Source organism: Nocardia cyriacigeorgica (assembly GCF_010868145.1).
Classification (GTDB): domain Bacteria; phylum Actinomycetota; class Actinomycetes; order Mycobacteriales; family Mycobacteriaceae; genus Nocardia; species Nocardia cyriacigeorgica_D.
On record NZ_JAAGUY010000004.1, the window covers coordinates 55,526 to 112,484 of the forward strand.

Annotated in this window: 56 protein-coding genes (2 of these 56 cut by a window edge); 22 read left to right on the top strand and 34 right to left on the bottom strand. The window is 66.3% G+C overall.

Annotation, left to right across the window (positions count from 1 at the left end; genetic code table 11):
• Both GV792_RS08200 and GV792_RS08205 read right to left on the bottom strand, forming a co-directional pair.
• On the bottom strand, positions 1 to 30 hold the 5' portion of the coding sequence (locus GV792_RS08200) for an FAD-dependent oxidoreductase (RefSeq protein WP_163823358.1). Its footprint begins 1,149 nt before the window's first position; the window shows 30 of its 1,179 coding nt (coding positions 1-30); it begins with the start codon at positions 28 to 30; the stop codon falls past the left edge of the window.
• Positions 31 to 60: 30 nt separating this feature from the next.
• Positions 61 to 1,347: a carboxylesterase family protein gene (locus GV792_RS08205; RefSeq protein WP_163823359.1), complete on the bottom strand. Its 1,287-nt coding sequence runs from the start codon at positions 1,345 to 1,347 to the stop codon at positions 61 to 63.
• 96 nt (positions 1,348 to 1,443) lie between these two features.
• Here GV792_RS08205 and GV792_RS08210 point away from each other — a divergent pair, with 96 nt between their 5' ends.
• The 3 genes from GV792_RS08210 (at position 1,444) to GV792_RS08220 (ending at position 3,588) form a co-directional block, all read left to right on the top strand.
• A complete protein-coding gene (locus GV792_RS08210; protein ID WP_163823362.1) occupies positions 1,444 to 2,028 on the top strand; it encodes a TetR/AcrR family transcriptional regulator in 585 nt (194 codons plus the stop codon).
• 202 nt (positions 2,029 to 2,230) lie between these two features.
• The gene (locus GV792_RS08215) at positions 2,231 to 3,025 is read left to right on the top strand and encodes a DsbA family protein (RefSeq protein WP_163823364.1); all 795 of its coding nucleotides are present in this window, start codon (positions 2,231 to 2,233) and stop codon (positions 3,023 to 3,025) included.
• Positions 3,022 to 3,588, top strand: a complete 567-nt coding sequence (locus GV792_RS08220; RefSeq protein ID WP_163823366.1) for a vitamin K epoxide reductase family protein — start codon at positions 3,022 to 3,024, stop codon at positions 3,586 to 3,588. The genes GV792_RS08215 and GV792_RS08220 overlap by 4 nt, the downstream gene beginning before the upstream one ends.
• A 66-nt stretch (positions 3,589 to 3,654) precedes the next feature.
• On the opposite strand, the gene GV792_RS08225 is transcribed toward GV792_RS08220, so the two are convergent.
• The 6 genes from GV792_RS08225 to GV792_RS08250 form a co-directional block, all read right to left on the bottom strand.
• Positions 3,655 to 4,047: a hypothetical protein gene (locus GV792_RS08225; RefSeq protein ID WP_163823368.1), complete on the bottom strand. Its 393-nt coding sequence runs from the start codon at positions 4,045 to 4,047 to the stop codon at positions 3,655 to 3,657.
• Between the two features lie 90 nt (positions 4,048 to 4,137).
• On the bottom strand, positions 4,138 to 5,286 hold the full coding sequence (locus tag GV792_RS08230; protein WP_163823370.1) for a S1C family serine protease: 1,149 nt from the start codon (positions 5,284 to 5,286) through the stop codon (positions 4,138 to 4,140).
• A gap of 211 nt (positions 5,287 to 5,497) precedes the next feature.
• Positions 5,498 to 6,676 (bottom strand): AI-2E family transporter, encoded by a 1,179-nt coding sequence (locus GV792_RS08235; RefSeq protein ID WP_163823372.1) that lies wholly within the window; start codon positions 6,674 to 6,676, stop codon positions 5,498 to 5,500.
• A 44-nt stretch (positions 6,677 to 6,720) separates the two neighbouring features.
• Positions 6,721 to 7,773 carry an NAD(P)-dependent alcohol dehydrogenase gene (locus tag GV792_RS08240; protein ID WP_163823375.1) on the bottom strand — a complete coding sequence of 351 codons (1,053 nt, stop codon included), beginning with the start codon at positions 7,771 to 7,773 and terminating at the stop codon, positions 6,721 to 6,723.
• A gap of 124 nt (positions 7,774 to 7,897) precedes the next feature.
• Positions 7,898 to 9,631, bottom strand: a complete 1,734-nt coding sequence (locus tag GV792_RS08245; RefSeq protein WP_163823377.1) for a DEAD/DEAH box helicase — start codon at positions 9,629 to 9,631, stop codon at positions 7,898 to 7,900.
• Between the two features lie 342 nt (positions 9,632 to 9,973).
• The gene (locus tag GV792_RS08250; RefSeq protein ID WP_163823380.1) at positions 9,974 to 11,290 is read right to left on the bottom strand and encodes a phthiocerol/phthiodiolone dimycocerosyl transferase family protein; all 1,317 of its coding nucleotides are present in this window, start codon (positions 11,288 to 11,290) and stop codon (positions 9,974 to 9,976) included.
• A 129-nt stretch (positions 11,291 to 11,419) separates the two neighbouring features.
• On the opposite strand from GV792_RS08250, the gene GV792_RS08255 reads away from it, so the two are divergent.
• The gene (locus tag GV792_RS08255) at positions 11,420 to 11,983 is read left to right on the top strand and encodes a TetR/AcrR family transcriptional regulator (RefSeq protein WP_163823382.1); all 564 of its coding nucleotides are present in this window, start codon (positions 11,420 to 11,422) and stop codon (positions 11,981 to 11,983) included.
• 116 nt (positions 11,984 to 12,099) lie between these two features.
• On the opposite strand, the gene metE is transcribed toward GV792_RS08255, so the two are convergent.
• The 4 genes from metE to GV792_RS08275 all read right to left on the bottom strand — a co-directional run bounded on the left by metE (position 12,100) and on the right by GV792_RS08275 (position 17,694).
• Positions 12,100 to 14,412, bottom strand: coding sequence for a 5-methyltetrahydropteroyltriglutamate--homocysteine S-methyltransferase (gene metE / locus GV792_RS08260; protein WP_163823384.1), 2,313 nt, complete (start codon positions 14,410 to 14,412; stop codon positions 12,100 to 12,102).
• A 272-nt stretch (positions 14,413 to 14,684) separates the two neighbouring features.
• Positions 14,685 to 15,557, bottom strand: a complete 873-nt coding sequence (locus tag GV792_RS08265; RefSeq protein WP_163823603.1) for a 3-hydroxybutyryl-CoA dehydrogenase — start codon at positions 15,555 to 15,557, stop codon at positions 14,685 to 14,687.
• A 206-nt stretch (positions 15,558 to 15,763) separates the two neighbouring features.
• On the bottom strand, positions 15,764 to 17,053 hold the full coding sequence (aceA, locus tag GV792_RS08270) for an isocitrate lyase (RefSeq protein WP_163823386.1): 1,290 nt from the start codon (positions 17,051 to 17,053) through the stop codon (positions 15,764 to 15,766).
• Positions 17,054 to 17,433: 380 nt separating this feature from the next.
• Positions 17,434 to 17,694, bottom strand: coding sequence for a hypothetical protein (locus GV792_RS08275; RefSeq protein WP_163823388.1), 261 nt, complete (start codon positions 17,692 to 17,694; stop codon positions 17,434 to 17,436).
• Between GV792_RS08275 and GV792_RS08280 the strand changes: the two genes are divergently transcribed.
• From GV792_RS08280 to GV792_RS08295, 4 genes are all read left to right on the top strand, one after another.
• Positions 17,693 to 18,832 carry an alpha/beta hydrolase family protein gene (locus GV792_RS08280; RefSeq protein WP_163823390.1) on the top strand — a complete coding sequence of 380 codons (1,140 nt, stop codon included), beginning with the start codon at positions 17,693 to 17,695 and terminating at the stop codon, positions 18,830 to 18,832. The two genes, GV792_RS08275 and GV792_RS08280, sit on opposite strands and share 2 nt — an antisense overlap.
• 515 nt (positions 18,833 to 19,347) lie before the next feature.
• Positions 19,348 to 20,370, top strand: a complete 1,023-nt coding sequence (locus GV792_RS08285; protein WP_163823392.1) for an XdhC family protein — start codon at positions 19,348 to 19,350, stop codon at positions 20,368 to 20,370.
• A gap of 110 nt (positions 20,371 to 20,480) precedes the next feature.
• Entirely contained in the window at positions 20,481 to 21,170 is a 690-nt protein-coding gene (locus tag GV792_RS08290; RefSeq protein ID WP_163823394.1) for a nicotinamide mononucleotide transporter family protein, read from the top strand.
• A gap of 123 nt (positions 21,171 to 21,293) precedes the next feature.
• Positions 21,294 to 22,250: a hexose kinase gene (locus GV792_RS08295; RefSeq protein WP_163823396.1), complete on the top strand. Its 957-nt coding sequence runs from the start codon at positions 21,294 to 21,296 to the stop codon at positions 22,248 to 22,250.
• A gap of 24 nt (positions 22,251 to 22,274) precedes the next feature.
• On the opposite strand, the gene ramB is transcribed toward GV792_RS08295, so the two are convergent.
• Positions 22,275 to 23,681, bottom strand: a complete 1,407-nt coding sequence (ramB, locus tag GV792_RS08300) for an acetate metabolism transcriptional regulator RamB (protein WP_163823398.1) — start codon at positions 23,679 to 23,681, stop codon at positions 22,275 to 22,277.
• Positions 23,682 to 23,775: 94 nt separating this feature from the next.
• Here ramB and GV792_RS08305 point away from each other — a divergent pair, with 94 nt between their 5' ends.
• Positions 23,776 to 25,341, top strand: coding sequence for an ATP-dependent DNA ligase (locus tag GV792_RS08305; protein ID WP_163823401.1), 1,566 nt, complete (start codon positions 23,776 to 23,778; stop codon positions 25,339 to 25,341).
• 48 nt (positions 25,342 to 25,389) lie between these two features.
• On the opposite strand, the gene GV792_RS08310 is transcribed toward GV792_RS08305, so the two are convergent.
• From GV792_RS08310 to GV792_RS08330, 5 genes are all read right to left on the bottom strand, one after another.
• On the bottom strand, positions 25,390 to 25,668 hold the full coding sequence (locus GV792_RS08310) for a DUF3349 domain-containing protein (protein ID WP_163823403.1): 279 nt from the start codon (positions 25,666 to 25,668) through the stop codon (positions 25,390 to 25,392).
• 7 nt (positions 25,669 to 25,675) lie between these two features.
• The gene (locus GV792_RS08315; protein WP_163823405.1) at positions 25,676 to 26,020 is read right to left on the bottom strand and encodes a DUF3349 domain-containing protein; all 345 of its coding nucleotides are present in this window, start codon (positions 26,018 to 26,020) and stop codon (positions 25,676 to 25,678) included.
• Positions 26,021 to 26,030: 10 nt separating this feature from the next.
• Positions 26,031 to 26,312, bottom strand: coding sequence for a hypothetical protein (locus GV792_RS08320; protein ID WP_163823407.1), 282 nt, complete (start codon positions 26,310 to 26,312; stop codon positions 26,031 to 26,033).
• A 7-nt stretch (positions 26,313 to 26,319) separates the two neighbouring features.
• Positions 26,320 to 27,561, bottom strand: a complete 1,242-nt coding sequence (locus GV792_RS08325) for an inorganic phosphate transporter (protein WP_309138565.1) — start codon at positions 27,559 to 27,561, stop codon at positions 26,320 to 26,322.
• Between the two features lie 211 nt (positions 27,562 to 27,772).
• On the bottom strand, positions 27,773 to 29,599 hold the full coding sequence (locus tag GV792_RS08330) for an acyl-CoA dehydrogenase (RefSeq protein WP_163823409.1): 1,827 nt from the start codon (positions 29,597 to 29,599) through the stop codon (positions 27,773 to 27,775).
• A 353-nt stretch (positions 29,600 to 29,952) separates the two neighbouring features.
• Between GV792_RS08330 and urtA the strand changes: the two genes are divergently transcribed.
• The 6 genes from urtA to GV792_RS08360 all read left to right on the top strand — a co-directional run bounded on the left by urtA (position 29,953) and on the right by GV792_RS08360 (position 35,636).
• Entirely contained in the window at positions 29,953 to 31,242 is a 1,290-nt protein-coding gene (gene urtA, locus GV792_RS08335) for an urea ABC transporter substrate-binding protein (RefSeq protein WP_163823411.1), read from the top strand.
• Positions 31,243 to 31,410: 168 nt separating this feature from the next.
• Positions 31,411 to 32,295, top strand: a complete 885-nt coding sequence (gene urtB, locus GV792_RS08340) for an urea ABC transporter permease subunit UrtB (protein WP_163823413.1) — start codon at positions 31,411 to 31,413, stop codon at positions 32,293 to 32,295.
• Positions 32,292 to 33,446, top strand: coding sequence for an urea ABC transporter permease subunit UrtC (gene urtC, locus GV792_RS08345; protein WP_163823415.1), 1,155 nt, complete (start codon positions 32,292 to 32,294; stop codon positions 33,444 to 33,446). Before urtB ends, urtC begins: the two co-directional genes overlap by 4 nt.
• Complete coding sequence (gene urtD / locus GV792_RS08350) at positions 33,443 to 34,264, top strand: urea ABC transporter ATP-binding protein UrtD (RefSeq protein ID WP_163823418.1); 822 nt, start codon at positions 33,443 to 33,445, stop codon at positions 34,262 to 34,264. The genes urtC and urtD overlap by 4 nt, the downstream gene beginning before the upstream one ends.
• Entirely contained in the window at positions 34,248 to 34,940 is a 693-nt protein-coding gene (urtE, locus tag GV792_RS08355; RefSeq protein ID WP_163823420.1) for an urea ABC transporter ATP-binding subunit UrtE, read from the top strand. The genes urtD and urtE overlap by 17 nt, the downstream gene beginning before the upstream one ends.
• A 6-nt stretch (positions 34,941 to 34,946) precedes the next feature.
• Positions 34,947 to 35,636 carry a GntR family transcriptional regulator gene (locus GV792_RS08360; protein ID WP_163823422.1) on the top strand — a complete coding sequence of 230 codons (690 nt, stop codon included), beginning with the start codon at positions 34,947 to 34,949 and terminating at the stop codon, positions 35,634 to 35,636.
• 37 nt (positions 35,637 to 35,673) lie between these two features.
• Here the strand turns inward: GV792_RS08360 and GV792_RS08365 are convergent, their stop codons facing one another.
• Positions 35,674 to 36,612: a nuclease-related domain-containing protein gene (locus GV792_RS08365; RefSeq protein ID WP_175584117.1), complete on the bottom strand. Its 939-nt coding sequence runs from the start codon at positions 36,610 to 36,612 to the stop codon at positions 35,674 to 35,676.
• A gap of 173 nt (positions 36,613 to 36,785) precedes the next feature.
• Entirely contained in the window at positions 36,786 to 37,163 is a 378-nt protein-coding gene (locus GV792_RS08370) for a VOC family protein (protein WP_163823424.1), read from the bottom strand.
• A 104-nt stretch (positions 37,164 to 37,267) separates the two neighbouring features.
• Between GV792_RS08370 and GV792_RS08375 the strand changes: the two genes are divergently transcribed.
• On the top strand, positions 37,268 to 38,032 hold the full coding sequence (locus GV792_RS08375; protein ID WP_163823426.1) for a TetR/AcrR family transcriptional regulator C-terminal domain-containing protein: 765 nt from the start codon (positions 37,268 to 37,270) through the stop codon (positions 38,030 to 38,032).
• A 51-nt stretch (positions 38,033 to 38,083) separates the two neighbouring features.
• On the opposite strand, the gene GV792_RS08380 is transcribed toward GV792_RS08375, so the two are convergent.
• From GV792_RS08380 to lpdA, 8 genes are all read right to left on the bottom strand, one after another.
• Positions 38,084 to 38,629 carry a carboxymuconolactone decarboxylase family protein gene (locus GV792_RS08380; RefSeq protein WP_163823428.1) on the bottom strand — a complete coding sequence of 182 codons (546 nt, stop codon included), beginning with the start codon at positions 38,627 to 38,629 and terminating at the stop codon, positions 38,084 to 38,086.
• A 148-nt stretch (positions 38,630 to 38,777) separates the two neighbouring features.
• Positions 38,778 to 39,461: a hypothetical protein gene (locus GV792_RS08385; protein ID WP_163823430.1), complete on the bottom strand. Its 684-nt coding sequence runs from the start codon at positions 39,459 to 39,461 to the stop codon at positions 38,778 to 38,780.
• Between the two features lie 385 nt (positions 39,462 to 39,846).
• Positions 39,847 to 40,551 carry a polysaccharide deacetylase family protein gene (locus GV792_RS08390; RefSeq protein WP_163823433.1) on the bottom strand — a complete coding sequence of 235 codons (705 nt, stop codon included), beginning with the start codon at positions 40,549 to 40,551 and terminating at the stop codon, positions 39,847 to 39,849.
• Positions 40,548 to 40,712 carry a hypothetical protein gene (locus GV792_RS08395; protein WP_163823435.1) on the bottom strand — a complete coding sequence of 55 codons (165 nt, stop codon included), beginning with the start codon at positions 40,710 to 40,712 and terminating at the stop codon, positions 40,548 to 40,550. Before GV792_RS08395 ends, GV792_RS08390 begins: the two co-directional genes overlap by 4 nt.
• 54 nt (positions 40,713 to 40,766) lie before the next feature.
• Complete coding sequence (locus GV792_RS29005) at positions 40,767 to 42,521, bottom strand: hypothetical protein (protein WP_175584118.1); 1,755 nt, start codon at positions 42,519 to 42,521, stop codon at positions 40,767 to 40,769.
• Positions 42,522 to 42,685: 164 nt separating this feature from the next.
• Positions 42,686 to 43,372: a hypothetical protein gene (locus tag GV792_RS08405; RefSeq protein WP_163823437.1), complete on the bottom strand. Its 687-nt coding sequence runs from the start codon at positions 43,370 to 43,372 to the stop codon at positions 42,686 to 42,688.
• 169 nt (positions 43,373 to 43,541) lie between these two features.
• Positions 43,542 to 43,889 (bottom strand): hypothetical protein, encoded by a 348-nt coding sequence (locus GV792_RS08410; protein ID WP_163823439.1) that lies wholly within the window; start codon positions 43,887 to 43,889, stop codon positions 43,542 to 43,544.
• A 95-nt stretch (positions 43,890 to 43,984) separates the two neighbouring features.
• The gene (gene lpdA / locus GV792_RS08415; RefSeq protein WP_163823441.1) at positions 43,985 to 45,385 is read right to left on the bottom strand and encodes a dihydrolipoyl dehydrogenase; all 1,401 of its coding nucleotides are present in this window, start codon (positions 45,383 to 45,385) and stop codon (positions 43,985 to 43,987) included.
• A gap of 119 nt (positions 45,386 to 45,504) precedes the next feature.
• On the opposite strand from lpdA, the gene GV792_RS08420 reads away from it, so the two are divergent.
• Together GV792_RS08420 and GV792_RS08425 are read left to right on the top strand one after the other, a co-directional pair.
• Positions 45,505 to 46,569 (top strand): AraC family transcriptional regulator, encoded by a 1,065-nt coding sequence (locus GV792_RS08420; RefSeq protein ID WP_309139085.1) that lies wholly within the window; start codon positions 45,505 to 45,507, stop codon positions 46,567 to 46,569.
• Positions 46,570 to 46,818: 249 nt separating this feature from the next.
• Complete coding sequence (locus GV792_RS08425) at positions 46,819 to 47,922, top strand: NADP-dependent oxidoreductase (protein WP_445738777.1); 1,104 nt, start codon at positions 46,819 to 46,821, stop codon at positions 47,920 to 47,922.
• Positions 47,923 to 47,947: 25 nt separating this feature from the next.
• Here GV792_RS08425 and GV792_RS08430 read toward each other — a convergent pair whose 3' ends face one another.
• Positions 47,948 to 48,559, bottom strand: a complete 612-nt coding sequence (locus tag GV792_RS08430; RefSeq protein ID WP_163823446.1) for a TetR/AcrR family transcriptional regulator — start codon at positions 48,557 to 48,559, stop codon at positions 47,948 to 47,950.
• A gap of 70 nt (positions 48,560 to 48,629) precedes the next feature.
• Between GV792_RS08430 and GV792_RS08435 the strand changes: the two genes are divergently transcribed.
• Both GV792_RS08435 and GV792_RS08440 read left to right on the top strand, forming a co-directional pair.
• Positions 48,630 to 49,217 (top strand): RBBP9/YdeN family alpha/beta hydrolase, encoded by a 588-nt coding sequence (locus GV792_RS08435; protein ID WP_163823448.1) that lies wholly within the window; start codon positions 48,630 to 48,632, stop codon positions 49,215 to 49,217.
• A complete protein-coding gene (locus GV792_RS08440; protein WP_163823450.1) occupies positions 49,214 to 49,426 on the top strand; it encodes a hypothetical protein in 213 nt (70 codons plus the stop codon). The genes GV792_RS08435 and GV792_RS08440 overlap by 4 nt, the downstream gene beginning before the upstream one ends.
• Positions 49,427 to 49,428: 2 nt before the next feature.
• Here the strand turns inward: GV792_RS08440 and GV792_RS08445 are convergent, their stop codons facing one another.
• Positions 49,429 to 50,403: a dipeptidase gene (locus GV792_RS08445; protein ID WP_163823451.1), complete on the bottom strand. Its 975-nt coding sequence runs from the start codon at positions 50,401 to 50,403 to the stop codon at positions 49,429 to 49,431.
• A 107-nt stretch (positions 50,404 to 50,510) separates the two neighbouring features.
• Between GV792_RS08445 and GV792_RS08450 the strand changes: the two genes are divergently transcribed.
• Positions 50,511 to 52,568 carry a prolyl oligopeptidase family serine peptidase gene (locus tag GV792_RS08450; protein WP_163823453.1) on the top strand — a complete coding sequence of 686 codons (2,058 nt, stop codon included), beginning with the start codon at positions 50,511 to 50,513 and terminating at the stop codon, positions 52,566 to 52,568.
• A gap of 46 nt (positions 52,569 to 52,614) precedes the next feature.
• Here the strand turns inward: GV792_RS08450 and GV792_RS08455 are convergent, their stop codons facing one another.
• A complete protein-coding gene (locus GV792_RS08455) occupies positions 52,615 to 53,484 on the bottom strand; it encodes an SDR family NAD(P)-dependent oxidoreductase (RefSeq protein WP_163823455.1) in 870 nt (289 codons plus the stop codon).
• 205 nt (positions 53,485 to 53,689) lie between these two features.
• On the bottom strand, positions 53,690 to 54,832 hold the full coding sequence (locus tag GV792_RS08460; RefSeq protein WP_163823457.1) for a helix-turn-helix domain-containing protein: 1,143 nt from the start codon (positions 54,830 to 54,832) through the stop codon (positions 53,690 to 53,692).
• Between the two features lie 651 nt (positions 54,833 to 55,483).
• Between GV792_RS08460 and GV792_RS08465 the strand changes: the two genes are divergently transcribed.
• On the top strand, positions 55,484 to 55,747 hold the full coding sequence (locus GV792_RS08465) for a hypothetical protein (protein WP_175583112.1): 264 nt from the start codon (positions 55,484 to 55,486) through the stop codon (positions 55,745 to 55,747).
• An 88-nt stretch (positions 55,748 to 55,835) separates the two neighbouring features.
• On the opposite strand, the gene GV792_RS08470 is transcribed toward GV792_RS08465, so the two are convergent.
• A complete protein-coding gene (locus tag GV792_RS08470) occupies positions 55,836 to 56,072 on the bottom strand; it encodes a hypothetical protein (protein ID WP_163823459.1) in 237 nt (78 codons plus the stop codon).
• A gap of 76 nt (positions 56,073 to 56,148) precedes the next feature.
• A protein-coding gene (locus tag GV792_RS08475) for an alpha/beta hydrolase family protein (RefSeq protein WP_163823461.1) crosses the window boundary here: on the bottom strand, positions 56,149 to 56,959 show its 3' portion. Its footprint extends 50 nt past the window's final position; only the last 811 of its 861 coding nucleotides appear in the window; its start codon lies beyond the right edge, outside the window; it ends in the stop codon at positions 56,149 to 56,151.

Here is a 56,959-nt window from a genome sequence, read left to right on the forward strand (position 1 = left end):
GCCGATTACTTCAGCATGCCGCTCGACCATGGGCTGCTGTCCTTTCTGCTGATCTTGCCGTCACGGAATCGGGTACACGACCGTCGAGCCGGGATGATGACGCGCCCAGCCCGGATCGCCGGTGCGCACGAACGTTGCCCAGCGGGTGCGCGTCGGTGCCCCGAGTGCGCGAAGGTCGTCGCGTGCCAGCGGTTGCACCATGGCGGCATCTCGCCAGGCGTTACCGTCACCGAACAGCAGCGGCAGCTCCAGGCAGTGGCAGGCACCGAAGGGGTTGTCCGGGTGCAGAGTGTGCACTCGGTAGCGGTAGACCTCGGCTCCGTTGACGGCGAGCAGATCGGCGAATTCTGTGGTTCCGTCCTCGAAGGCTTTGCGCCCGACGAACTGTTGCAGTCCGGCGGCAACCCGCTGGCCGAGCCACGGCACGCCGCGGATTCGGGCGAACACCGGATGCTGGCCACCATAGAACGCGCCCATCTCGTCGGCGGTCGCACCGATGATCACCTGTAGCCCAGTGGCACGCGCGAGTACTTCATTGCGCCAACGTGTTTCATCAGGCAGCGGATCGACGCCGGCGATCGGCAGGAACGGCGGTGCGGAATTCAGCCCGCCGGGGCCGGCCAGTTTCTTCGCAGCGGCGGCCTGTGCGGCAAGTACCCGATCAACCGGTGCGGTCCGCGGGTCACCGCCGAGCGCGGACAGAAATGCCTGCGCGGCACGGCTCGCCTTCGCTTCGCGCTGGAATCCGATGCCGAACGGTGCGCTCTGCACGATGGCACGACCGAACAATCCGCGCGTCGATTCGATACCGAGCATCGCGACGATGGAGTGCGCGCCGGCCGACTGCCCGGCCACGGTGACCCGATCCGGATCTCCATCGAAATCCCGGATATGCGCACGCACCCATTCCAATGCCGCGATCTGATCACGCACGCCCAGGTTTCCCGGTGAAACGGCCGGCATCCGGAGGTAACCGAGCACTCCGAGGCGGTAGTTGATCGACACCACGACGATGCCGGTCTCGCGCACCAGGTCGGTGGCGTCGTACAGATTCCACGCACCGCCGCCGGCCAGATACGCCCCACCGTGAATCCACACCAGCACCGGGCGGCCGCGGGGCTGCGGGACGGCGGGGGCGGTAACGGTCAGCTCGAGGCAGTCCTCCGACTGTGGCAGCCGCGCGGGCGCACCCATCACTGGCTCCAGCCGGCCGGGCAGCTGTGGTGCGGTGACCGGCTGCTCGCCCGGTTCCACCGGGCCGCGATACGGCACCGGTTCGGGCGGGCCGAATCGGGTGGCCCGGGCGAACGGGATTCCTCGGGTCACCACGACGTCGCTGTCGGTCATATCGCTCCTCTTACGCGATAACGCAAGTCCACTTGCGTTATCGCCACGGTAAGCCCCGCTGCCCGATAACGCAAGAGGACTTGCGATAATCGGGAGATGGCGGATGAGGCACCCCACACCCCACAGCTACGTGGCGCTCGGCTGCGCACAGCCGTACTCGACGCGACCCTCGCCCGGATCGAGGCCGTCGGCATCGATGAGGTGCGCGTCGCCGATATCGCGGCCGCGGCAGGCGTGCACGAAACCTCCATCTATCGCCGATGGAAAACCCTGCCCCGACTGCTGCTGGACGCGCTGCTGTCACGGATGGAAGCGCAGATCCCCATCCCGGACACCGGATCGGTACAGGCCGACCTGGTGGAGTTCATGTCGGTGCTGATCCGATTCGCGCGCACCCCGTCGGGTGCCGGACTGATCCGCTCGACCGTGTTCACCGACACCGACACCGAAGCCGATACCGCCCGCCGCGAGTTCTGGTCGGTCCGGCTGTCGGCCTCACAGGAGATCGTGCGCCGGGGAATCGAGCGCGGCGAGGTCGACCGCTCCGTCGATCCGCGACTCACCCTGCTGACCCTCGGCGGGCTGGTGCACATGTACACCACCCAGCTCGATGGCGACTTCCCCGACGATCTGGCCGAACGCGCGGTCGACCTGCTGATGAGCGGACTCGCGCCGCGCTGAGCGCCGGCCGCGGGCGGCAATTGTCCTCGATCCCGAGACCATGCGCACCCGGCCGATCGAGAACACGCCGCGTATTTCGGAAACTCTCAGGTTCACCGACCATGATGTGAGCCGTGCCCACTGAGGCCGGAATCCCGCGTCCGGCTCTACCATCAGGGCAGCAGGCAACGCGAAAGCGAGCGAAAGGCGTGGTGAACGCACGGTGAGCAACAAACCGGGTCGGAAGAATCCGCTGGCGGCAGCCGAGCGCGCCGACCGCAACCGCAAGATCGCGATCCAGGTGGGCGTCGCGGCGGTGCTGGTCGCCCTCGTCGCCGCGATCGGCGTCGGAATCGCCATGCGCGGCTCCGACGACGAGGATCTCGGGGCCATCCCCAGCGTGATCGCCGGAAACCCGACCGCGACGAGTCCGGGCGCCGCGCCGGTGGAGGCTCAGGACCCGGTGGCCTCCACCGGAGCAATCCGCGTCGGCAATCCGGACGCGAAGGTGACCGTGCGGGTGGTCGCCGATATACAGTGCCCGATCTGCAAGCTGTTCGAAGAAGCCAACGGTCAGGTGCTCGCCGACGGCGTCGCCAACGGCACCATCAACGTCGAATACAACATCGCCTCGTTCCTCGATCAGATGTCGACGACCGACTTCTCCTCCCGCAGCGCCAACGCGGCCTACTGCGTCACCGACACCGGCGTCGACAAGTTCCAGGCCTGGTTGCAGGCCATGTTCGCCCAGCAGCCGCCCGAGGGTGGCGCCGGCCTGCCGGATGAAAAGCTGATCGAGATCGCGCAGTCGGTCGGATACACCGATCCGAGCATCGCGCAGTGCGTCACCGACCGTAAGTACGACAAGTTCGTACAGGCCAAGTCGAAGAAGCTGCTCGACGAGGGCATCGAGGGCACGCCCACCATCTTCGTCAACGGTGAGCAGGTCCAAACGCGTGAGGCGTTGTTCACGCCGGCCGGGTTGGCTCCGGTGATCGCGGAGGCCGCGGGCCAGTGATCGCGGCCGCCCCCAGATCCGCCTGGGTTCTGCTGATCAGTGGTCTGGCCGGCTGGATCGCGTCGTTCACACTGACCGTCGAGCGGTTCAAGCTGTTCGTCGATCCCGCTTATCAGCCCTCGTGCAGCCTCAACCCCGTCCTGTCCTGCGGTTCGGTGATGACCACCGACCAGGCCGCGCTGTTCGGGTTCCCCAATCCGATCATCGGCGTGGCAGGGTTCGCGGTGGTCGTCACCCTCGCAGTGCTGTCGGTGGCCAGCGTGGCGATGCCGCGCTGGATCTGGATCGGACTGTGGCTCGGCACCATCGCGGGCACGGTCTTCATCTGCTGGCTGATCTTCCAGAGCCTGTACCGCATCGGCGCACTCTGCCCGTACTGCATGGTCGTATGGGCGATCATCACCCCACTGCTCGCCGCGGTCACCCAGACGCTGTGGGGCGGTTCACGAGGACCCATGCGGGTCGTCGCGGAATGGCGGTGGACGTTCGTCGCGCTGTTCTACGCGATAGTCCTGCTCCTGATCTTCCTCCGCTTCCAGGACTACTGGCTGTCGCTGGTCTGATCGGTCGTTCGACGCGCCGACCCCCGCCGGAGCACGTGGCACCGCGCGGTGGGTGAGGCGGCGCCGTCAGGGCATGTCCAGCACACTGGCCGGAACCCCGTAGGGCAGAAACCGCACGCGACGGTGCGTATCGGTGTTGTCGCGGTGGGCACGCAGTGCTTCGAGCTCACTTGGAAAGACCTGGTCCACCCTGGCCTCGCCGTTGTCGTCGATGCCGTAGATCGCCCACACCCCGCTGCCGGTCGCACCCGTGGTCTCGCCCTCCGGCTTCGGCGGATGCGATGGTTGCGGCTGCACGAACTGACCGAGCAGCGACGCCAGTGAGCCGAGGCTCGCGTTATCCGCCCGATCCAGGTATTCGCCCGCTTTCCCGAGCAGGTCGCGCAGCTCGCTACCCGCCCCGCGCAGTGCGCGTTCGAAATCTTCCGGATCGATTCCGAAAGGCCCGTTGGCTGGCATCAGATGTGCTCCTTCGGACTAGTTGAGCGCTGAGTCCTCAGTGTCCTCGCGAAACACCGTCTTCGCCAGGGTCGCCCGCCGGCACGCTCGCTAGTTGGGCGTGCCCGCCGCAAGGACGACACGGACCGTGCGCTCGCCGCCGGGACCGGTGACCCGCAGTTCGATGACATCGTTGGGTTTGAGTTTGTTGATCGCCGCGCGCAGCGCGCGGGCCGTGGTGATGGCGCGGCCGTCAATCGCGGAGATGATCTCGCCGTCGGCCAGCCCGGCGTCGTGGGCGGGCAGGCCGTAGATGGCGACGTCGACCCGTGCGCCGCTCGGACGAGCATCGGAGATCAGCACGCCGAGAGTGGCGGTGGGGCCGATATGGACGGTCTCGGTGGGTGTGCCCGAACGGATCTGGCGGACCACCCGCATGGCGGTATCGATCGGCACGGCGTAGCCGACCGGCGGGCGCTGGGCTTGCGTAGCGGGGTCGTCGTCGTCATGGTCGCCGGAGGCAGCCGCGATAACGCCGATCACCGCGCCCGCGTGGTCGGCCAGCGCGCCACCGGATTGACCCGAACTCACCGCCGCGGTGATCTCCACCATGCCGGTCAGCGCTTTGCGGGACAGGTCAGCGGAATTCAACGCCAGGATGGTGCTGTCCAGATCCGAGATGCGCCCGGCTACCGCAGTCGGTGCGCCGGTACCGCCGGCATTGCCGATGGCCAGCACCTCATCGCGTAACCGCACCCCCGACGAAGTGCCGATCCGGGCCGTGGTCAGGTCGGCCGCGCCCACCAAATCGAGCAGGGCGATATCGGTGCTGGAGTCGTATCCGAGCACCTCCGCTTCATAGACCAGACCGTCGGAGACCCGGGTGACCTTCACCGTCTCGGCGCCCTTGACCACATGGTGGCTGGTGAGTACCTGACCGTCTGCGGTCAGCACGATGCCCGAACCCGCCGCCCCTGCCCCGAACGGCCTGGTCGAGGCGTTGATATTGACCAGCACCGGTTCCATTCCGGCCGCTACGGCCACCGGGTCCAGCGGTGGACGCGGCTCGACCACGGCGGGCGCTGCGGCGGGTACCCGTTCCAGCGTCGGCCAGCCCGGCAGCTCGCCGCGATATCCCAGGAAGGCCGCGGCTGCCAGGATTGCCGCGACGATGGCTGCGCCGACCCGGCCCGCACCACCCCGCCGGCGGGGACGTTCATCCCGCCGGTAATCGCGCGAATCATGCCAGTCGCCGTCCATGCGCCTCCGCTTCACCCGCAGCCGATCAACCTATTGTCTCCCGAGCGTCGCCATTGAGGCCCGCTAATTCCGGTGGTACAGCGGTGAGCTGCGGGAATCGGCTGAGATCGCGGGATTCCACGCGCGTGATCGGCCGGCTCCTCGCTGGGGTCCGAGGTCTCCGGCAACCGGGCGGGCGGCGATCGACCCCTGGGCGGGCGGAGAACAGCAATCAACCGGATTTGCCGCGACGCAGGCGGATCAGCCGATGATGCGGCCGTTCGGGCTTGGGCAACGGCGGTGGGGCGTTCCCCGTCGGAACCTCGACGTCGTAGCGGCGGATGTATGCACCCGCGAACGCCTGCAAAGTGGCGGTAACCGGGATGGCCAGCAATGCCCCGGTCGGCCCCAGGATGGCGGCGCCGGCGAGTACCGCGCCGAAGGCGACAGCCGGATGCATATCGAGGGTGGTGGCGGTGATCCTCGGTTGCAGCACGTAGTTCTCGAACTGCTGGTAGAGGATGATGAAGCCGAGCACCCACAGGCCATCCGGCGGGTTGTTGACCACGGCGACGATCACCGGCAGCGCACCGGCCAGATAGGTGCCGACGGTCGGGATGAACTGTGAGACCACACCGACCCACAGCGCCAGCGCGAACGCCGACGGTACGTCGAACACCCGCAGCATGATGTAGTGCGCCAGCGTCGACACCAGCGCGAGCAGCCCACGCGAGTAGATGTAGCCGCCGGTCTTCTCCACCGCGATATCCCAGGTCCGCAACACATGCCGTTGTTTGCTCGGCGGCAGCAGCGAGCAGACAGCGTTGCGGAATCGCGGGCCGTCGGCAGCGAAGTAGTAGGTGAACAGCAGTACGCCCAAGGCCTGGAACAACGCGGCCACCGCGGTGGTGCCGATGCCCCACACGTTCCCCGCCAGCCCGACCGCATAGCCCTCGAGGTTGGAACTCCACTCGGTGGCGTACTTCTCGATATCGTCGCCGGACATATCGGTTTTGAAGGTCTTGTTGAAAAGATCGACCGCTTCGTCGGCGTACCGCGGAGCATTCTCGACCAGCGTGGTGACCTGCTCGACCAGCAACGACCCCAGCGTCCACACGAATGCGACGACCACGAGCAGCAACGTCATAAACACCACGCCGGTGGCCGGGCCGCGCCGCCAGCCATGCCTGGCCAGCCAATTCACCGCCGGCTCGATGGCGAAGGCCAGGAACAGCGACACCATCAGCACCGTCAGCAGCCCCTGCAACTGCTGTAGCAGCCAGAACGTCGCGACGAATCCCGCCACCGTCGCCGCCGCGAGCAGGAACGCACGCAACAGCCACGGGGGCGGATTCAGCTGACCCGCGGAATCGGGCCTGTCTGCTTGCTTCTGGTCGTCCTCGGCAGCCACCCCGACAAATTACCCAGGCGCGAGCGGCAGTACCGTCCGACGCGTCACATGGTCGCGACGTCGATCACGAAGCGATACCGCACATCGCTGGCGACCACGCGGTCGTAGGCGCCGTCGATTTCGTCGGCGGCGATGACCTCGATCTCGGCGCCGATACCGTGCGCGGCACAGAAATTCAGCATCTCCTGGGTCTGGGCGATGCCGCCGATCATCGAACCCGACAGCGAACGGCGGTAACCGGCCAACGTCATCGGCCGGACCGACAGCGGCTGTTCCGGCAGGCCGAGGATCACCAGGGTGCCGTCGAGGGCGAGTAGGCGCAGGTAGGAGTCGATCGGCAGATCGGCAGAGACGGTATTGATGATCAGGTCGAATTTCCCGCGCAGTTCGCGGAAGGTCTGCTTGTCGCTGGTGGCGTAGTAGTGGTGCGCGCCGAAACGTTTGCCGTCGTCCTGCTTGCTCAGCGAATGGCTGAGCACCGTGACCTCGGCGCCGAGAGCCGCCGCGATCTTGACCCCGACATGCCCGAGCCCGCCCATGCCGATGATGGCGACCTTCTTGCCCGGACCGGCCTGCCAGTGCCGCAACGGGGAGAACAGCGTGATGCCCGCGCACAGCAGCGGCGCGGCGACATCGAGGTCGATACCTTCCGGGATGGCGAGCACGAAGTTCTCGGTGACCACGACCTGGGTGGCGTAGCCGCCGAGGGTGAACCCGCCGGGCTGCACCGTCTCCGGCACCGTCGAGTTGTAGGTCATGGTCGACCCGCCGGTGCAGTACTGCTCTTCACCGGCCAGACAGGCCGCGCAGACGCCACAGGAATCCACCATGCAGCCGACGCCCACCCGATCGCCGACCTTGTGCCTGGTCACCGCCGACCCGACCGCCGCGACGATGCCCGCGATCTCATGCCCTGGCACGCACGGATAATTCGCCCCACCCCACTCGTTGCGCGCGGTGTGGATGTCGGAGTGACAGATCCCCGCGTACTTGATGTCGATCAGCACATCGTGCGGGCCCAGCTCACGACGTTCGATGGCGACCTTCTCGAACGGCGCGTCCGGACCGGCCATTGCGTAAGCGGTAGCAGTACTCATGCGTCCATGCCTACCGCCGCATGCATGTGTTTGCCAACCTCACCCGTCCTGCGACGGCGTGGGTCGGGACCTTATCGGCACAAGAGCGCGGCAGGCACCGAGCAAAACCCTGTGGGTAGCCGACCTACCCTGCCGCGCGGGTGGCGCGGCGGGGGCGACGCTGACGAGTGCCGGCGGCCGGGGCCGAGTCCTCGAACCGGCGATGGTTGTCGGCAGTGTGGCCGCGGGCGTTGGTACCGCGCGCGGCACCGGACCGGTCCGAACGACCGGGCGCGCGGTGGCTACCGGCGGCGTCGTGGGAGTGGTCGCTGTGGCGGCCCGGTTGCCTGGTGCGGCCCTGTCCGTCGGCGTGGCGGGCTTCCCCCGCACCGCGGGCACCACCGCGCCGGTTGCCCTGTCCGGCGGCGCGGTTGCCGTGGTCGGTGGAACGATCGTCGTGCACGCCGGCTTGGCGGCCACCGTTCACCCGGTGCTCGGTGGCCGCCCGTCCTGTCGCCGGGCGGCCCCGGCGGGCACCGCCGTTGCGTCGTCCGGAGGCCGCGGCGCCACCGCCGCGCTGTTCGGTGACGTTCGCGGCAGCCGGACGGCTACCTCGGCGCGAACCCCGGCCACCGGAGGTCCGGTTATCGTCGCGATCATCGGTCTGGGCCGCGATCCGGTGCTCGGGCGCGGCAACGGCGCCGATCAGCGCCGTCACGGCCGGGGAATTCGCGCTCGCACGCTGCGGGGTTGCGGTGATTCCGGCCTTGCGCAGCAGGACGGCGACATCCTTGCGCTGGTCGGGCAGGACCACCGTGACGACGTCGCCGGAACCGCCCGCGCGCGCGGTGCGGCCGGAACGGTGCAGGTAGGCCTTGTGTTCGGCGGGCGGATCGACGTGCACGACCAATTCGACATCGTCGACGTGCACGCCGCGGGCCGCGATATCGGTCGCGACGAGCACGCGGGTGGTGCCGTCGGCGAAGGCGCTCAGGTTACGGTCGCGGGCCGCCTGGGAGAGATTGCCGTGCAGGTCTGCGGCCGGAATCCCGGAGGCGGTCAGCTGCTTGGCGAGCCTGCGGGCATGGTGTTTGGTCCGCATGAACAGGATGCGCCTGCCCTCGCCGGACGCCAGTGCGCGCACCAGCTCCTTCTTCGCGTCGGCACCGTCGACCTCGAAGACGTGGTGGGTCATCGTCGGCACCGGGCTCGCCGCGGTGTCAACGGAGTGAGTGACCGGCTGGCGCAGGAACCGCTTGACCAGCCGGTCCACCTCATTGTCGAGGGTGGCCGAGAACAACAGCCGCTGCCCATCGGCGGGCGTCGCGGTCAGGATGCGGGTCACGGCGGGCAGGAAGCCGAGGTCGGCCATGTGGTCGGCCTCGTCGAGGATGCTGATCCGCACGGCGTCCAGCGAGACGACGCCCTGTCGCATCAGATCCTCGAGCCTGCCCGGGCAGGCGACGACGATATCGGCGCCCGCGCGCAGATCACGGGTCTGCCGGTTCACCGGCACCCCGCCGAACACCGTGACCACCCGCAGCCCGCACGGCCGAGCCAGCATCTCGACCGTGGCCGCGATCTGGGTGGCCAGCTCACGGGTCGGGGCGAGAATCAGACCGGCCGGATGCCCGGGCTTGCTTCTGCCGCCGGCGAGCCGCTCGACCATCGGAATGCTGAACGCGAGGGTTTTGCCGCTGCCGGTCTTACCGCGCGCGAGCACGTCGCGCCCAGCCATGGTGTCGGGCAGCGTGGCCGCCTGGATGGGGAACGCCCCGGTGATACCGGCCGCGTTCATTGCGTCGACCAGCGAAGCACGCACACCGAATTCGGTGAACGAGGAACTCGCGGGCACGGCAGCAGAAGGTGTGTCAGACATGGAGATAACAGGTGCCTTTCCGGCATCGGAGCGAGCCGCAGCGTCGCGCAGGACAGGAGTCCTCACCCGATGGTGGCAGCGCCGCGATGACCGGCGCGAAAGGTTGACATCCACGACGGAGTTGGGATGTGCGCGAACGATCAGCGCACAGAACCCCCGCAACCCTACCCCATCCGCGCCGCCGCTCGCTCCGCCCGAGCCGCGCCGCCTCGCACGCAGGTTCGGCGGGTGGGCTCCGTCAGGTCAACCCGGTTCCGTTGTCCCGTCGAAGATTTGGGCGATGCCTACCTGCCCTGTGCACATCGCCGCGTTCCAGCTTGCCCGCACTCAGAGTGACATCAGTCACCCACGCAGCGCTCCCGACTCGACGCCGATGCTCTGCAACACCTGAGCCAGCGCCGTCCGCAGCCGTGCTTGCCGCACCGTGCTGTACAGCGCGGTATCGAATTCGACCTGAACGGTCATGCGATCACCGACGGTGAAGACGGTCAGTTTGGGCGGGATCGTCGGCGCCATCGCGAAGATGTCGTCGCGAACGAACGTCAGGCCGGCGGGCAGCGAATGTGCAGGCAGCCGACCGATATTCGACACCGTGAGGCTCGGTCGAGCAGACAGGAGAGCGGCCATGACCGAGTCGTCGCCGATCGTCTGCGCGGCCAGCATCACCAGGGCATGTTCCCGGCGATCCAGGCTTGCCCGCACCCCGGCCCCCACCGTTCGGCCGAGTTCGTAGGGATCGGCGCCCGCATCGACCGGCATCACAGTTCCGATGCCGGAAGCCCAGTTGGCGACTGTGCCGACCGGCAGCGGCGGAACCAGCTGTGAACGCAGATCGGCGGCGTGTCCGAGACTCAGCAGCAGCGGGCCTTCGCCGTCGAGTACCGCACGAAGCGCGACCATCGCAGCCCCGCTGAACAGGCTGTTGACCGAGATGCGATGCGCGCGGGCGGAGTTGACGAATGCCGCTGTTTCGTCGGGGTCGAGTTCGATACGCACCATCGCGAAGCGGTCGAGTGGATCGATCGCGCCGACTCGGTCGTGCGGCACCGCGGCGGGAGCGGAATCCGGCCCTGCCATCGCCACCTGCGCGGCAACGGTCGCCGACCACTCCGCCACGGCGGCGCGATCGACAATATCGGCCATTCGCACATCGGCCGCCGGAGGCAGGTCGCGCTCAGGCGCGGGTCCCGGAGACGACGAACCGGTCAAGTGAGCGGTGTAGCGCCGCCACAGCTGATCGAGCAGCGCGAACACGGACCGGCCATCGGAGATGCCGTGATGGATGACGAGCACGATCTGCTCGCGGTCATCCTCGCGCAGCAGTCGCGCCGAGAACAATCCCTCCGACCAGGTCCGTTCCTCGTTGACCAGACGGAAGTACTCGCGCTCACCACCGGCGCACACCTCGAGCTGCGGATGGAAGCCGTCATCGACGACGAATTGCTTTGCTCCTCCCGCATCGTGCACGACCCTGCTGCGCAGCAGTGGGTGTGCAGCCGCCAGCTCATCGAGCACGAGCCGGAGTATCCGTTCGTCCACCCGGCCGGTGACGGTGGTTCCGATGTAGAGGGGCATGCCACCGGTGACGACGCTGCCGAATGTGGCACCGGCGGTGAAGTAGGCGGCTTCGAAGTGTGACAGCGGACGTTGAGCGGTCATCGTCGGTCTCGTTTCCGTGCGCAGGGTTGGCTCCCCGACTCAACATACAGATGTTTCAAACAGTTGTCAGAAACATGTGTTTGAAACATCTGTCGCAAACGTCTGTACGAGAGTTGCTAGGGTGCGAAGGTGGGAACACGCGAGGATCTACTCGATGCGGCGAAGAAATGCCTGGCCGAACGCGGTTACGCGCGCACAACGGTGCGCGATATCGTCGCGGCATCCGGCACCAATCTGGCCGCCATCAACTACCACTTCGGCACTCGTGACGCCCTGCTCTACCAGGCGATGATGGAGTCCAGCGGTGATGCGGTACAACAGATTCTCGACTCATTGCCCGCCGACGATCCGGACGACCGGACCGCGCGGCTCGATGCGTTCCTTGCCGCGCTGATCGGCTCGTTCCGGACGAATCCGGGACTGTGGTCGGCCAACATGGAAAGTCTCGCCCAGGCCCTGCACTCCCCCGAACTGCGCGCCGAGATCAGCTCGGCACAGGACCGGGCCCGCCGCGGGCTGGCGCAGTTCGGCGGCGGCGACAACGATGACGCCGTCGGCGCCGTCCTCCAGACCTTGATGTGCGGCCTGCTGGTGCAGTGGGTGATCGACCCGGACGGCGTACCCGCCCCGGATGAGCTCACCACAGGCCTGCGCGCCCTCACCGATCGGCTCGCACCGGCTCCGCCGCAGTGAGCCCGTGCCGACCGCGGCCCCCTGAGTCCGCACCGCTTCTCGCCGCCGCAGGCTCGGCGCCCCCGCACGACAAAGGCCGCCTCTCCGCAAACGGAAAGGCGGCCTTCGGGTTTCGACTATTCGGCCGCAGCCGCCTCAGCGCGCCGCCGGACGCGTCGCGCCGCAGCGACCATATTCCGCAGCGAAGGCTCCAGCTGCCAGTAGTGCCGGGTCTTCAAACCGCCGTCCGGGTTCGCCCACAGCCGCTCCGGGGTGACGGCTTCGGCTGCGGCGGTGAGCAGTTCGTCCAGCTCATCGATATCAGGGATGCGCGCCGAACGGCTTTCGTACACGCCGGGTCCGACACCGTGGCTGAGCCCGTGACCGGAGGCGCAGTCCTCGTTGAGCGCTTTGAGCACCCATTCGATGGAGCGGGTGGCCACGATCGCGGTGACGTCGGCATCGAGCTGTTCGATCGCCTCCACCACTTCGGCCCGACCGGAATACCCGATGTGCGTGTGGATCTGGGTCTCCGGCTGGACACCGGAGGTCGCCAAGCGGAACGCACCGACGGCCCACCGCAGGTACTCGGCGCGACCTTCGGGACGCGGCGGCAGTAGTTCACGGATGGCGGGCTCGTCGACCTGGATGATCGAGATCCCGGCCTTCTCCAGATCCACCACTTCGTCGCGAATGGCCAGCGCCACCTGGTCGGCGGTCTCGTACAGTGGCTGATCCTGACGCACGAACGACCGCGCGATCATGGTGACCGGACCGGTGACCATGCCCTTGACCGGTCGATCGGTGAGCGACTGCGCGTAGCTGATCCACTCCACCGACATCGGCGCCGGGCGGGAGACATCGCCGTAGATGATCGGCGGCCGCACACAGCGAGAACCGTAGACCTGCACCCAGCCGAAATGCGTGGTGGCGAAGCCGTCCAGCAGTTCGGCGAAGTACTGGATCATGTCGTTGCGCTCGTGCTCACCGTGCACGAGCACATCGAGGCCGATGTCCTCCTGCAACCGGATGGTCGCCTCGATCTCGGCTTCGATCTTCTTGCGGTATTCGTCGTAGGACAGCCGGCCCTCGCCGAGGTCGTAGCGGGCCTGGCGGATCTTGGCGGTCTGCGGGAACGAACCGAGCGTGGTCGCGGGCACCGGCGGCAGGTTCAGCTTCTCCTGCTGGGCGGCACGACGCTCGGAATACGGTGCGCGCTCACGCATTTCCGGCGTGATCGCGTACACCCGTTGCCGCACGGCGTGCTTCTGCTTGAAGTGCACCTCGGTCGGGCGCTTGCGCCATTTGTCCGACGGGCCCTCAGTGAGCGCCTTGGCCAGCGAAACGACCTCGCCCACCTTCTGTTTCGCGAACGCGAGACGGTCGGCGACATTGCCCTCGATGTCGTACTCGGCAAGCACGTCGTAGGGCACGTGCAGCAGTGTGGTGCCGGTGGAGACGACCAGGTCCGGGCAGACCTTGGCCAGCTCGTTGAGGTATTCCAGCGTCACGTAGCGGTCTGCGCGCCAGACGTTCTGGCCGCTGATCACGCCTGCGTAGAGTCGCTTGCGGCGGATGCCCGGCACCTGAGCCAGGTCGTCCGGACGCATGCGGAACGAGGCCAGGTCCAGACCGATCGCCTCGACGTTGGTGCGCGCCAGAATGGTCAGCGCCTCACCGAAATCGCCGTACTGACCGGTGACCAGGATGCGCGGACGCAGCGGCGCCTTCGACAGCCGCTCATACGCACGCTCGAACAGCGCCAGCTCGGCCTCGGACCGTTCACTGGTGAAGCACGGCTCGTCCAGCTGAACGCAGGTGGACCCACGCTTGGCCAGGATCTCGAACAGCTGCTCGTACACCGGCAGCAGCTTGTCCAGCAGGGTCAGCGTGTCGAAGCCGCCCGACTCGCCGGGGATGTGACCGGCCTTGGACAGCAGCAGCAGCGACATCGGGCCGAGCACCACCGGCCGCAGCTCGATGCCGCGGGCCATGGCGCGATCCCATTCGTCCAGCAGCGCCTCGGGGTGCAGCGAGAACTCGGTGTTCTCGTCCAGCTCCGGCTGGCGGTAGTGGTAGTTGGTGCCGAAGAACCGCACCAGTTCCAGCGGCGGCAGATCGGGACGTCCGCGCGCCATCAGGAAGTAGAAGTCGAGGGGGTCCATACCCTCCTGCAACTCCCGGAATCTGGCCGGGACGGCACCGAACAGCAGCGCGTTGTCCAGCACGTGGTCGTAGAAGGAGAAGGTGTTGCCCGGCACCTGAGTAAGCCCGGTGGCGGCCAGCTCGTTGAACTGGCGCTCCTGGATATCGCGGCCGACGGCGAGCAGCTCGTCACGGGTGATGCCGTCGCGCCAGTAGGCCTCGAGCGCTCGCTTCAGCTCCCGGTGCGGGCCGATCCGCGGATATCCGAGGACGCTCGACCCGAAACCATCGGTGACGTTGACCATGAGCTGGAACTCCTTTTCGATCAGCTGGTCCGCCTCCCCGCGATTTCTGCGGGCGGCCGAGTGCCGTTGTCCATCATGTACCCGTGCCGCCGGTTTGGGCGTCGAACCGATTATGGGCGTCCCCGGCGAGTTACCCGGCCCTCACGAGATCAGTCGTCGCTTCGGCCGGGCCAGCGGGGTCGCAAGAGGCAGCCCGGAGAGGTCGGCTCGCATTTCCGATACCGCTAGCGGTCGTACACAAGCGGCAGCCGAAAACGCGAGCCTGATACCTCTTACTTGTTGTTGTACTGGTAGAAGCCAGCGCCCGACTTCTTGCCGAGCAACCCGGCCTCCACCATGCGCATGAGCAGCGGCGGGGCCGAGTACAGCGGCTCCTTGAATTCGGCGTACATCGAGTCGGCGATGGACTTGACGGTGTCGAGGCCGACCAGGTCGGTCAGCGCCAGCGGGCCCATCGGGTGGGCACAGCCGAGCACCATGGCCTTGTCGACGTCTTCCTTGGTGGCGAAGCCGGACTCGACCATGCGGATCGAGGACAGCAGGTACGGCACCAGCAGTGCGTTGACGACGAAGCCGGAGCGGTCGGCCGAACGCACGACCTGCTTGCCGAGCACCTCACCGGCGAACGCCTCGGCCCGCGCGGACACCGACTCGCTGGTCTTGAGCGTGGTGACCAGCTCGACCAGCGGCAGCACCGGAACCGGGTTGAAGAAGTGCATACCGACGACCCGCTCGGGGTTGTTGGTGGCGACCGCGATCTTCATGATCGGGATGGAGGACGTGTTGGAGGCCAGCACCGCATCCGGATCGGTGACGACCTTGTCCAGCTCGGAGAAGATGGCGGTCTTGACCTTCTCGTCCTCGAGCACAGCCTCGACGACCAGCTGGCGATCGGCGAAATCGCCCAGGTCGGAGGTGAAACGCAGCCGCCAGGCGGCCTGCTCGCGCTCGCGCTCGGTGATCTTGCCACTGCTCACACCGCGATCGAGCGAGCGCAGGATGCGCGCACGACCGGCGGCGGCCAGCTCCCGGGTCTGCTCGTAGACCAGCACGTCGACGTGCGCCCGTGCACACACCTCCGCGATTCCGGCACCCATCTGTCCGGCGCCGATGACTCCGACACGTTGAATCTTCTCGCTGCTCACGTCCAGCTCCTGGGGTAGGTCTTGGCTGTCGGGTTTGGCTTGGGTGGCGTCCGGGGTGACCGGCACCTTCAAATGATCAAGGTATAGGGATGCCCTCCCGCCCGGGGCTGTTCGGGCGGGAGGGCGGTACACCCCTACCGGGGTAGAGGACTCGCTATGGAGTTGCCCTCGCGGCGCCACCCGGGGGCGGCGCCGTCAGACACAGATCAGTGGAACTGACCCTCTTCGGTGGAGCCCTTCAGGGCAGCCGTCGAGGTGTTGGGGTCGACGGTGGTGGCGATGCTGTCGAAGTAGCCGGCACCGACCTCACGCTGATGCTTGATGGCGGTGAAGCCACGCTCCTCGGCGGCCTTGAACTCGCGCTCCTGCAGGTCGACGAAGGCGGTCATGCCCTCGCGGGCGTAGCCGTGGGCCAGGTCGAACATGCCGTAGTTGAGCGAGTGGAAGCCGGCCAGGGTGATGAACTGGAACTTGAAGCCCATGGCGCCGAGCTCCTTCTGGAACTTCGCGATGGTCGCGTCGTCCAGGTGCGCCTTCCAGTTGAAGGACGGCGAGCAGTTGTAGGCCAGCAGCTGGTCCGGGAACTCGCTGCGGACGGACTCGGCGAACTTCTTGGCGACCTCGAGGTCCGGCACGCCGGTCTCCATCCAGATGAGGTCGGAGTACGGGGCGTAGGCCTTGGCACGGGCGATGCAGGGCTCGATGCCGTTCTTCACGCCGTAGAAGCCCTCGGCGGTGCGGGTGCCGTCCAGGAACTCGCGGTCGCGCTCGTCGACATCGGAGGTCAGCAGGGTGGCGGCCTCGGCGTCGGTGCGGGCGATGACGACGGTCGGCACACCGGCGACGTCGGCGGCCAGACGGGCCGAGGTCAGGGTGCGGATGTGCTGCTGGGTCGGGATCAGCACCTTGCCACCGAGGTGGCCGCACTTCTTCTCCGACGCGAGCTGGTCTTCCCAGTGCGAACCGGCGACACCGGCCGCGATCATGGCCTTCTGCAGCTCGTAGACGTTCAGGGCGCCACCGAAGCCGGCCTCACCGTCGGCGACGATCGGGGCGAGCCAGTTCTCGACCGAGGTGTCACCTTCGACCTTGGCGATCTCGTCGGCACGCAGCAGGGCGTTGTTGATCCGGCGCACGATCTGCGGCACGGAGTTGGCCGGGTACAGCGACTGGTCCGGGTAGGTGTGGCCGGACAGGTTCGCGTCACCGGCGACCTGCCAACCGGACAGGTAGATGGCCTTCAGTCCGGCGCGGACCTGCTGCACGGCCTGGTTACCGGTGAGGGCGCCGAGCGAGTTGATGTAGTCCTCGTTGTTGACGAGATCCCAGAGGATCTCCGAGCCGCGACGAGCGAGCGTGTGCTCCTCGACGACGGTGCCCTGCAGCTTGACGACCTGCTCGGCCGTGTAGTTGCGGGTGATGCCCTTCCAGCGGGGGTTGGTGTCCCAATCCTGCTGGATTTCGGCAGCGGTCTTCGGGGTGCCGACAGTCGACATCTGTGACTCCACTTCCTCGTTCGGTCGGTGCCGCGCCGTCCGTGCTCCACCTGAGGTGGTTTCGCTCGAACTGCTGGAGCGGCAATTTGCAGGCTTGCTAGGCCCAAGGGGTGTACTTCCACACGATGGCATATCCAGAAATAGCCGTCTACCTGTTGAAACTGTGAATCTCAGCTAGGTTTCACCCACACGTTGCTAACTCTGCGAAATTTGCGGGCTAATTGCAAGCGTGAAATCTACTCACGAGTAGCGCTGACATGCGGTTTTAGCGTAACGCTTGTACTGTTTGCGATCGGACGGTGACACAGCGCTTCACACAGCCGACGCGCCGGGCTGTGAGCACACTCACAGGGCCTACGGCCGCGACATTGTGCGACCCATCACGCCACGACACACGCGTTCCGCGAGGCCAGGAATCGACGGCTCGCGGACCCGTGCGCCCACTCGCCGAAATCATCCGACCCGTCGCCCGCACAGGGGTCGCGGCGCGCCGACGATCGCACGAACTGCGACCAGCGCGGATGCCGGTCGGGCAGGATTTCGGGCGACCGATCGGGCAGACTCGACACCAGCCATTCCAGGACAAGCGTCCAGTTACGTTCTCTCGCGACGATGCTGAGTTCTTCAGACAGGAGCACCATGCCGACCACCAGGATCACCGCCGCCATCGCCACCGGCTGCGCCACGGCGGCACTGCTGATGCCCAGTGCGAACGCCACACCCGCCGGTACCGGCGTCGTCGATTCGGTGCAGCCCTTGGCGCCCGCGGCGACCCTGCCGGGTTCGGTGGGTTCGGTCCGCATCACCTATTCCTCCACCACCGCGGGCGAGGTTCCGACCCAGACCAGCGCCGCGGTCTACTTCCCGCCGGGCAAGGCGCCCGAGGGCGGCTGGCCGGTCATCGCGTGGGCGCACGGCACCGTCGGCCTCGGCGACGACTGCGCCTACAGCGTCGCAGGGCCGGGCGCGGTGGAACGGGACTGGGCGTACCTGGGGACCTGGCTGGATCAGGGGTACGCCATCGTGGCCGCCGACTACGCCGGACTGGGTGGCCCGGGCGAGCATCCGTATCTCAACGGTGTGGTCGAGGCCCATAACGTTGTCGACGCCGTAAAGGCCGCGACCAGGCAATTCGATGCACTGTCGAACAAATGGGTGGCCGTCGGCCAGTCCCAGGGCGGCGGCGCGGCCGTGTTCACCGCGCGCTACGCCACCGAGTTCGGCGGTCCGGAACTCGATTACCGCGGCGCTGTCGGCACCGGCGTGCCCGCCTACATCGAGGACATCCTGCTTCCGCTCGGCCCCGGGATGCCACCGATCGAGCTGAGCCCGCATACCACCGCGTATGTGCTCTACATCCTCAACGGCCTGCGCACCACGTATCCCGAGCTCGATATCGAGTCCTACCTGACCGACTCCGGCCGCGACTGGCTCGCACGGGCCCAGCAGGCCTGCATCGGACCATTCGGTGACGAACTGAGCGCGAACAACGTCGTCGTCGGCGACCTGTTCACCCGCCCGCTCAACCAGATCCCCGATCTGCACGGTCTGCTCAGCCGCTTCATGGGCCTGCCCGAGTCCGGCTACGACAAGCCGCTGTTCCTCGGGCAGGGTCTGCGCGATACCGATGTCATCACCCCGCAGACGCTGCGCTTCGCCGCAACCCTTGCCGCAGCCGGCGAACCGGCCACTCTGCACACCTACCCGACCGACCATGACGGCGCCGTCAACGATTCCCTCCCTGACTCACTGCCATTCGTGCGCAATCTCTTCGCCTGATCGACCCGTCCCGGCGAATGAAGCCCGATCCGTCGGGCGTGACGAGGATCGGTAAGACGTGTCGATGACGCGACCGGCGAGACCGTACTGTTGCGCGTCGAGCTTTCCTGAGTTCGCACCCGCGGGCGGCTTCGATTCATCGATGCCGCCCACCGAACTGTGGTGTACGCCACTTCCCGCCAGTGGTCGCACTGTGGCGAAAACCACTCCGCACCCACCGAGCATCCAGAACGGAATTCGGCGACCGCACCGTAGTGCTTTCCATGGTGTGAAAACGCTCCGACCAGGGCATTAATCCGTTGATATGTCTCGCATTTCATAGCGAACAACGGCGCCCATGGTGAACACACACAACGATTGGAGCGGCGTTCACGCGAGCGCTACTCGAGATTCCGGCAGGCCCACCTATTTGCATGCCGGGGACGATATGGTGTGCGTCACGTGCGCCGGGTTCGGCGACGGGCGTCGTCCGGTGAACGCCCGCGCGACCTCGCACGGTGGATCGGAGCTGTGTGATGCGGGACATCGTCGACGACCTGTTGCGGGTATGGCATTCGGGCCGGACCGGCGGACTGGCGACCATTGTGCGCACCAATGGTGCGACCGATCTACCGATCGGGGCGGCCATGCTGGTCGACCCCGACGGCGGCGTCTTCGGCTCGATCACCGCGGGCGGAATCGAAGAGGCCGCCTATGAGGCCACAGCGACCTCGGCCCGCACCGGCCAGCGCGGAATGCACCGGTTGACCGTTTCCAATTCGCTCGAACCCACTCGCGAGGGCGGGGTGATCGACGTATTCACCGAGCCGTTCTCCCGAGACCACTTCCCGGAGTTCCCGACCGTCGCCGCGGAAGTCGCCGCGAATCGGCGGGTCACCGTATTCACCGTGGTCTGGAATCCGGAGCCGGAGGTGATCGGGCAGCATCTCATCACCGATAAACGGCACAACACCGAACTGGTATCGCTGCCACAGTCCGATATCTTCGTCTCCTCGTTCGCACCCGCGCCGCGCCTGATCATCTTCGGCGCGAATTCGTTCGCGGCGGCGCTGTCGATTCAGGGACAGCTGCTCGGCTATCGCGTCACCGTCTGCGATCCCCGGCCCAATTTCGCTACGGCGGAGTCGTTTCCGGGTGCCGAGGTGGTGGCCGATTGGCCGCACCGGTACCTCAATACGCTTTCGGCGGCCGGTGAGATCGCCGCGGACACCGGCATCGTCGTGGTCGCTCAGGACCCGAAGTTCGAGATCCCGCTCCTCACCGTCGCGCTGCGGCTGCCCGAGGTCGGCTACCTCGCCGCCCTCGGTTCGGCGCCGGTGCACGCCCGCCGCATGGACGACCTGCGGGCCGGCGGCTTCGACGAGACGCTGCTCGCGCGCCTGCACTCACCGGCAGGCCTTGGCATCGGTGCGCGGACACCGGCCGAAACCGCCGTCGCGATCGCCGCGGAGCTGCTGTCCAACCGCAGCAGCCGAGCAGCAGGCCGCTCCGCCGACCTGCGTCACTCGTTCGAGCCGTTGACGCGGCAGGCGATCTGACCCGCCGCCTCGAGGCGGGAGCCTCGACGAGCCAACGGCGGAGTTCGCATCACGCCGAACTGAACGCGGCCCGGTGGATGAGATGAGGACCGTCCCCGGTTACATCGAGGGTGAACCCGTTCCTCGCCCTGCTCGACGCCAAACTGCATATCGCCGGCTCGGAGCTCCTGTGGCGAGAAATCGTCGGCAACGGGTTCGGGATGGCCTCGGCGATCGGCGGTATGCGGCGGCGGGTGTGGGCGTGGCCGATCGGTATCGCGGGTAACGCACTGCTGTTCACGGTGTTCGTCGGCGGCGTATTCAACACCCCGCAGCAGCTGAACATGGCCGGTCAGGCCGGGCGTCAGCTGATGTTCGTCGCGGTCAGCGCCTATGGCTGGTGGAGCTGGTACCGCTATGCGCGCGCCGAAACCGGGCTCGAGCATCGTGGCGTCGATCCGCGCTGGGCGACGGTGCGCGAGCGCTGGCTCCTCGTCGCCGCCATGGCGTTCGGCACCCTCGGCTTCGCGCAGGTCTTCGCATGGATCGGTTCCTACGGGCCATGGGCCGAGGCATGGATCTTCACCGGCTCGGTACTGGCCACCTACGGGATGGCGCGCGGCTTGGCGGAGTTCTGGTTGATCTGGATCGGCGTCGACATCGTCGGCATCCCGCTGTTGGTTCGCGCCGGGTATTACCCGTCGGCGGTGCTATATCTTGTCTACGCCGGATTCGTGGCGTGGGGGTTCATGGTCTGGGTGCGGACACTGCGCGGCCCGGCCGTCCCGGAAATCACCGTCGAGACTGCCGCGCACCGCTGAATCGCGGTCACGCCGTCGGGCCATCGCACAATGCGCGCGGGGAAACTTCGGGACCGCTGATAAACCGGCCGGGAACCTACCCCTGAGGTTGCGCAACCCGCGTAGACGTGGACAGTGGGTGTCGTGATCCTCACCGTGACAATGAATCCCGCCTACGACATGACCTATCGGGTAGAAGAACTCGAACGTGGTCGGGCGCACCGGGTGCGATCGGTCGAGCAACGGATCGGGGGCAAGGGAATCAACGTCACCAGGGTCCTGAACCAGCTCGGCAAATACGCACGCGCCACCGGTTTCGCCGACCACGCCTTCGCCGCCGCCGCCGAACTGGAGTTGCCGGTCGATTTCGTGCACGCCCTGCCCTGGGTGCGCAGAACCGTGGTGATCAGCGAATCCGGTTCCGGCACCGCCACCGCGTTGTGGGAGCCGGGGGCGCGAATCACCAATCCCCATGCTGCCGAACAACTCGCCGTGCGCGTCGCCGGACTGCTGCCCGATATCGCGGGCCTGGTGATCGCCGGATCCCTGCCCGGCGGCATCGATCCTGAACTACCCGCGCAGATCGCGCGCAGCGCACTCGACCATGGCGTGCCCACCATCTGCGACCTCGACGGCGAGGCCATGCGCCTCGCCGCCCGACTGCCCGGTGTCGTGCTCACCCCCAACCGCGGTGAGCTGCGCCGACTCACCGACTCCGACCCGCACACCCCCGCCGAAGTGGTCGAGTCGGTACGCCCATTGATCGACAGCGGCGTGGCGGCGGTGCTGGCGAAACGCGGCGCCGAGGGCATGGTCGCGGTGACAGCGGAAGGCGCCTGGTCGGCGGCGCTTCCCGAACCGCTGGCGGGCAATCCGACCGGCGCGGGCGATTCCGCGACCGCGGCCATTATCGCGGCGCTGTCGACCCGCGGCACCCCGGATTGGACAGCGATCCTCACCGACGCGGTCGCAACGTCCGCCGCGGCCGTCGTCATTCCGGTCGCGGGTGAGATCGACCGCAGGTTGCGCAATCATCTGGCGCCAACGGTGCGCATCGAGGAGATCGCCGGGGACAATGCCGCTGCTGTCGCTGTGGAATAGGTTCTGCCACAGGGCAACTGATCGCTATTTGAGAACGTAAGGGGAGACCGAGCTTCGGTGCTCGCTGATATCGAGCACCTTGCCCAACGGGGGAAACGCGCGCTGGGGGCAATTGGTGCGTTCACAGACCCGGCAGCCTGCGCCGATGGGGGTGGCCTTGGCTTCGCCGAGATCGATACCGTCGGCATAGACCACACGTCCGGCATGACGTAGTTCGCACCCGAGCCCGATGGCGAAGGTTTTGCTGGGCTGCCCGTAGGCCGTGGCACGGCGCTCGACGGTGCGTGCCACCCACAAGTACTTGCGACCGTCGGGCATCTGCGCGATCTGGGTCATGATCTTACCCGGATAAGCGAAGGTCTCGTACACATTCCACAGCGGGCAGGTGCCACCGCTGGATGAGAAGTGAAAACCGGTGGCGGACTGCCGTTTCGACATGTTCCCCGCGCGGTCCACCCGAACGAACGAGAACGGCACACCGCGCAGTTCCGGCCGTTGCAGCGTGGACAGCCGATGACAGATCGTCTCGTAACTCTGGGTGAAGAACGCGGAGAGCCGTTCGATGTCGTAGCGGAAATCCTCGGCGATGTCGTGAAAGTGCGTGTAGGGCAAGACCGTCGCCGCGGCGAAGTAGTTCGCCAGGCCGAGCATGGCCAGCTTCCTGGTGTCCTCGGCGGCGAAATTGCCTTCGTCGACCAGCTTCTCCAGTAGCGAACCGCATTCGAAGTAGGCGAGTTCGGCGGCGAGTTTGAATGTGCGCTGACCACCGGACAGATGTGGGGCGATCTCCAGCCGCATGTTGTCCGGATCGTAGCGGTGCAGCACACCGTCACCGAGATCGATGCGTTCGAGAATGCGCACACCGTGTGCCCGCAACATTCGCCCGATCTCACTGTTGACGTCACCGCCGTGGAATCGGATTCGGTTGGCGAGTTCCTCGGCGGCAGTATCCAATTCGTGGATGTAATTCTGCCGCTGATAGAAGTAGTCGCGCACTTCCTCGTGCGGTTTGCTGATCGTCGCGCTGCCCGCTCCGTCGGCGAAACGGTCCTCGGTGGCGGCCGCCAGCTGGGCGCTGGTGTTGCGGTAGCGGCTGTGCATACTGACCAGCGCACGAGCCATACTCGGATGCGCGGAAACGATTTCGGCGATCTCCTTGGCATCGGCCTCGATACCGAGTTCGGCGTCCATCACCACTTCTTGGAGTTCGGCGATGAGCCGGGTGTCGTCCTGAGACGAGAAGAAGGTGGCATCGACACCGAACACCTCGTTGATCCGCAGCAATACCGGGACGGTGAGCGGGCGCACGTCGTGTTCGATCTGATTGAGATAACTCGCCGAGATCTCCAGTTGCTGAGCGAGTGAGACCTGGCTGAGCCCGCGTTCGGTCCGCAGCTGACGAAGCCGCGCCCCGACGTAAGTCTTGGCCATATGTCCAGTTTATGGCTGTTTTCGCAAACCTGCCAATAGCAGAATTAGCAGCGGGTTCGAGCGATATGTCACACCGGCGGGTTACCGTCATCAGGTGCTGTTCACCGATGTCGTGCGAGCCTCGGAGACCGTCCGCGCCACGCGATCCCGGAAGACGAAGATCGCCGCCTTGGCCGAGCTGCTGAGCGCCGCCGATCCAGGTGAGCTCGCGGCCGTGGTCGCCTGGGTGTCGGGGGAATTGCGGCAGGGCCGCATCGGCACCGGCTGGCGTACCCTCACCGCGCTCGGTGAGACCGCAGCCGATACCCCCACCCTCACCGCGTCCGGGGTGGACACACTGCTCGACGAACTGGCCACCACCTCGGGGCCCGGCTCGGCGAACCGGCGCAAGGAGCTGCTGAGCAGCCTCTGGCGTTCAGCAACCGCCGATGAACAGGCGTTTCTCCTGCGGCTGCTCACCGGAGAGCTCCGCCAGGGTGCGCTCACGGCCGTCGTCACCGAGGCCGTCGCCCTGGCCGCCGACGTCCCGCTCGAACTGGTGCGCCGGGCCTACATGCTGTCCGGGAAACTGCCCGTCACCGCCATCGCGGCACTGACCGGCGGCGAAGCGGCGCTGCGCGAATTCCGGCTCGAGGTGGGCCGCCCGGTCCAGCCCATGCTCGCCTCCCCCGGCACCGCGCTGGACGAAGCCCTCGCCGAATTCCACGGCGAGGTCAGCGTGGAACACAAACTCGACGGCGCCCGCATCCAAGTCCACCGCGACGGCTCCGACGTGTGGGTCTTCACCAGAACCCTGCGCGATATCACCGCCAACGTTCCCGAACTCGTCGAGCTGGTCGCGGGCCTGAACTGCACCAGCGTCGTCCTCGACGGCGAAACCCTTGCCCTCACCGACACCGGCCGGCCGCGGCCCTTCCAGGAGACGATGGCGCGGTTCGCCTCCGGTGAGCCCGGCCTGGCCGGCGTGGCGGCGCCACCCGCGGAGATCCGGCCCGTCCCTATGTCCACCCGCGAGCTGCTGCTGCACCCGTATTTCTTCGACTGCCTCCACCTCGACGGCCGCGATCTGCTGGACGAGCCCCTACTCGAACGGCGCGCCGCGCTCACCAAGGTTGCCGGCGAACACAGCATTCCGGCATTGGTCCGCCCTGCCGCCGAGACTGCGGCGGAGTATTTCGACGGTGCGCTGGCGGCAGGCCATGAGGGCGTCATGATCAAATCGCTCGACGCGCCGTACGCGGCGGGCCGCCGGGGACGCTCCTGGTTGAAGATCAAGCCCACCCACACCCTCGACCTGCTGGTGCTCGGCGCGGAATGGGGTTATGGCCGCCGCACCGGCTACCTGTCCAACCTCCACCTCGGCGCCCGCGACCCCGATTCCGGCGAACCCGTGATGGTCGGCAAAACCTTCAAAGGTCTCACCGATGCCCTATTGCACTGGCAGACCGCCGAATTCCCCCGCTACGAACGCCACCGCGACCAGCACACCGTCTACCTCTGGCCGAAACTGGTCGTCGAAATCGCCCTCGACGGTGTCCAGACCAGCACCCGCTACCCCGGCGGCGTCGCCCTGCGCTTCGCTCGCGTCGTCCGCTACCGCCCCGACAAAGACCCCGACCAAGCCGACACCATCACCACAGTCCGCGCCCTCCTTCCATGAACGGCCGCCGAGGGACTCTCGCGATATGTCTCGCCGGGTGCCACTCGATCAGGGCTCGGGCCAGGTGGGTGGGTCCAGGCGGGATTGGATGCGAGCCACGTCCGTTTCGGAGGGCATCTCGTTGGTGATCTTGGTGATCAAGACCTGGATGTCGATCCGGTCGGGGTGGTCGCCCGAACGTAGCAGCTCGGTGGCGATCTGACGCACTTCCTCGTCGGAGAGGCGACGGCGCAGCAGGGCCAGCAGCGGAATGTAGTCCGACTCCGGGACACCCTCTGGATAGCCGGCGCGCAGCCAGTCGATGATGGCGTTCAGGAAGGGAGGCATCTCGACATCAATCGGAGTCCGTGAGTGGTTCGGCCAGGGGCCAGCCACCGGCCGCCAGATGCGACGCGACGCGCGAGATATCGTCCGTCGCGGGCTGTTCCTTGGCGATCCGGGCGATCGCGTCTTCGATATCGGCGAGGGTGATCTCGCGCTCCGGATTCTCGCGCGCCAGTTCCTCCGCGACGGCGGCCACCTCGTAGTCGGTCAGGTGCCGGTGCAGGACCGCGAACAGCGCGACGTAGTCGGAGCGGGGCACACCCTGCGGGTAACCCGCGCGCAGCCAGCTGATGATCCGGCCGAGCAGCTTCGGCCGCACCGGTCCAGGCTGGGTGAGGTTGGTCGAATCGGTCACTACACGCCCTTCAGGACTCGCCGAACAGATGGATGCCGAACCGTGCGGCGAGGAACGCCTTCGCCGTATAGAGGACACCAGTCACCACTGCGGCGATCACCAACCCAAGGCATACCAGAGCACCGGCCAGTGCCGGATAGTTGCGCTGGACGACGCCACCGTCGGTGCGGTTTTCCGACGCCGTCCAGAACCGGACCCCGAAGGCGAAGATCATCGGCAGGCCCGCGCCGAACACCAGGCCGGCCGCGACCACCTTCCACAGCGAGTTCAGATTCGTGACAAGGGTGTGCACTGTTCTCCTAAACCTGTGCCGAGCGATTGTGTCCGGCGTCCGGGCCGGGTGAGGCACTGTGGTGCACATCGTCGACGATCTCGGTCTGCACAGCTCCGACTTCACCACCGGGACCGTCACCAGGCCACTCGTTGACATTGCTGGTGTCGACGGGGTTGCGTCGCGACCGCAGGTAGATCAGTCCGGCGAGCCCGATCAGCAGCGCGAACACGACGAGCACGCCGGGCAGTCCACCGATGAAGTGGGCGATGGCCCAGCAGACGGCGCCCATGATGCCGGCGGCGGGCAGCGTAAGCAGCCAGGCCACGACCATCCGGCCCATCACACCCCAGCGCACCTCGGCACCTTTGCCGAGGCCGGTGCCGAGAATGGAGCCGGTGGCGGTCTGGGTGGTCGATAGCGGCAGACCGAAATGCGCCGAGGTCAGGATGATCGCCGCGGAAGACGACTCGGCGGCGAGGCCCTGCGGTGAATCGATTTCCACCAGCCCTTTGCCAAGGGTCCGGATGATGCGCCATCCGCCGAGGTAGGTGCCTGCCGCGATGGCGACCGCACACGCCGCCATCACCCACAGCGGCATTTCGTCGTCTTGGGTGAGGCTGCCGTGCGCGACCAGCGCGAGGAAGATGACGCCCATCGTCTTCTGCGCGTCGTTGGTGCCATGTGCCAGTGACACCAGCGACGCCGAACCGACCTGGCCCCACCGGAAACCCTCGTTGACCTTGCTGCCTTCGGCGCCGCGGGTGATCCGATAGACCAGCCAGGTTCCGGTCGCCGAGACCAGTGCCGCGATGATCGGCGCGAGTACCGCAGGGATCACGATCTTGGCGAGCACGCCGTTGGAGCCGTCGGCCCAGATGACGCCGCTCCAGCCGAGGGCGGCAAGCGTGGCACCGATGAGTCCGCCGAACAGGGCGTGCGAGGAACTGGAGGGCAGGCCGAACAACCAGGTCAGCAGGTTCCACAGGATGCCGCCGACCAGGCCGGCGAATACGATGATCAACAGGTCGTGCCCGGACACCGCGTCGAGTTGCACGATTCCTTTGGCCACTGTCGCCGCAACCGCCACCGACAGGAACGCACCGATCAGGTTCAGCACCGCCGAGAGCGCGACCGCGATCCGCGGGCGCAATGCACCGGTCGCGATGGAGGTCGCCATTGCGTTAGCGGTGTCGTGGAAGCCATTAGTGAAATCGAATACGAGTGCCGTGACGATGACGATGAGCAGAACCAGCAATTCAACGGTCACGCCGTCCAGTGTGCGGTATCCGTTTTGACGATTTTCATACGGATGCCAAATCGCGGCCTTGTCGTGTTCATCTAAGATTGCTGCACCTCGGCCACGGGCAACCCGACCGGGTGTCTACGTTCGGGCAGGACTCAGCATTCGGCGCGACGGGGCAACCGAGGCCGTCCGGCGCCGAGCACGGTGGCGAAACTGCCGGCCGACTACCGCTGTCTCAGAACGCCGCCTCGTCCAGCGCCATGATGTCGGTGTCCAGCGACCCGATCACGTTCTTGACCGCCGTCAGCGTGGGCAGCACGTTCCTGGCGAAGAACGTTGCGACCGCGACCTTCCCCGCGTAGAAGACGCGATCCTTCGCACCGACCTCACCGGAGAGAGCGGCCGCAGCGATTTCGGCCTGGACCAGTAGACGCCAGCCGATCAGCAGGTCGCCGACGGCCAGCAGGAAGCGCACCGAGCCGAGACCGACCTTGTAGATCTCGGCCGGTTCCTGCTGCGAACTCATCAGGTAGCCGGTGAGGGTCGCGGCCATGGCCTGGACGTCGGCGAGCGCGGTGCGCAGCAGCTCACGTTCGGTATCGAAGCGGCCGCTCTTCGCGTCGAGATAGGCACTGATCTGGCCGGTGAGGTGGCCGATGGCCACACCCTTGTCCCGGACGATCTTGCGGAAGAAGAAGTCCTGCGCCTGGATGGCAGTGGTGCCCTCGTACAGCGAGTCGATCTTCGCGTCGCGAATGTACTGCTCGATCGGGTAGTCCTGCAGATAGCCCGAACCACCGAAGGTCTGCAACGATTCGGTCAGGTACTGGTAGGCCCGCTCGGAACCGACACCCTTGACGATCGGCAGCAGCAGATCGTCCACACGATGGGCCAGGTCTTCATCGGCGCCGGAGACCAGTTGCGCCACATCGGCATTCTGATGTGCGGCCGTGTAGAGGTACACCGCGCGCAAGCCCTCGGCGTACGCCTTCTGCATCATCAGCGAACGCCGCACGTCCGGATGGTGGGTGATCGGGACGCGCGGCGCGGTCTTGTCGGTCATCTGGGTCAGGTCCGCGCCCTGCACTCGGTCCTTGGCGTAGGCCAGCGCGTTCAGATAACCGGTCGACAAGGTTCCGCTGGACTTGACGCCGACCATCATCCGCGCGTTCTCGATGACCTGGAACATCTGTGCGATACCGTCGTGCACCTCGCCGACCAGCCAGCCGACCGCGGGTACGTCGCCGCCGAAGGTCACCTCACAGGTGGGCGAGGATTTCAGGCCCATCTTGTGTTCGAGGTTGGTGACGTAGGCGCCGTTGCGGCCGCCGATCTCCAGCGTTTCGGGATCGAAGAGATACTTCGGCACGTAGAACAGCGATAGTCCCTTGGTTCCCGGTCCCGCGCCCTCCGGCCGCGCGAGCACCAGGTGGAAGACGTTCTCCGAGACGTCGCCGACGTCACCGCCGGAGATGAACCGCTTCACGCCCTCGATATGCCAGGTCCCATCGGGCTGTTCGATCGCCTTGGTACGCCCGGCGCCGACATCGGATCCGGCGTCGGGCTCGGTCAGCACCATGGTGCCCTGCCAGCCCTTGTCGTATCCACGGGTCGCCCAGTGTTGCTGCTGTTCGGTGCCGATGTTGTAGAGCACCGCAGCCATCACCGGGCCCATGTTGAAGAACGAGGCCGACGGGTTCGCGCAGGTGATCATCTCGTTGACCGCCCACACCAGCGCTGACGGCGCGGGAGTACCACCCATCCCCTCGGGTAGGCCGAGCCTGCTCCAATCGGCCTCGCGCACCGTCTCCAGTGTCTGCCGCAGCGCGTCGGGCACCGTGACGCTGTGGTCCGCGGCGTCGAACCCCACCGGGTCCCGGTCGGCGGCCGCGAACGATTCGGCTACCGGCCCCTCCGCCAGGCGTTTGACCTCGGCCAGGATCTCGCGGACGGTGTCGGAGTCCAGGTCGCCGTAGGCCCCGGTGTCGAGCAGTTTGTCCAGGCCGAATACCTCGAACAGGTTGAACTCGATATCGCGCAGGTTCGCCTTGTAATGCCCCACCGCGTCCTCCTCGACTCACCGCCCCGGTCGTCCGACCGTGAAGGGTTCCGGCTGCTGACAACTACGAATCGAAGCTTTCCGCACCCCTGAGAGCTACGCAACCGTAGGCGCGGGCGACCTCACGGCACCTCCCCGAGCCGCTGTGCGCAAGGTTTCACCTCACGGCAACGCACGAAACGGACTCGTCATCGAGAGATATTCCGGCGCAACAACTTCTGTCTAACGTTCCGCAGCACGGATACAGGCTCTGTATACAACCCGGTCGACAGCTGTGACCGGCGCGAACGGGCAGGTATTCGGTGCGGCGCCCGCGGGTGCCGCCGCCACAACTGATGAGTGAGAAGGGTTCGCCCATGTCCGATTCCTCCCGATCCGGCCGATATCGCGGTTCCGTCCGATCACGCACATTCAGGGCGTTGGTAGTGCCCACCGCGGTGGCGTTGACCGGAGTGCTGCTCAGCGCATGCGGCGCCAGGGACGACGCCACCGCGGACGGCGCGAACGCCGTCTCCTGCGTCGACACCACCAAGGACTCGATCAAGATCGGTTCACTGCATTCGCTGTCGGGCACCATGGCCATCAGCGAGGTCACCGTCGCCGATTCGACCAAGCTGGCCGTCGATCAGATCAATGCCGCAGGCGGTGTGCTCGGCAAGCGGATCGAGCTGGTCCTCGAGGACGGCGCGTCGGACCCGAAGACCTTCGCCGAGAAGGCGGAAAAGCTCATCAGTGCCGACTGTGTGGCTGCCGTTTTCGGCGGATGGACCTCATCGAGCCGCAAGGCGATGAAACCGAAGTTCGAGAGCCTGAATTCGCTGCTGTACTACCCCGTCCAATACGAGGGTCTGGAGGACAGCAAGAACATCTTCTACACCGGCGCCACCACCAATCAGCAGATCGTGCCCGCACTGGACTACCTGAAGCAGAAGGGCATCAAGTCGCTGTACCTGGTCGGCAGCGACTACGTGTTCCCACAGACAGCCAACCGCGAAATCAAGGCATACGCGGCGGCCAACGGCATCGAGATCAAGGGTGAGGATTACACCCCGCTGGGCTCCACTGATTTCTCCACAATCATCAACAAGGTGCGCACGGCCGACGCGGACGCGGTCTTCAACACCCTCAATGGTGATTCCAACGTCGCGTTCTTCCGCGAGTACACCAATGCGGGCTTGACCGCGGCCGGTATGCCGGTGGTTTCGGTTTCCATCGCCGAGGAGGAGGTGGCGGGTATCGGAGCGCAGAACATCGCGGGCCAGCTCACCGCCTGGAATTACTACCAAACCGTCGACACCCCACAGAACAAGGCCTTCGTCGACGCCTACAAAGCCGCCTTCGGCGCCGATAAGCCGACCTCCGACCCGATGGAAGCCGCCTACGCCTCGGTGTACCTGTGGAAGAACACCGTGGAGAAGGCGAATTCCTTCGCAGTAGCCGATATTCAGGCCGCTGCCGACGGCGTGAGTTTCGAAGCTCCCGAAGGCCTGGTCACCATCGATGGCACCAACCACCACATCACCAAAACCGCCCGCATCGGCGAGATCCGCCCGGACGGTCTCATCTACACGGTGTGGGATTCCGGCCAACCCATCGAGCCCGACCCGTACCTCGACACCTACACCTGGGCCGAGGGCCTGAAGTAGACCGACGGCGGCCGCGGCTGATGCCGACCGCCGCGGCGGTCCCGCGGGACATGGTTCGCGGCCTTGACCGCACCGATGTCCGAGCGGGAGGCAGCGACGCCTTCCGCGAGGACCTTCGGGCGAACACATGAGGGGGCCGCGAACCCACCGATCAGATACGGAGTTTCGATGGAAATCGTTGTAGGCCAGCTTTTCACCGGGCTGAGCCTCGGATCGATCCTGTTGCTCGCCGCGCTGGGTCTCGCGCTGACCTTCGGTCAGATGGGCGTGATCAATATGGCGCACGGTGAGTTCATCATGGCCGGTTGCTACACCACCTACGTTGTCCAGCAAGTATTTTCCTCGGCCGGGGTGTCGCTGCTGGTGTCATTGCTGGTCGGGTTCCTGGTCGGCGGCGCGTTGGGGGCGGCGCTGGAGATGGGGCTCATCCGCTGGATGTATCACCGCCCGTTGGACACCCTGCTGGTCACCTTCGGTGTCGGCCTGGTGTTGCAGCAGCTCGCCCGCGACATCTTCGGTGCGCCGGCCAAGAACGTGCTGGTGCCGGAATGGCTCAGCGGCGGTGTCACGATTCTGGACGCCGTTGTGCCCAAGACCAGGATCTTCATTCTGGTGCTCGCGGTCGTCGCGGTGACGGCGCTGGCGATCGTTGTGAAGACGACGCCGCTCGGTCGCCGCATTCGCGCAGTGGTGCAGAACCGCGATCTCGCCGAAACAAGCGGAGTGTCCTCGCGTTTCACTGATATCAGCACCTTCTTCATCGGATCCGGTCTGGCCGGTGTCGCCGGTGTGGCGCTGACATTGATCGGTTCGACCAGCCCAACCATCGGCCAGAGCTATCTGATCGATGCGTTCCTGGTGGTGGTGATCGGCGGGCTCGGACAGATCAAGGGCACGGTGATCGCGGCGTTCGCGCTCGGCCTGCTCAATTCCTTCATCGAATACTCGACGACAGCCTCGATCGCGAAAGTGATCGTCTTCGTGATCATCGTGATCTTCCTGCAGGTCCGTCCGCAGGGCCTGTTCATGGTCCGGACAAGGAGTTTGGCATGACCACGTCGACACCTCGGTGGTTCGCGAATTCCTCGGTGCGCGTGTGGGGCGGTTTCGCCATTGCCGCGATCCTGCTGTTCGCCGTGGCGCCGGCGGTGCTCAGCGATTTCCGGCTGAACCTGCTCGCGAAGTTCCTGTGCTTCGCCATCGTGGCGGCAGGCATCGGATTGGCCTGGGGGCGGGGCGGAATGCTCACCCTCGGTCAGGGTGTGTTCTTCGGCCTCGGCGCCTACATCATGGCGATGCATCTGCAGATGGCGGACGCGGCGCGGCTGGGAAACGATGTTCCCGACTTCATGGATATCGCGGGCATCCGCGAACTACCCACGTACTGGCAGCCTTTCGCGTCGGCGCCGGTGGCGATCATCGCGATCGTTGTTCTGCCCGCACTGGTCGCGGCGGTGCTCGGCTATGGGGTGTTCAAGCGGCGGGTCAAGGGCGCGTATTTCGCGATCTTGAGTCAGGCGCTGGCCGCGGCGCTGGCTATTCTGCTGACCGGTCAGCAGACCATCGGCGGATTCACCGGGCTCTCGGATTTCCGGGCCTTCTTCGGATTCAAGCTGACCGATCCGGTCAACCGCCACACGCTGTTCTTCATTGCGGCGGGCACTCTGCTCGCGGTGGTCGCGGTGGTGCGTCAGCTCATGTACAGCCGGTATGGGGAGCTGCTGGTCGCGGTGCGTGACCAGGAGGAACGGGTGCGTTTCCTGGGGTACGACCCGGCCAACGTCAAGATCGTGGCCTATGTGGTCGCCGCGTTCTTCGCGGGAATCGCCGGTGCGTTGTTCACCCCGATCGTCGGCATCATCTCCCCCGCCGATATCGGTGTCGTTCCCTCGATCGCCTTCCTGATCGGCGTGGCCATCGGCGGCCGAACCACCCTGCTCGGGCCGGTACTCGGCGCGATCGGCGTGGCATGGGCGCAGACCGCGCTATCGGAGCAGTTCCCGTCGGGTTGGACCTACCTGCAGGGTGTGCTGTTCATCGTTGTCGTCGGGTTCGTGCCCGCCGGGCTGGCCGGATTGTGGCCGATGCTGCGTCGGTTCGTTCGCGAGCGCACGTCGATACGCGACGACAGCGCGCCACCGCCACCCGATCTACCGGCGCAACCGTTGCCGGTGCGCACCGCAGAGAAGGTGGAATCGCGATGATCGAGCACGAACCGAAGCGCGGCGGCAATGCGGGCATGTCGAGCGAATATCTCGAAGTTCGCGGCCTTTCGGTGAGCTTCGACGGCTTCAAGGCCGTCACCGATGTCGACCTGACCGTCCTACAGGGCGATCTGCGATTCCTCATCGGCCCGAACGGCGCCGGAAAGACGACCCTGATCGACGCCATCACCGGCCTCACCTCCGCGACCGGATCGGCGCAGAAATCGGGCGTCGAACTGCTGGGTAAGAAGGTGCACCAGATCGCCAGGCTCGGCGTCGGGCGCACATTCCAGACCGCGAGCGTCTTCGAGCAGTTGAGTGTGGTGCAAAATCTCGATATCGCGGCCGGCGCCGGACGTTCCGCGCTGACATTGCTGCGGCGGCGCACATCGGTGCTGCCGAGCATCGAGGAGGCGCTGGAGATCACCGGCCTCAGCGCCCTGCGCGACGAGCCAGCGGGCGTTCTCGCGCACGGTCAGAAGCAGTGGCTCGAGATCGGCATGCTGCTGGTGCAGAACGCCTCGGTGCTCCTGCTGGACGAACCGGTCGCGGGCATGAGCGCGGAGGAACGCGAGCAGACCGGAAACCTGCTGCACCGCATCGGTGGTGAACGTGTCGTCGTGGTGGTCGAGCACGATATGGACTTCATGCGCTCGTTCGCCACCTCGGTGACGGTGCTCGCCGGCGGGCGGGTGTTGAGCGAAGGCACCGTGGAGCAGGTGCAGGCAGATCCGAAGGTGCAGGAGGTCTACCTCGGCACCACCGCGACCGCCGCCGAATCGAACGACGAGGAGAGCGCCGATGCTCGAATTAGCTGATGTCCATTCCGGTTACGGACGCACCGAGGTGATCCACGGCGCCTCACTGACGGTGCCCGACGACAGCGTCGTCGCCATTATGGGACATAACGGCGCGGGGAAGACGACGCTGCTTCGCACCGCAGTCGGGCTGCTGACCAGCAAATCCGGCACCATCACGTTCAATGATGAGGTGATCACCACACTCTCCCCGTCGCGACGGGTGCGTCGCGGGATCGCCTATGTCCCGCAGGGGCAGCAGAGTTTTCCACAACTGACCACAATGGAGAACCTTCAGGTCGTGGCCGACGGGCGCAAGCGCGGCAAGGCGCTGATCGACGAATCACTCGATCTGTTCCCCGCGCTGCGGGAGCTGCTCACTCGCAAAGCAGGCCTGCTGTCGGGCGGGCAACGTCAGCAGCTCGCCATCGCAAGGGCGCTGATCACCGAACCGAAGCTGCTCATCCTTGACGAGCCGACCGAGGGCATCCAGCCGTCGGTGGTCGCGGAGATCGAACGCACCATCATCGACCTGACCAGGCGCGGCGGGTTGAGTGTGCTGCTGGTCGAGCAGCACATCGGGTTCGCTCTGCAAGCGGCACAACGCTATTACGTGCTGCAATCGGGCCGGATCACCTCCTCCGGCGAGGGTGGCGCGGGCGCCGAGAGCGTCGTCCGTTCGGCGATGGCGATCTGAGCCGCCGTGACGCGACAGGGGCGGGTCCCGCTGAGTGCGCAGGTGTATGAGGCGGTACGGCGTGATTTGGCGGAGGGCGCGCTGGTCTCGACCGAACGGCTGGGCGAGGAACGCCTCGCGGACAGTTACGGGGTGTCACGTACCCCGGTGCGCGAGGCACTCGCGCGGCTGCTCGCCGACGGGCTGGTGGAGCGGCGCACCGACGGGCTGTATCCGTTCCGGCCGCGCCTGGAGGAACTCGATCAGCTCTATGAGCTCCGCAATGTGCTGGAATCCAGGGGCATTCACCGGGCGCTCGGGGAACCGACACACGATCTGGACATGGTCCGCGCCGAGCTCGATATCTGGCGCCGGCTGGCCGAGAACCCGCCCGAACCCGGCCCTTCACTCATCGCGGCCGACGACCAGTTCCATACGATGCTGCTGCGTTCGGCAGGCAATGCGGCCCTCGCCGACGCGCTCGTCTCGGTGCAGGTCCGGGTCCGTCCGGTCCGGACCATGGATATGCCGACGCCCGACCGGATCGCCGCGATGACAGCCGAGCACATCGCCATCGCCGAACAGCTCCTTGCCGGTGATCGCGCGGCAGCCCTTGATACGTTGACCACACATATCGATTCGTCCCGGTCTCATGTCATCGCGCGGGCCAAAGCCGCTCTGCATCTGACCAGGTTGGCCCAGGTGGTGCGCGACTGATGGGCTGCGAGTGCGCCGAGGGCACCGGTAGCGAGGATCAGCATCCGGCCTGAAATGGCCAGCATTCCGTCGAAGTCCGCGGTGACGCCGCCTGGTCGGTCGAAGGCGGTGACGATATGTCCGCCCGATTCTGCGGCGGCGCGGTTGCCACGGAGGTCGTGGTGGCAGTCGGTTCGACGTCGGTTCGGTCGGTGAGCATCGCACGCACGATGACGCCGAGCACCACCAGCGTCCCGAGCACGGCGGCGGTGAACACCACCCACGCGGCAGCGGTCTGCCTGCCGCTGGCTTCCGGTTTCCGGTCCACAGGGGGTGCGGTGCGCGCCGGTATCGGCTTGGGTTTCGGGGCGGCGACGTCGAAGCCCGCGGTGAGCAGTTCGTCGCGCGTCGGGCAAAGATCAGCACCCGAGGATCGAGTCAGCGCCGAGGCCGCCGCCAGCACTCGATCCGCGGTCCAGGTGCGGGGAGCAGCGGCGAAATTCTCCAGGTAGATCCGGAACTCGGTGGTGTCGGAAGTATTTGCGACCACTACGTCCAGGCCGGGACGCAGGGTGGTGCGCGCGGGCCGAACGACCGCACCGCGGAACGGTACAAGCACCACGGCGCCGCAGAGGTGGCCTGGATCTTGCAGCGAGCGTTCCAGCGCCGACTTCACCTCGTGCACCGCGTTTTCCAGCTGGTCGGAGACGCTGCCCCCGTCGGGTTGGTCGAGGTCGACGGGCTGGGAGCTGATGGTCCACGGCCCGCCGGTGCCGACCTCGAGAATGCCGCTCTGCCTGCGCCGGAACCCGCGGGCCTCGAGCACGGTGACCCCGCGCGGCGTCCAGACGACCGCGTCCACCTGTCGCTTCCCGCGTTCGGCGCCCACCCGTAGATCGATCATCGCCAGACCGGTGGTCGGGAGCCTACGCAGGCATTCGACGAATTCCCGTTCGGGCGCGGAGAGTTCCGCACCCGTCTCGATCTTCACCAGCATCGTGCAGTACCCCTGACGCGCGTCCCGATCCAGTCACCGCCATGCCCCACTCGAGTAGATAATGACGCGCAACCGCCGCCAACACCACCCCAACGGGATACGACGGCCGCGAGTGGCACCTCAGCGCGGGGCGTTTTCGCAGTTCGCCGCGGCCAGGTGCCACTCGCGGGCGGTCAGACCCACTGGACGAGTTGGAAGATGATGCCGTTGGGGTCGGCCATCTGGAAATAGCGTTCGCCCCACTCCTCGGTCTCGATCGGGGTGACGATCGGGACGCCTTCGGACTGTACGCGGGCGTACTCCGCGTCGATGTCCTCGACGACGAACGCGACGAGCAGTCCATCGCCCGCGCTTCCCGCCGCGCTGGCCGGTTTGAAGCTCTTCAAACCGGTGCGCAGAAAGACGATGTTCATACCCGCGTCAGGGTGGGCCAGGGAGACGAATCCGTCGGCCGACATCTGCTCGGCGAACCCGAGGTGGTCGATGACGAACTTCGCCGAGGCCTGCGGATCGGCGACATTGAGCGAGATGACGGAATCGGTGATACGCATGCGTGCTCCTTCGGTTGCGTTTCTCTCTACTAAGTACGTTATACTTTGTAGAGAAATTTCCAGCAAGGCGCACTGTGATGTAAGCCACTCACATTGGAGGCGGGATGGCGGGACCGAAAGAGCGCAGCAGCGCGGGAGATACCGCGCGAACGCTGGAGTTGCTGTGGCGGGTCCCCAGCGCATCCGGTCGCGGACCCAAACAGCGCAGCAGCGTCGACGCAGTGGTCGCGGCGGCCATCGAAATCGCGGACACCGACGGGATCGGCGCGGTCACCATGCGCGCGGTCGCCACCCATCTCGGGCTCACCCCCATGGCGACCTACACCTATGTGCCCGGCAAAGCAGAGTTGATCGATCTGATGCTCGACGCCGTCTACCTGGCCATGCCGCGCGCCGACCTGAGCGGACTGCCGTGGCGGGAGCGCGTCGCCGCCATCGCGGCAGTGAACCGCACCATGCTGACCGAGCATCCATGGGTGGCCTACATCCCGACCACCCGCCCTCCACTGGGCCCCGGCCAGACCGCCAAATACGACCACGAGCTACGGGCCTTCGATGGGCTCGGTCTCGACGACGTCCAGATGGACGCCGCCCTGACCTACCTGCTCGGCTTCGTCACCTCGGTCGCGCGCATCGCGAGCGACACCGCCCGCGCCGCCGCCGACAGCTCCCGATCCGATACCGAATGGTGGGAACGGACGGCACCACTGCTCGATACCCTCATCGACCCCGAGCGATATCCGCTGGCCACACGCGTCGGAGCTGCGGCGGGACAGGCACACGATGCCGCCTACAGCGCGGATCATGCGTATGAGTTCGGATTGGCGCGAGTGCTCGACGGCCTTGGTGCGCTGATCGAATGCCGCTGACAAGTCGCGGCATTCACCGGCTGTCGCCGGGGACGACCGCGCAGCGAGCGGCTACATCTGATCGCGTTGGATACGCAAGGCGGTGATCGTCGACGCCAGACCCTCGTATTGGTTTGTCAGCAGGACGATTTCGATGAGATGGCGGTCGTCGTAGTAGGTGGACAGACGTTCCCATGCTGTGTCGTCGATGTCGCGGGTGGCGACCAGTTGATCGACGACGGTGAGCAGAGCGCGGTGCTTGTCGGACCATCCATCCGCGTCCGGACCGGTGCGCACCCGATCCAGGATCTCCGCGGTGACGCCCGCGCGTTTGCCGAGCTTGATGTGATGGTCCATCTCGTAGTCGCACTCGCGCAGATGAGCCACCCGAAGGATGACGAGTTCGGACTCGTGCCTGGTCAGCTTGCCGCCGGGCATGAGCTTGCCGGAGTAGTGCAACCAGCCCCTGAACAGTCCGCCGGTGCGGCCGAGCGTGCTGAACAGGTGCGCATCGGCCGTCCCCGCCGCCCGCGAGAGCACCTGCCACACCGCCCAGTTGATCGGTCCCAGCTGACGCATTCGTCCCGGGGAAACACGTGGTTGCGACGTCGAAACCATCCTGCTCGCCTCTTTCGCGAAATGGGCGTGCCTTGTCGCGGTATCGGCACGACCGGGCACGCTGGCCGTGGCCGAGCCTACCCGTGCCGGGTGAAACACTCCGGTGTCGTCCGGCGCGCACGTGGCGTGCCGGACGACACCGGATTACTCAGCGAGGCTGTGTCGCGTTGAAGAACTGGATGGCAGCCGCCACGCCGACCGGCACACCGATCGCGATCATGCCAGCGGCCGCACCCAACGTGATCCCCACTCCGGCACCAGCGATACACAGGCCGACCGGTCCGGCGAAGAACGTCGGCACCACCAACGGCGCACCGATGATCGCGCCGGCCACACACCCGAGCACGCCACCGACCAACGAACCGAGCAAGGTTCCGACCGCGGTCGCCAAACCGAACTGCGTCGCAGCCGTGCCCAACGCGGTGTTGAAGTCGACCGGCTCATCCGCGACCGTCTCGAGCATTGCCGCGGGCCGGGCCTGCGCCGGATCGGTGCTCGGCGTGAAGGTGGCCGTATTCCCTTCCACCCGAGCGGCGATCGGCCATTCCATACCGTCCTTCAGATAGGTCAGCGGCATACCGGCGACCAGACGGCCCTGATCGTCGAGCACCTGGAACTGGGACCCCTGCGTGGTCAACGACCCGGCTTCGGTCCGCAGGACCACCGAGTTGTCCACGACACTGGCCGTGTACTTGATCCCTGGCAGCACATCGGTTTGCACCACGGTGCCCGGCTCGGGTGCGGGGGCGGGTACCGCACCCGCACTCGCCCCGGTTGCCACCACAGCAGCGACAGCCAGAGCGGAGACAGCTAGTACCGACTTAATCGACATGGTTCGAACGCTTTCCCTCGGTGAATCCCCAAAACTCTGCGGACAGAGAATCGGTCGTGGCCTCGACCGGGCCGGAACACATGACAACATTCGGATTGATTCGCTTTGTTTACACGATGCTAAATCGGTGTCAACGTATGTGTCCGTCAGGTGAACTCGCAGGAAACGGTGAGAGTTCGACACCCTGGATCCCGCACTACCGCGCAATTGTGGAGTCGCGACCGGCACCGGGCACGAGCACATGAGACCGACCGCGAACAGCGGCAATCGCTGCGGGTGCGAGTCGCGCACCGGACGACGGCAGTTCACCGAGCACCGAATAGCGCTGCGCGCGATGCGAAACAACCGGCCATGACCGAGGTCGCCGCCGATAGTGCGCGCGGCCCTACTGCCCGAGTAGTTCCGACACCGTCACGAACCGGTACCCGTCACTCCGCAGCGCGGCGACGATGCCCGGTATCGCTGCCAGCGAGTTCGCGCGGTTCCCATACATGACGTGCAGCAGGATGATCGAGCCAGGACGCACCTCGGCCACGGTGTGTTCGACGATCTGCTCAGGGCTCTGCGCACCGGCGGAGTCCGGCTCGACGTCCCACATAACCGTGGTCCGATTCCGGTCGGAGAGGTACTTCGGCAGCGTCCACAGCTTCTTGCCGTAGGGCGGGCGGAAGGTGATCGGTCCCTGATACCCGGTCTTGCGGATCTCGTCATCGGTACGTCCGACCTCGTCGGCAACGGTTCCCGGCGAGACGAAAACCATGCGCCGGTGCGAGTAGGTGTGGTTGCCGATCTCGTGGCCGGTCATCGCGATCGCCGCTCCGAACTCCGGGTGTGCGGCGAGATCGCGGCCGTTGAGGTAGAAGGTGGCGGGCACGTCGGCCTCGGCCAGCACCTTCAGCACTTCCGGCGCGTTGGCGGTCGGCCCGTCGTCGAGGGTCAGCGCGACCACCTTGGCGTCGGTGTCGACGCGATCGACGATCCGGCCGGCCAGCTGGAACGTCCGCGAGTTCATCAGGTAGTAGCCGCCGACGGCCAGCACCACGACGACCACCAGCGCCACCGCCGCCCCGACGAGCACGCGACGTTTCATATCCGGGTGTTCATCGTTTCGGCCACACCTCTTTCAGCCGCGCGACCGCGTCCGCGGATCGGCACGCCGGCCCCGTAGGCCGGTTGCAGGGCGGCGCCGCTGAACAGGTCGGTGCCGAGCACCAACGCAATCCGGTTCCGTTCGACCGCCGCATCAGACATATGGGCAGGCTAACCAACATGGGCCGTACCCGCTGTGGAACAAGACTCCGGCCGCTACCGCGCACCGAGCGCGAAAGCCTCCGCGTAAATCGTCGCCAGCAGCGAGTCCGCGTCCGGTGCGGAGTGTTCGTCCGATGCCGGGGTCGCGGTCGCCGCATGCGGTGTACCGGCCACGGCAGGAGAGATCATTTTCATCCACGAGGTCCACGGCGTAGTGGTGAGCTGCGGCGACGATGGCGGCATCGGCGCAGACACGGCGGGCCACCGAGCGTCGGGCGGCACTGTCGCCGCAGACCACGGAGTGACGGGCACAACCGTTGTGGCCGGTGGTGAAACGGACTCGGGCGCAGAGACAATCCATTCCTGCGGCGGTGAATCCCTTTCCGGCGTGGACCCGGCCGATGCCAACGGCGGCGTGCCCGCCTCGGGTGCAGACGGAACCGGTACCGGCGACAGTGGAACAACTCTGGGCGGATCGGCAGTTCGACCGGGTTGCCATACGACCACCGGCGCCTCGTGGGACAGGCGCGGCGACGCGGATTGCCGCGGTAACGAAACTGGGTCGGGCGCAGGAACAACCGGCTCACTCGGCGGTGGAGCAACGGCAACCGGAGGCGGCGCTGGAGCCGGAATCGGAGTCGGAGCAGGCGCTGGAACCGGAGGTGGAGCAGGCGCGGGAACCAGTGGCGGCGCTGGCGCGGGAACCGGAGGCGGAGCAGGCGCAGGGGCGATCACGATCGGCCCCACAACCGCACCACCGATATCAATGGACACTTCGGGAGTTCTCGCAACGTCGTCGGGCTCCTGCCGCTGCGGCGGTGTCGAGGCCGACGGCTTCCGATGCGATGCAAAATGCTCATCGAAATCCGCACGCAACTTCCGGAGCTCAGCAGTGAGCCGGTCGGCGCGCCCTGCGGTGTCGCCGGTTGCCGTGATCGCGTGGGTGAGGATCTGACTACCTGCGGTGAACGCGTTGTGCAGCAGGTCGAGGGCGTGTTGGTCGGCGTTACCGCTCGGGGTTTCGGCGGCGGCGCGGTTCGCGTTCGCGATCACCGTTGACACCGCGTCACGACCCTGCTCGGCCACCTCGGCGCTTTCCGCGACGATGCCCGCGACCTTGCGGTCGAGCGCGGCGAACCCGGCGATCGCAGTATCGAGCGCACGGGCCCTGTCGGCATACGTGGCGATTCCGCCATGAGCAGCATCACCGATGAGCGGTGGCGGTACCGGCGCCGGTGTGGTGCTCGGGGAGCCCGATCCGAAGTTGCGCCAGACATCGCACAGGTAGCCGGGCAAGCGTTGATAGGAATCGGCGATCGGCCGGGACAGCTGGAGTGGCATCTGCAATCCACCCATCGCCACCGGACAGCCGCCGTTGCCGATGTCGATGGTGTCGATCGTGACGGGTGGGCGGGCCTGCGGCGAGACCTCGTAGCCGCCGAAGCCACCAGCCAGCGCACCGAGCAGACTGCCCTCGTACTTGTTCCAGGGGAGCAGGGTTTTCGCGGCACCGGTTTCCACGCGACGGGCGGCAGCCGTCGGCAGGGCTTTGGTCGCCGCGGCGGTGATCCCGTCTTTGAGGAGTTTGCCGCCGAGGTTGGCTGCCCATGCGCCGCCTGCCGCACCGATCCCCGCGACCACTGCTTCTTCTGCCGCGCTGCCTGCGTCACGATCGTCGCCGACAACGCCGCCGAGGAATGATCCGGCCGTCGATCCGAGCATCGCGCCGGGCGGACCGAGAACAGCCGCGCCGACCATCCCTCCGACGAACGATCCGGTGTCGGCCCACGTGAATCCGAGAAAACCCACGAGATGACGCTAAGTTCGATTTTCCCCGCTCCGCCCGTCCATTGCGGCCTTGATGCGCATCTGGGCGATTTATTTACGCTTCGATACCGGAACCAAGAAGAATGGGCGTCGCCCACACGGACGCCGCCCATTTCTCGACTACTTCAATCTATTACGCGCACACCTCACCGGGGAGCGGTCGCATTGAAGAACTGAATCGCAGCAGCCACGCCGACCGGCACGCCGATCGCGATCATGCCCGCGGCCGCACCTAGCGTGATCCCCACTGCGGCACCACCGATGCACAGGCCGATCGGCCCGGCGAAGAATGTCGGCACCACCAGCGGCGCACCGATGATGGCGCCCGCCACGCATCCGAGTACGCCACCGACCAATGAGCCGAGCAGGGTTCCGACCGCTGTCGCAAGGCCGAACTGGGTGGCGGCGGTGCTGAGCGCGGTATCGAAGTCGACCGGCTCGTCCGCGGTCGGCTGCAACATCGCCGCAGGCCGGGCCTCCGCCGGGTCGGCACTCGGGGTGAACACCGCGGTATCGCCCTCGACCCTGGCCGCGATCGGCCACTCCTTACCGTCTTTGAGGTAGGTCAGCGGCATGCCAGCGACAAGACGGCCCTCATCATCGAGCACCTGGAACTGCGTCCCCTTGGTGGTCAGCGAACCCGAATCGGTCCGCAGCACCACCGAGTTGTCGACCACGCTCGCCGTGTAGTGGATACCGGGCAGCACATCGGCCTGCACGGCGCTGCCGGGCGCGGGAGCCGGATCGGGCGCGGGCGCGGCGCCCGCGCCCGACGCTGACGCGACCAGGGCGGCCAAAGTTAGAACGGAGACAGCAGCCGACTTTATCGTCATGAATTCGAACACTTTCCTCGAGGCGGAACCATGGGCCCGAACAGCCGCACCAAGGCGCCTGAACAGACGACTTAAATGACAGCACAACGGAAATCGAGAATTGGTATGGAAAACGATAATTCGGCGGCCCGGAGCGTCAAGATGACATCAAGAAACCCTGGCCCGGTGTCTACCGCCCACCGAGGAAGGATTGCGCGGGAACGAAAATTTCATGGCCGGACTCGAACCGGGCCGATACGCCATCCGGCCGCCACTCCACTGAGCGCAGCACCAGATCGGAACTGCCGGTGATGGTCAGGCTCATCGCGTGCGAGTACACCAGACCCGGATCGCGGCTCACTCGGATCTCATCGGGGAGCCGCCGATGCAGCAGCCCACTCTCTCGCTGCACCACCCCGAGGTAGTACGTCAGGCCGTCGGGATAGCGCAGGCTCGCGGGCAGCGCTCGGGTCTGCCGGATCTCGGTGTGGGAGAACGTTGTATCGATGAGCACGCCCGCCACCGACGCCGCGAACACACAGGACACCGCCAGTAACGACCACGCAGACGCGCGCGACCCGGCGCGGTGGGGTGACACCGGCGCCGGGTCGGCGGACATCGATCGGTGTGCGATCAGAAGTTGATCATGTGCCCTGCGAGGCCGTGGATGGCTTCCTGCAAGGCCTCGCTCAACGTCGGGTGGGTGTGGACGTTGCGGGCGAGTTCGTTGACGGTCAGGTCCCACTTCTGGGCCAGGGTCAGCTCCGGCAGCAGTTCGGAGACGTCGGGGCCGATGAGGTGGCCACCGAGCAGTTCACCGTGGGTGGTGTCGGCGATGAGCTTGACGAAACCGGTGGGGTCGCCGAGGCCGTGAGCCTTGCCGTTGGCGGTGAACGGGAAGGTCGCGACCTTCACGTCGTAGCCTTCGTCGCGGGCCTGCTGTTCGGTGAGACCGAAGCTGGCGACCTGCGGCTGACAGAAGGTGGCACGCGGCATCATCCGGTAGTCGCCGAGGGTCAGGGTCTCGGCGCCGCCGATGGTCTCGGCCGCGACCACGCCCTGCGCCTCCGCGACGTGCGCGAGCTGCAGCTTGGCGGTGACGTCACCGATGGCGTAGATATGCGGCACGTTGGTGCGCATGTACTCGTCGATGGCGATGGCACCGCGTTCCAGCGCGACACCGGTGTTCTCCAGGCCATAGCCCTCGACCCGCGGCGCGAAGCCGACGGCCTGCAGCACCTTGTCGACGGTGACGGTCTCCACCGAACCGGACTTGTTGTCCTTGATGCTGACGGTGACCTTCGAGCCGTCATCATCGATGGACTGCACGGCCGCACCGGTGGTGATGGTGATGCCGAGCTTCTTGTAGGCCTTGGTGATCTCCTTGGAGACGTCGGCGTCCTCGTTGGGCAGTGCGCGGTCGAGGAACTCGACGATCCGCACATCGACGCCGTAGTTCTTCAGCACGTAGCCGAACTCCATGCCGATGGCGCCCGCGCCGACGATCAGGATGGATCCGGGCAGGTCGCGGGTGAGGATCTGCTCCTCGTAGGTGACGACGTTCGCGCTCAGCGAGGTGCCGGGCAGCAGCTTGGTGACGGTACCCGTGGCGATGATCACGTTGTCGAAGGTGACGGTGTCGGTGCCGCCGTTGCTCAACGCCACCGAGAGGGTGTTCGGGTCGGTGAAGGTACCGAGACCGTCGTATTCGGTGATCTTGTTCTTCTTCATCAGGAAGTGGACGCCCTTGACCCGGCCGTCGGCGACCTTGCGGCTGCGGTCGAATGCCGCGCCGAAGTCGAAGGACGCCTCACCCGAGATACCGAAGGTTTTGGCTTCCTTGGTGAAGATATGAGCCAGCTCCGCGTTGCGCAGCAGCGCCTTGGATGGGATGCAGCCAACGTTCAGGCACACGCCACCCCAGTATTTCTGCTCGACAATCGCTGTTCGCAGGCCGAGTTGAGCGGCACGGATCGCAGCGACGTAACCGCCGGGACCAGCGCCGAGAACGACGACATCGTAGTGGGAAGTCACGGCACCGAGCCTAACGCTGTTGCTGGATGTTCACTCACCTATCCCCCGCAATGGTGAGGACTCCGAAGCTACCCGCGAGTAGGAATTTCGGCGGCCGCCGAGTGGTTACGGTGGTCCCCGTGGTCACCGGGCGATTCGGCAGCATCGAATCCAGCGATGCGGCGCTGTCCGGCGCGGCCACTGCCGACGCCCTGACCGGAACCGTCTCCACCCAGCTGATCCGTCTGGTCCGCGACACCGCGCTGCGAGCGGGCGTCGCTCCCGAGCAACTCGCGGCGATCCACGGCGTCTCCGATGACGCCCTGCGCGGTGAACTCGACCGGGTGCCGATGCACTCGCTGATCCAGCTGTGGGAGCTACTCGCGCGGACCGGACCGAGCGCAGGCCTCGCGGTGGTCGAGCACGCACCGCTGGGCAGGCTCAGCACATGGGACTATCTGGTCACCACAGGCGCGACGCTGGCCGATTCACTCACCGCCGCCCAGCCGTATCACCAGCTGGTCACCGCCGCGACCGAAGGCTTCGACCTCCGCACCGACGGGGGGCTGACCATCGGCTATCGGACCGGCGCGGGCGATCCCGCTGTCTCGTCGGTCATCAACGAGTACGTGCTCGGCTATTACCTGCGACGGGCCCGCGAAGGACTCGGCCGAAGGGTGGTCCCGGCACGAGTCACCTTCAGTCATCCCGCACCGAGCGAGCACCGGAGGCTCACCGAAGCATTCGGCACCCGCCAGATCGAATTCGACGCCACTGCCGACACCATCACATTCACCGATGCGGACGCCGAAGCCCCGCTCACCCGCGGCGATCCCGCCCTCGCGGACCTGCTGCGCAATCACGCCGACCTGGTACTGGCCTCGGCGAAACCGATCGCGGGGCCGCTGGAGGAATTCCGCACTGCTCTCGCCGCCGCGATCGACACGGGCGCACCTACTCTCACGGAGGTCGCCGCTCGGGCGGCCATGAGCCCGCGCAGCCTGCAGCGACGGCTCGCCGAGAACGACACCACCTGGCGGCATGAGCTCGACCTGCTGCGCTACCGGCGTGCCGAGGAGCTGCTGGACTCCGGACTGACGACCGCCACGGTCGCGACCCGGCTCGGCTTCACCGATGATCGCGCGCTGCGCAAGGCATTTCGGCGCTGGAGTGGAGGACCGCCGGGCGCCGCGCGGAATCACTGATCGCTGCCGCCACCGGACCGGGGACCTGACAGGCGAGCCGATCGGACCGAGCTCAACGGTGGGCAGCGCTGGGCGGGCCCGACCGCAACCGAGCGCTGCGATGCGCGCCGGCCAGAGCGGGCCACACACGTCGGCGCACCGTGTCGTGTAAGGACCGGTTCGTGGCACGCACGGACCTGGGACCCGGTGCGAAACCGCCATAGCTTCTACGTATCCGGACACACAGTCCGCAGAACGAGAGGCAGAACCGTGCAGATCCACGCACAGCAAGACCAGCCCGTCCAGCCGGCAACCCGGGTCGACGACACGGACGCATCACCGCGCCTCACCGGGCCGGGACGGCAGGGACTACCGACCACGACGCGCGAGATCCACTTGGCCGCACGCCCTTCCGGCGCGCCAACGGCCAAGAACTTCGAGCTGGTCACCACACCGATCCCCGACCTCGCAGACGGTCAGATCCTGGTCCGCAATACCTGGATGTCGGTCGACCCGTATATGCGCGGCCGGATGGACGACAAGCCGTCCTACATCCCGCCGTTCCAGCTGGGTGCGGCATTGGGGGGTTCGGCGGTGGGTGAGGTCATCGCCTCCCGCTCCGCCGATGTCCCGGTGGGCGCGACTGTCACCCACTTCGCGGGCTGGCGCGAGCATGCGGTGATCGATGCCGCGACCGCGACGGTCATTGATCCGGTCCTCGCCGAACCACATCACTACCTGGGCGCACTCGGCACCACCGGCCTCACCGCCTACGCGTCATTGACCGACGTGGCACCGATCCGGCCGGGCGACACGGTGTTCATTTCCGCTGCGGCCGGTGCCGTCGGCAGCGTCGCCGGGCAGATCGCGCGGATTCTCGGCGCGAGCCGGGTCATCGGTTCGGCGGGCGGACCTGCCAAAACCGAACTGCTGACAACGGAGTTCGGCTTCGACGCCGCCCTCGACTACCGCGCGGGCGACCTGGCCGGTCAATTGGCCGTGGCCGCGCCGGACGGGATCGATGTCTACCTCGACAGTGTCGGCGGCGAGCACCTGCGTGTCGCCGTCGAGGCCATGCGGCCGCACGGTCGCGTCGCATTGGTCGGCGCCATCAGCGGTTACAACGGCGACTCGGTTCAGCAGGGCCCCGACCTGTTCCTTGCCGCGACCAGGGAGGTGACGTTGCGCGGAATGCTGGTGAACAGCTACTTCGGCAGCTTCGGTGAGTACATCGTCAAGGCGGCCGCCTGGCTCGCCGACGGCACGATCCGGACCAAGGAGACCGTGTACGACGGGCTCGACCAGGCACCGGCTGCCTTCCTCGGTGACCTCGCCGGCGCCAACACCGGAAAGATGCTCGTCCGGCTCGGATGAGGCGGATCCCGGCTGCTCGCCGCTGCTACGCGACGAACCCGGTGAGCAGCCGGCGGATCTGGGACCGCACGTCAGCGGCATCCAGCGGCGCGTGCTCGACGAGCAGCCGGTACCAGAACGGCCCGAAGATCAGGTCGACCGCGTACTCGACATCCAGATCGGCCGCGAGTTCACCGCGCCGCATACCGCGGGTCAGAATCACGGCGACGATCTCACGGCGTTCGTTCACCCAGGCGCGAAAGTGCTCGCCGAACTCCGGATCCAGCTGGGCGTCGGCCATCATGCCGCGCAGGGCAGCGACTCGGCGCGGATGTTCTGTCACGCGGTAGAGCTGTTCGGTGAATTCGATCAGGTCGGATTCCGTTGTGCCGGTATCTGGTTCGGGCATGCGCTGAGCGACCGCCGCGCCGTGCGCCTCCATGACGAGGGCCGGTTTCGACTTCCACCAGCGATAGATGGTGCTCTTGGCGACCCCGGAACGGGATGCGACTCCCTCCATGGTGATCGCCGCGTAGCCGCGCTCATCCAGTAGGTCGGTCGCAGCCCCGAGCACCGCCGCGCGCGCCGACTCGCTGCGAACGCGACCCCCTACGCGCCCGGATGGAATGCGACCAGCCGCTGCGTTTCCGTCCGCCATGGACACGAGACTACCGATCTGCTACAACTTATCAAAACGCTACGGAGCGTTTTGATAAAGGAGCACCGCAATGAGCACCATCGTCGTATCCCACGGACTGAACGCACGCAGCGACAGCGTGTGGTTCCCCTACCTCACCGAGCAGCTCACCGCGCTTGGTCACCGCACGATCGTGCCGAACCTGCCCGAACCCGCCGCCCCGGACCGTGACGCCTGGACCAAGGCGTTGGCCGAGGCAGTCGCCGAACTCGGTCCGGCCGAGGACATCATCCTGGTGGGCCACAGCATCGGCAGTGTGAACGTCCTGCGCATGCTCGAACAACACGACCCGGCGACCGGCGGCCGGTTCGCAGGCGCAGTGCTGGTCTCCACCTCGGCCTTCGAAGTGGGCTACGACCTACTGGCCTCGTTCTTCGACGGTCCGTTCGACTGGGCGCGGATCCGTGCTGCCGCCGGCGATTTCCGGCTGCTCAGCGCCATCGACGACCCAGTGAACGCCGCTGATCCGATGGAACACATCGCCCAGCTGGTGCGTGGCCTCGATGCGGCAGCCGTTGTCCTGCCGACCGGTGAGCACCTGGGGAACTTCGCCGAGGATCACATCGAACTCCCCGAAGCCGTTGCCCTGGTGCGCGATATCGCGGCGGCACGCCCATGACCGGGCCGGTCCGGTGGAAGATGTGGGTACTCACGCTGGCCGGGCTCTATCCCCTGCTGTGTGTGCTGCTCACTGTCACCGGGCCACTGCTCGACTCCCTGGCGACGCCGGTGCGGCTGGCGCTCATCCTGCCGATCGCGGTCGCGGCGATGACCTGGATCGTGATGCCTTTCCTCACTCGGCGCTGCGACGGGTGGCTGGCGCGCTGAATTCAGGCCCGCCAGACCTGCTCGGCGATACGACGGAAATTCCCGCCGAACACCGCGGCTCGATCGGACTCCGTGAGACCGCGGGCGGCGAGCACCTCGTCCAGTCCGGAGATCTCGGACGTGCCGAGCAGGTCTTCCGGTGGGGTCCACTGCAGTGGGCCCCACCGTGTGTACGCCTCGGAGAAGGCGCCAGGGTTGGTACGGAGTTCGTGGTTGAAGTCGTCGGCGTCGAAGGAGTAGTCCGAGCCGATGCCGATGTGCTCGATGCCGACCAGCTCGGCGCCGTACTCGATGTGATCAGCCATCGCTCGCACCCGCTCGGCGCGTTCGTGCTCGCCGTTGTGTCCGAGGAAGATGCCGACGCCGTTGATACCGATGACACCGCCCGTGTCCGCACAGGCCTTGGCCTGCTCGTCGGAGATATTGCGCGGGTGCGCCCACACCGTGTCGAAGTTGGCATGGCCGTAGATCATCGGGGCATCGGTGTGCTCGGCCAGGTCGAGGCCGGTGCGGCGGGAACAGTGCGAACCGTCGACGAACACGCCAGCCACGTTGAGCGCACGCACCAGATCACGGCCGTAGGCGGTGAGCCCGGTGTCCTCGGCGTCGAGGCATCCGGCGCCTGCGGCGTTCGCATGGTTGTAAGTGGGTAGCAGGGAGCGGACGCCGAGATCACGGAAGCGGGCGACATTGTCCAGATCGCCGTCGAGCGGGCCCGCGTCCTCCAGATCGAAGGCGAGCGCGATAGTATCCGGGTCGCCGATCTCGGAAACCTTCGTGACCAGCCGGAACCGGCCATCGGCCAGCGCATCATCGCGGAACTTGTGCAGCAGCGCGAGGGAGTCGGCGCTCGACTGCGGCGAATAGCCGACGTTCACCGACAGGTACGAGCCGAGCGGATACCGCGCGAGCTCGGTGATGTCGGCGGTCGGTAGCAGCGGCAGGCAGCTGTGCTGCTCCCACAAGAACGGCGGCACGGCAACCTCCTGGATCGTTCAGCATCCGAGCAGCTCATCCTATGTCTCGGAGCAGGCCGCACCGGGTAGCCGCGTGGCGGTCGTCACCACTCGGCAACAATGTGGGGATGAGCGGTGTTGAGGAGAAGGTGACCGATCCCTATCTGTGGCTGGAAGAGGTGACCGGCGAGGCTGCCATGGACTTCGCTCGGGCGCACAACGAGACCGTCGTCGAGCGTTTCGCCTCGACCGACCGGTTCACCGAGTTGCAGCACCGCATCCTGGATATGCTCGACACCGACACCAAGATCGCCTATCCGGGCCGTCGCGGTAGCTGGCTGTACAACTACTGGCGCGATGCCGAGCATCCGCGCGGGCTGTGGCGGCGCACCACCTTCGCCGAATACGCCACCGACAACCCGGACTGGGATGTGCTCATCGACCTCGACGCGCTGGCGGCCGACGAGGACGAGAACTGGGTGTGGGGCGGTGCGGGCGTGCTGCGCCCGTCGCAGAGCCGCGCCCTCATCTCCCTCTCGCGCGGCGGCGCCGATGCCAAGGTCGTGCGCGAATTCGATCTGGAGACCAGGAAGTTCATCGCGCCCGAGGACGGCGGATTCTTCCTGCCCGAGGCGAAGTCGCAGATCAGCTGGATCGATATCGACTCCGTGTATGTCGGCACCGACTTCGGCCCCGATTCGCTCACCGACTCCGGTTACCCCCGCATCGCCAAGCGCTGGCAGCGCGGCACTGCGCTGCCGGAGGCGGAGACGGTATTCGAGGGCGAATCCGGTGACGTCGCAGTGTCGGCAGGCTACGACCGCACTCCCGGTTACGAACGCCACTACCTCGGCCGCGCCACCGACTTCTTCAACGAAGAGGTGTATCTGCTCGAATCCGATGGCACCTGGCGGCATCTGGAGACGCCATCCGATGCCAGTGAGTCCTGGTACAAGGACTGGCTGCTGGTCCGATTGAAGTCGCCGTGGGAGCTCGGGTCGACCACCTATCCGGCCGGTGCGTTGATCGCCATGAACTTCGAGGAGTTCCTCGCGGGTGGGCGCGATTTCGAGGTGATCTTCGAACCCGACGCACACACCTCGCTGCACGGCTACGGCTGGACCGAGAACCATCTGCTGCTGGTGACTCTGGAGGACGTGCAGACCAAGCTGTACGTGCTCACGCCCGGCTCCGACGGCTGGCGCAAGGAATCGCTGGCCGATACTCCGCCGATGTCCACCACCGGCGTGATGAACCTCGATCCGCTCGAGGGTGGCGATGAATTCATGCTCACCACAAGCGGATTCACCACACCGACCACACTGCTGGCCGGTTCGGTCGGTGGTGCCACGACTCGCCTCAAGCAGGAACCCGGGTTCTTCGACTCCGATGGTGTCGAGACCGAGCAATTCTTCGCCCGCTCCGATGACGGAACCATGGTGCCGTACTTCGTCATCCGCCATCGCGTCCACAAGGACTCCCCACAGCCGACGGTGATGTCCGGCTACGGCGGCTTCGAGGTCTCCCGCACCCCCGCTTACAGCGGCGCCTCCGGTATGGGCTGGTTGGAACGCGGCGGTACCTGGGTGATGACCAATATCCGCGGTGGCGGCGAGTACGGCCCCGAATGGCATACCTCGGTACAGAAAGCCAACCGGCACAAGGTGTACGAGGACTTCTCCTCCATCGCCCGCGACCTCGTCACTCGCGGCATCACCACCGCCGACCAGCTGGGCGCCGTCGGCGGCTCCAATGGCGGCCTGCTCATGGGCGTCATGCTCACCCGCTATCCGGAACTGTTCGGCGGCATCGTCTGCCAGGTCCCGCTGCTCGACATGAAGCGCTACCACCTGCTGCTGGCCGGCGCCTCCTGGATGGCCGAATACGGCGACCCGGACAACCCGGAAGAGTGGGAATACCTCGGCAAGTACTCCCCCTACCAGAACGTCCGAGCCGACAATCCCTACCCGCCGATCCTGCTCACCACCTCCACCCGAGACGACCGAGTCCACCCCGGGCACGCCCGAAAAATGGCAGCCCTACTGGAGGAAGTGGGGCACAAAGTCTGGTACCACGAGAACATCGAAGGCGGACACGGCGGCGCGGCCGACAACAAGCAATCCGCGTTCCAGGCGGCATTGATCTACGAGTTCTTCACGCAGATGTTGGTGGAGAAGAAGGGGTAGGTTCGGGCGGGCGCCGGCTACTTCTCCGGCGCCACGAACTACCCTGCTACCGGGAACCGCTCCGCAACGACGTGCCCGGTCCGGTGCCATCGACATCGGTGAAGCCGTAGCGCGAGGCGAGTTCGGCGGTTGTCACGGTTGTGCCCGAGTGTGCAAACACCTCGGGATCGCCCGCCAACGCCGCAATGCCGCGACCGACGAATCGTGGCGACTCGGCATGTGCGACGTCGAAGGTTCCTTCGCCCGGTATGGCGATGACGGTCCGTCCGTCATCGGTGGTTGTCGCCTGGCCTGCGAGTAATTCGGTGAATACCAGGCCAGGCCACACCGATCGCACCGCGATTCCGTGCGGCCGCAATTCGACTGCCATATCCGCGGTCATCTTGTCCAACGCGGCCTTTCCGACCCCGTACACCACGTTGTGTCCGTAAGACGTCGCTCCCGAGGAGGAGATATTGACGATCAGCGGACTCGGCCGGTCGGTCTTGAACAACAGTGGTGCTGCGTACACTCCCGCAACGTAATGGGAACGGAGCCCTATCCCGAGGACCTGGTCCCACGCCTGCAGCGGCAACTCCCAGAACGGCCGATGCAGCCACTGAGCCAGATCCGGGGACGAGAAGACGTTGTTCACCAGAATGTCGAGGCATCCCTGTTCCGCCTCGACGCGCGCGAACAACTCCGCCACCTGGTCGTCGGCATGGTGGTCGCAGCGCACAGCGATCCCGGTGCCGCCGAGTGCGTTGATCTCGGCGGCCGTATCAGTGATCGTGCCGGGCAGCGGGCCCGGGTCGACGGTACGACCGGTCAGATACACGGTCGCACCACTGGCGCCGAGCTCCAGCGCAATGCCCTTGCCTATGCCTCTGGAAGCGCCGGTGACCACGGCGACCTTCCCCTTCAGTGGCAGCGACATCTATTTCCTCCGAATGAGATCAGGACGTATGAAGTTCGGGATCTCGCGTGCATATCGGACACTCGATGACCTACTCCCTGGCCCGGCCGACCATCCGTTGACCAGGTCTGGTGAAGTATCCGACCGGCTGGGACGAGAAGTATCGTCATTGATGGGAAGGGGACGCACCCGTACCGGTTCACCATTGTGATCGCACTCACAGCGTTCAGGGCGCCGTGGAGCAGGCCCGATCCGGTCCGCGGATCTCGTCCATCAGCATGCGCAGTGTGAGCGAATGCTTCTCCGGAGGCAGGGCATCCAGGGCAGACCGCGCAATGCGGACGCCTTCGGCACGGTCGCCCGCGCGCACCAGCATCAGCCCACGATGCATGTCGAGATGCGTGGCAAACCGCGGTAGTTCGGGCGGAAGTGCCGCGCGGGCATCGTCCTGCGCCTCGAGCGCTGACTTCTCATCGCCGAGTCGGGCAGCGAGCAGAGACAGGAAAACGTTGACTCGCCACCATGGAACCGCATAGTCCGAGGTCTGCTCCTCCGAGTACGAGAGGTCGAACTCGCGACGACCGGAGTCGATCAGGCCGCGAGCAGTACTCTGATCGCCTTGCATCGCCGCCGCGTGGGCCTTACCCCAGATCGAATTGAGCCGGGCGAGACTGTGTCGATCGGAGATCGCCAACGCCTGGTCGGCGAACGTGTGCGCAACCGGAAGCGCCGCTCCCTCGTAACCGAACGCGATCGCGGCTCGTCCGCGCACCCAGATACGGATGTCGGTGTCACCGGACCGGTCGGCAGCCCCAGCCGCCATCCGGTACCACGAAATCGCCTTGTTCCCATCACTACCTGGGTAGGTCTTGGCGTACAAGGTCATCAGACGAGCCGCAATCGCCCACATGCGGGGAGAATCCAGCTGCTGTTGTAGCACGACGAGATCCGCCGCCAAGCGCTGTTGGATCTGCGCCGCGCCCTGGCTCATGTAGTCGGCGCCGTATTGCGCCAACGTGGCTTCCCATTCGTCCACGTTGGGCCCGCTGGAATACAGTCGAGTGGAAAAGCCTTGCGACAGTAGCTCTGACGCAACCACCGGCGTGATCGAGGTGGCAGCCAGATGCGATAGGAACTCGCGACGCTTCACGTCGGTCTCCAATAGTCCTTGGGGGCAAGCCAACGCCGCCGCGAGGTGACGCAACCAAAACGGAGAGGGTTCGGTCCGGCCCGACTCCCAATGGCGCGAGATGTATTCGCGAGTCATGTCGTACCCAGACGACCTCGACAGCTCACCGGCCAGTTTGCCCTGGCTCCACCCCTTGGCGGAACGAAGCTGTTTGATCAGTCGTCCCGTGTCCGCTGACATGCATCAGGCCTGACACCACCTCCATGTTCTTTGCACCCTTTGGGGTCGCTTGCCACTCCCGGTGCCACTAGCGGTGTTCGACACGGTCGGCGCGGATGCCAGCTGAATGATGCCACTCCCTTGCCACTCGTGTGACTCCTGAGGTGCCACGCAACCTGGAAACACCGGGCGGCCAACGGGTCCGGTTCATCGTCTTTGTATGGAGAACAAGGAGCACCCATGAATTTCGGACCAACGTCGGCCGAGCTCGAGGTGTTGAACGTGCTTGCACCGGGCGGAACGTTGACCGCCGATCAGATCGCGCGACATGCGCGGTTGACCAGGTGGCGCGCTCGCTGGGTGTTAGCCCACCTGGAATCACGCTCGCTCATCGTTCGCACGCCCAACGGCGCCCGCTGGTCGGTGACATCTCGCGGTCGATACGCCACCGCCACGCGGCGTCGGAGGTGAAGCTCGAGTGGACCAGGGTCGGGTTCATCGTCGCGGTCGGCCTACCGCTGCTGTCGATCCTCGCGACGATCGCGTTGCCCCCTCGCGTGTCATTCGCGTGCTGGTCCAGCGTCGGTGGCAATTGGTGACCCCGATGCCGTCGCAACACTCGAAAGCTCTAGCAGGTGGCGGATCGGATTAGTTGCCAAGGCGAACCGCGCGATGGCCGAGGAAGTCTTCGCCGAAGAACTCCCCTGGCTCACCTGGCTTCCCGAACCGGCGCGACCACAATGCGTCGGTGAGCTACTAGACCACCTTCTGGCAGGCGCGGAGACCGGCCTACTGCTGCCGTTCTCTCGCGCTCTGCGGGAGTGGCAGTCGACAGCAGAGGTCTACTCGGACCCTGAACTTGCGCGCCGGTTGCGCGGCCCGTTTGGCGCCTATGAAGCCACGGAATTGCCGCGCCCAGGCAGGGCCGATGGCTGAGAAGCTCGGGCGAGGCGATGAGGCGAGAAGGCCGACCAGATGGATGGTTCGATTGATCGACCGTCAGGCGGCGATCGGGTGGAATTGTCTACTCGCGCAGGCCGAGAACAATCTCGACCGAGCCTGGGTGGCGATAACGACCGATCCCCGGTCCCGCGACGACCCAGCGCGACAGCATCCGCTGAAATTCGACCTTGGCCGAGTTCAGGTCGATGGCGCCGTGCTGGACCAATAGCAATACGAGGTAACCGGCGGTGGTCGGATCTGGTATGCGATCGATGATGCTCGCAAGACGTTGTGGATCACTCAGGCCGGAACCGCCCATCCGCGTCAAACGGACAAACGCCGTCGATGACCCTCAGAGCGCCGGTTCGGCGGCTGCCGATCGATCTGGCTCGAAATCACCGATCCCGCAACCACTTCTCGATCCGATCGATGGTGCTGTTCGGATCCTGGATCCACCCGTTGTGCCCCAGGGGTCTCGTTTCGCGCCAGGTTGTGATGTCGGCGTTGAGGAGTTTCTCCAGCAGGTGGCGGGCCGACGGCTCGGGGGTGAGTTCGTCGCCGGTCATGGTGATGGACAGGACCGGGAGTTTGAGGCGGGCGATGCGTTCTTCGTAGTCGATGTCGGCGCCGACGGGGACGAAGCGGCCGGTGCGGGCCAGGCGGGCCCAATCGGAGATCAGGACCTTGGATTGACGGCCGAAACCGTTCGGGCCGAAACGGTCGCCGGGCCAGAAACCGGCCAGGTTCGCCGTCAACGAGACCGCGGCGGTGCCGACGAGCATGCCGGGACCGGTGAGCCCCCGGTAGCCGCGGTAGTACGGCGTACCAGAGGCGATCAGGATGAGTCCGCCGAGCCGTCCGCGGATGCGTGCGGCGTACATGACGCCGAGCTGGCCGCCCATGCTGTGCCCGAGCAGATACGGCGTGCTGTCCGGGAAGCGGTCGCGCACCACCTCGAACATCGCCGGGAAGTCCACCGACACCAGCTCGTGGTAGCCGTAGGTGCTCGACGCGTCCGGTTTGGGGCTGCTGTCGCCGTTACCGCGAAGCTCGACGATCGCCACGTCGAAGCCGCGTTCGGACAGCAGCCGGGCGAAGTAGCCGTAGTACTCGGCCGGGACGCCGAGCCCCGGCACCATCACCACGACCGGGCGCGGCAGATCCGGTGTCACGGGGTGACGATGCGAACCCGTGGCCGAGAGCAGC

Excerpts from the sequence above, each read along its gene's own strand:
- GV792_RS08435 (WP_163823448.1), top strand. The coding sequence starts at position 48,630 with ATGAGCACCATCGTCGTATCCCACGGACTGAACGCACGCAGCGACAGC.
- GV792_RS08385 (WP_163823430.1), bottom strand. The coding sequence starts at position 39,461 with ATGTCGATTAAGTCGGTACTAGCTGTCTCCGCTCTGGCTGTCGCTGCT.
- GV792_RS08225 (WP_163823368.1), bottom strand. The coding sequence starts at position 4,047 with ATGCCAGCCAACGGGCCTTTCGGAATCGATCCGGAAGATTTCGAACGC.
- metE (WP_163823384.1), bottom strand. The coding sequence starts at position 14,412 with ATGGTCAACGTCACCGATGGTTTCGGGTCGAGCGTCCTCGGATATCCG.
- GV792_RS08430 (WP_163823446.1), bottom strand. The coding sequence starts at position 48,559 with ATGGCGGACGGAAACGCAGCGGCTGGTCGCATTCCATCCGGGCGCGTA.
- aceA (WP_163823386.1), bottom strand. The coding sequence starts at position 17,053 with ATGTCGACTGTCGGCACCCCGAAGACCGCTGCCGAAATCCAGCAGGAT.
- GV792_RS08365 (WP_175584117.1), bottom strand. The coding sequence starts at position 36,612 with ATGCTGGTGAAGATCGAGACGGGTGCGGAACTCTCCGCGCCCGAACGG.
- GV792_RS08285 (WP_163823392.1), top strand. The coding sequence starts at position 19,348 with ATGCGGGACATCGTCGACGACCTGTTGCGGGTATGGCATTCGGGCCGG.
- GV792_RS08250 (WP_163823380.1), bottom strand. The coding sequence starts at position 11,290 with ATGACCGCTCAACGTCCGCTGTCACACTTCGAAGCCGCCTACTTCACC.
- GV792_RS08455 (WP_163823455.1), bottom strand. The coding sequence starts at position 53,484 with ATGTCGCTGCCACTGAAGGGGAAGGTCGCCGTGGTCACCGGCGCTTCC.
- ramB (WP_163823398.1), bottom strand. The coding sequence starts at position 23,681 with ATGGCCAAGACTTACGTCGGGGCGCGGCTTCGTCAGCTGCGGACCGAA.
- GV792_RS08240 (WP_163823375.1), bottom strand. The coding sequence starts at position 7,773 with ATGAGTACTGCTACCGCTTACGCAATGGCCGGTCCGGACGCGCCGTTC.
- GV792_RS08460 (WP_163823457.1), bottom strand. The coding sequence starts at position 54,832 with ATGTCAGCGGACACGGGACGACTGATCAAACAGCTTCGTTCCGCCAAG.
- GV792_RS08450 (WP_163823453.1), top strand. The coding sequence starts at position 50,511 with ATGAGCGGTGTTGAGGAGAAGGTGACCGATCCCTATCTGTGGCTGGAA.
- GV792_RS08210 (WP_163823362.1), top strand. The coding sequence starts at position 1,444 with ATGGCGGATGAGGCACCCCACACCCCACAGCTACGTGGCGCTCGGCTG.
- GV792_RS08275 (WP_163823388.1), bottom strand. The coding sequence starts at position 17,694 with ATGGTGCTCCTGTCTGAAGAACTCAGCATCGTCGCGAGAGAACGTAAC.
- urtC (WP_163823415.1), top strand. The coding sequence starts at position 32,292 with ATGACCACGTCGACACCTCGGTGGTTCGCGAATTCCTCGGTGCGCGTG.
- urtE (WP_163823420.1), top strand. The coding sequence starts at position 34,248 with ATGCTCGAATTAGCTGATGTCCATTCCGGTTACGGACGCACCGAGGTG.
- GV792_RS08395 (WP_163823435.1), bottom strand. The coding sequence starts at position 40,712 with ATGTCTGATGCGGCGGTCGAACGGAACCGGATTGCGTTGGTGCTCGGC.
- urtA (WP_163823411.1), top strand. The coding sequence starts at position 29,953 with ATGTCCGATTCCTCCCGATCCGGCCGATATCGCGGTTCCGTCCGATCA.
- GV792_RS08470 (WP_163823459.1), bottom strand. The coding sequence starts at position 56,072 with ATGGGCGGTTCCGGCCTGAGTGATCCACAACGTCTTGCGAGCATCATC.
- GV792_RS08230 (WP_163823370.1), bottom strand. The coding sequence starts at position 5,286 with ATGGACGGCGACTGGCATGATTCGCGCGATTACCGGCGGGATGAACGT.
- GV792_RS08280 (WP_163823390.1), top strand. The coding sequence starts at position 17,693 with ATGCCGACCACCAGGATCACCGCCGCCATCGCCACCGGCTGCGCCACG.
- GV792_RS08375 (WP_163823426.1), top strand. The coding sequence starts at position 37,268 with ATGGCGGGACCGAAAGAGCGCAGCAGCGCGGGAGATACCGCGCGAACG.
- GV792_RS08465 (WP_175583112.1), top strand. The coding sequence starts at position 55,484 with ATGGCCGAGGAAGTCTTCGCCGAAGAACTCCCCTGGCTCACCTGGCTT.
- GV792_RS08245 (WP_163823377.1), bottom strand. The coding sequence starts at position 9,631 with ATGTCTGACACACCTTCTGCTGCCGTGCCCGCGAGTTCCTCGTTCACC.
- GV792_RS08310 (WP_163823403.1), bottom strand. The coding sequence starts at position 25,668 with ATGCCTCCCTTCCTGAACGCCATCATCGACTGGCTGCGCGCCGGCTAT.
- urtB (WP_163823413.1), top strand. The coding sequence starts at position 31,411 with ATGGAAATCGTTGTAGGCCAGCTTTTCACCGGGCTGAGCCTCGGATCG.
- GV792_RS08390 (WP_163823433.1), bottom strand. The coding sequence starts at position 40,551 with ATGAAACGTCGCGTGCTCGTCGGGGCGGCGGTGGCGCTGGTGGTCGTC.
- GV792_RS08440 (WP_163823450.1), top strand. The coding sequence starts at position 49,214 with ATGACCGGGCCGGTCCGGTGGAAGATGTGGGTACTCACGCTGGCCGGG.
- GV792_RS08205 (WP_163823359.1), bottom strand. The coding sequence starts at position 1,347 with ATGACCGACAGCGACGTCGTGGTGACCCGAGGAATCCCGTTCGCCCGG.
- GV792_RS08370 (WP_163823424.1), bottom strand. The coding sequence starts at position 37,163 with ATGCGTATCACCGATTCCGTCATCTCGCTCAATGTCGCCGATCCGCAG.
- GV792_RS08380 (WP_163823428.1), bottom strand. The coding sequence starts at position 38,629 with ATGGTTTCGACGTCGCAACCACGTGTTTCCCCGGGACGAATGCGTCAG.
- GV792_RS08405 (WP_163823437.1), bottom strand. The coding sequence starts at position 43,372 with ATGACGATAAAGTCGGCTGCTGTCTCCGTTCTAACTTTGGCCGCCCTG.
- urtD (WP_163823418.1), top strand. The coding sequence starts at position 33,443 with ATGATCGAGCACGAACCGAAGCGCGGCGGCAATGCGGGCATGTCGAGC.